The sequence below is a fragment of the Janthinobacterium sp. LPB2021202312-11-4 genome, from assembly GCF_037049705.1.
GTDB lineage: Bacteria > Pseudomonadota > Gammaproteobacteria > Pseudomonadales > Pseudomonadaceae > Aquipseudomonas.
Map to the genome: position 1 here is coordinate 1 of NZ_JBAGKV010000037.1, position 53,417 is coordinate 53,417.

Genomic DNA, 53,417 nt, shown 5'->3' on the forward strand with positions numbered 1-53,417 from the left:
CTAGGATGGACTGATTGCTGAAAGCTCGAGCATGGACACTTTGCTCATTCTCCCCTGAAATCAGATTGACGACATTTAAGGTAGAACCAATACAGCTTTCGTAATCTCAACCTTGTCTGGTTCTGAGCAACTCCGAATCTCCGAGAAGCTTCTAGGTCTCTTATCCAGGCCTACCTGAACGTCCAGTTCTGGCCGATTGCTGCCTCTCGTGAAGGGCTGCAACCGGCCGAGGCTGTGTAAAAACGCAGGCGCCGTTTTGAAGGCCTCGCTTCTTGGTTAAATCTGCAGACGTTCGGTTGGTCAGCAGACCTGGATTTTGCTTAGGAGCGTGGTTTTCGCGCCGATTTTGATTGCTGTATCTGCACGAAAGTGTTTTTACACAGCCTCGGCCAAAAGCGGCCCGTTAAAGCGCCTACTAAACTAGGGGCGGCTCAGTGGTCCAGTCATGACAATCGGTGAGTAGAGATAGAGCGCCTTGCAATGCTTTAGCCCACTCATGCTTGCTTTCGGTAATATCCGGGATATCTCAGGATTGCCGAAGGTTAAGAAATGGACGTCATCCAGATGTCGTTATCGCTGCACGACCTTGGCCTCGCCTATCGCAAGGCCAAGGTTGACCTCTACTACTCAACCAACCCGTCGCTGTTCGACATTGCCAACTATGAAGACGACCTGAGCAAAAACCTCACTCGCCTGAAAGAGCAGATCGAAGCGATGAACGAGGATTGGGTGAAAGACCCTGCATTTCTAGGCACTTGGACGCTGGCCCCAAAAGAAATCCAGATTGTGAAAGGAAAGGAGGATCAAAGTCTGATCTTCGCCTCACCGGAAGCCGAGTGGCTAAGCGCGACTGAGGTCGGTAACCACCCCACTGCCGTATTCCGTCTCATGGCCCGCTGCAGCATCGACTTTCACGTGCTGTCATCACTATGGATGATGGAAGTCGGCGATCTCTTCGACAAGCAGCTCAGCAGCAATGTCTTTGGCAGCCGCCTACGCCGTAACCGGCACGATGAGATCAACACGTGGGCCCTTGGATCATTCAAGCCCTATCTCAGACCCTTCCGTGAATGGCGCGACGGTGGCATCAAGGCGATGCGCACAGCCCTGAGCGAGAAGAAAAAAGTATTGGCACTCACAGCCGATGTAAGCAGTTTCTATCACGAGCTAAGCCCCGGTTTTATGCTCGACGATAGCTTCCTCAAATTAGCCAAAATTGAACTGAGCGAATCGCAGTCCAAACTGAACCGCCTGTTCATTTCCGCCTTGTTGGCCTGGGCACAAGAAACGCCACTAGGAAAAGGTTTACCTGTAGGTTTGCCTGCGTCTGCCGTGGTCGCAAACGCAGCGCTAATCAGGCTCGACCAGTTCATCGAGCAACAAGTAGTGCCACTGTATTACGGTCGTTATGTGGACGACATTCTGCTGGTTATGGAAAACGCCAGCAATATCAAAACCACTGAGCAGTTTTGGGAGTGGATCTTCAGTCGTGACGGCGGCAAGGACCTGCTCAAAAAAGATAACGGCAGCATCCTGTTCAAACCTGGATACCTCAAAGAAGACCGCATCGCTTTTGAAAACAGCAAAAACAAGCTGTTCATCCTTGCAGGGTCTGCAGGTACCGCTCTGGTCAACGCCATTTCCGAACAGATCAACCAACGTGCAAGCGAATGGCGCGCGTTACCCGACCTGCCGAATTCGCCCAACACCGTGGCTACGGACTTGCTTAAAGCTACCAACCTTGCTGGAGAGCAAGCAGACAATCTGCGAAAGACCGATGCACTGACGCTGCACCGCGCCGGTTTTGCCCTTAGCCTTCGCAACTACGAAGCCTTCGAACGCGATATCCCCCCGAAGGATTGGCAAGCACACCGCAATGCCTTTTTCGCCGCAGTCATCGAGCATTTGCTCACCCCAGTTAAGTTTTTCGAACTGGCTCAATACCTCCCACGCATCATCCGCATGGCAACCGCCTGTGAAGATTTTGAGTACCTAGACAAAATCATCAATGCACTGGGTGGCCTAATCAATAAAGTAGAGAGCGACTGCACTCTGGCGATCAAAAGCCTGGCTGCTGCCAACGTGCCTGCCGAAGCCCGACATTTATGGAAGCGATCCATCTGGGAAGTGACAGCGCAGAGCATCGTCTCTGCGTTTCCGCCCCGCCTAAGCAAATCGGGGACTACCGCCTGGAAGAACCAAATGACCGGCCATATGGAGAGCCTTGCCTTCGTCATCTGGAATAACTTCTTGGACAGGCCAACGAACATCACCAGCCAGCACATACAGAAGCTTCAAGCTCGGCTGTTCAGCTTCGATCTCGCCCATATCCCCTTGCGCTTTACAGGCTTGCCTCAGGAAATGGTCAGCCAGCGCGGTATTCCACTCCGTAAAAACCTCGCAACTTTTGACGCAGAAGAGCTATTGCCTGACGAGATGACCGACGGCATCGCCACACTGGCGAACTGGCTCAGGCTTAAACGCGGCACCCCGCCTGGACTAACCTTCGCCACTCGCCCATTCAGCCTCAATGAGCTCTACCTCATCGCCCCCACCCCTTTTGCCGCCTCCAGCCGCCAAACACTGGGGTTGGTGGTGCAAGCACTGCGAGGTTTTGAGCTGACCGCGCACAAGATGCCGCACCTCGACAAGAAGCAGGTTTTGCATATCCCGGACGGAGAACCCAATGCCAAACAGACCATCGCTGTGGCCAGTTTGGAAACCAAAGATGAAAGCTTTACCGCCGCCATCATGGGGTTGCCCGATCCGGACGGCCTGCACCGTTACCAGCGCATCAATCGCCTGATCAACGAACTGATCTCTCGGCCTGACGGTGCTGGTTACTTGATCCTCCCGGAAGTGTCTCTACCACCCCAATGGTTTATGCGTATTGCCGACAAGCTAAAGGGCCGTGGCATATCTTTGATCACAGGGGTGGAGTACCTCCACGCACCGAAAAAGTATGTGCGCCACCAGGTTTGGGCTTCGCTAACGCACGACGGTCTGGGGTTCCCTTCGCTGATGCTCTATCGCCAGGATAAACAGCGTCCAGCATTCCATGAGGAGCAAGAACTCTTTCGCCTAGCAGGCCTGCAGATGCAGCCCACTCAAGAGCAACAGTGGCAAAAGCCTCCGGTAATCCAGCATGGCGATTTCCGCTTTGCCATCATGATCTGCAGCGAGCTGACCAATATTCGTTATCGCGCCGCCCTACGCGGTCAGATCGACGCGCTGTTTGTTCCAGAGTGGAACAGCGACACCGACACATTCAACGCACTGGTGGAGTCTGCCGCCCTTGATATTCATGCTTACATCATCCAATGCAACAACCGCCGCTTCGGTGATAGCCGTATCCGTGCACCTTACAAGGAGCGCTGGAAGCGCGACATATTACGAGTCAAGGGAGGTAACCACGACTACTGCATTACAGGTGAAATCGACGTACTGAGCCTGCGTCAGTTCCAGTCCAGCCTCCGCTCGCCAGCCTCAGGTTTCAAGCCTGTGCCAGATGGCTTCAACGAGGACATGGCATCGGATCGGAGAGTATTACCCAAAGGTGCCTAGACCTGACTCGATCAAGCAGGGTTTACTGTTTTTCATCCATGCTGATCCAAAATCGCGCCTAGTTGCGCGGTCACCTCTGAACCTCATATCGGGCAGCAGTGCCTAGCGCAAATACGTCTGCTTTTGGCCGTTCTCTGCCGGTAATGGTCACGAAGCGTGATGGTCAAATCCGATGCAAATGACTGGTCAGGTCGAATGCAAATGGGTGGGCAAGTCAGTGCAATTACCCACTCAGAAAGGGATACCCAGCGTATCTACTGAAACTGGCGACCTTCACTTCCTTGTAAACCCAATTTTTGCACTGTTAATCACGGTAGTTAACAAGGCATAAAAGTGATTTACACGAAGCAATTGCTTCGTTTCCCATTAGAGCCTGGCTCAGGCTTTCATTCCCGACATGTCTCAGACCATCTCATGCGTCAATCTAGCGACGGCCTGCAAGAGCAGGCCGTCGTAGTCCCTTTCTAAGGCTTTCGTGCTGTCAGTCAGTTGAGCAAATGCAACGGCTCGTTGATTAAAACGCCGCTACACCAACCCACCTGCGTACTTAGCCGACCGCGTGACAGACTTTATTCGCAGAGGAACACAGAAAATATTGCCGTTTGGCAGCAGCGACAGACTTTCCAAAGAGATTCTTGGTTTGGATATTTCAGGAATATCAATGCCTCCAGCGGGTTGGTCGCGACAGACTTTATTCTTCAATATCAAATGCGACAAGCAGAAAGCTTTGCATCGACTGGAGCCACTTTTGCGTCGGTGTAGACTGCTGGCATCGAGCCGCAACCCATCAAGGAGAGTGTCGTGGTGTTCAAGGGGAGGTCGTCATGATCGGCGCCGAGCTGCTGTCGTCAGGAAGTCTGACCGTCGGCTGGGCGATTTACGTGCCCATCGTGATCTGGGCGATCTGCCGTGCGCCGTGGGTCGAGGTGTTCAGCGACCGGCGGCGTCAGCATTTGCTGTTTGGCACGGTGTTCGCGCTGTTCATGCTGTGGCTGGTGCGACGGGATTTCGATACTGGCGTGTCGTATCACTTTATCGGCATGACGGCGGTGACGTTGTTGCTGGACTGGCCGCTGGCGATTGTCGGCGCGCTGGTGGCGCAACTGGGGTTGGTGTTCCTCGGGCGTCAGGACCTGGCGGCTGTCGGGGTGAATGGCTCATTGCTGATCCTGCTGCCGGTGCTGGTGACGGAATGCTGCGCGATTCTGGTGGAACGTGCCCAGCCGCGTAACCCCTTTGTGTATATCTTCGTTTCCGGTTTCTTTGCAGCGGCGCTGTCGGCGTTGCTCTGTCTGCTGCTGGGGTTGTGGTTGCTGTGGTACGACGAGATTTTCGCCATGCCGTACTGGCTCGAAGACTTCGTCGGCTATCTCTGGTTGATCATCTTTCCCGAGGCGTTCATCAACGGCATGGTGATCAGCGCGCTGGTGGTGTTTTGCCCCGAGTGGCTGGAGACGTTCAACCGCACCCGTTACCTTTCGGCGCCCTGGAAAGACGACGATCCCAAATCTTGATCCACATCAAACCCATAATGGGCTGACGCTTCCATGCTCTGGAAAACCTTCAGGAGCATCGAAATGAGTGTCTACGAGTGGGCAAGGCAAGAGTTGCGTCACAGTCTGGATGCGGCGCAAGAGGTGGGGTTCGATCCGGGGTTGAGCCTGCGCGCCTTGCTCAGCGCGGTGGTGCAGCAGAGCAAGACGGTGCGCAGTGTCGAGGATCTGGCGGATGAGTTGCAGTTTCTCGCCGAGAACCTCGATGACGGTCAGGACTACGGCTTTATGCGGCCCTGATGCGCCGGCTTCAGTGACGCGGGTCGAAATCTTCGCTGAACAGTTCGTCCTCGGCATCCGGGCTCACCGGAATCTTGTGTTCTTCCGACGCCCAGGCCCCCAGGTCGATCAGTTTGCAACGGTCCGAACAGAACGGCCGGAAGGTGCTCTCAGGGGTCCATTCGACTGGGGCGCCGCAGGTTGGGCATTCGACGGTTGGGACTGGGCTCATGACTGGCCTCCACGCAAAGTAAGGTAAAAGTGATGCAGGCGTTCGACCTCGCTGTGCAACCAGGCGAGGTCGCGGTCGTTGACCACCACATCGTCGGCATGGCTCACGCGATCCTGGCGACTGGACTGGGCCTTGAGGATCGCCTGGACCTGTTGTTCGCTGGTCTGGTCACGCTGCAGGGTGCGTTCGATCTGCAGTTGTTCCGGGGCGTCGATCACCAGCACCCGTTGGGTCATGGCGTACTGCCCGGACTCGATCAGCAGCGGCGACACCAGAATCGCGTAAGGCGATTGAGCCTTGGCCAGATGATCGACGATCTCCGTGGCGATCAGCGGATGCAGTAACGCTTCGAGCCAGCGGCGTTCTTCCGGGACTTCGAAGATCAGTTTGCGCAACGCCGCGCGATCCAGTTGGCCATCGGCCTGCAACACGCCGGGGCCGAAGTGCTCGACGATCTTCGCCAGTGCCGGACGACCGGGTTCAACCACCCAGCGCGCGGCATGATCGGCGTCCACCACGTGCACGCCGAGGTCGATAAAGTGCTGGGCCGCCGCGCTTTTGCCGCTGCCGATGCCGCCGGTCAGGCCGAGAATCCAGGGTTTTTCCACAGGGGTATTCATTTCAAACCGACAAACTGCCAATAGAAGTCGGTTATTTGACCACCCCAGAGCAAGGCAATCCAGCCGGCAATCGCCAGATAGGGACCGAAGGGGATCGGCGTCGAGGTTTTCGCGTCCCGCAGGCGCAACAAAATCATCCCGAGAATGGCCCCCACCAGCGATGACAGCAGGATCGTCAGCGGCAATATCTGCCAGCCGCCCCAGGCCCCCAGCATCGCCAGCAGCTTGAAATCGCCGTGACCGATGCCGTCCTTGCCGGTGATCAGCTTGAACAGCCAGAACACCGACCACAGCGCCATATAACCGGCCACTGCGCCCCACACGGCATCGTGCAGCGGCACGAACAGCTCGAAGCCGTTGACGATCAGCCCCAGCCACAACAGCGGCAACACCAACACATCGGGCAGCAACTGATGCTCGGCATCGATCAGGCTCATGGCCAACAGGCCCCACGTCAACACCAGCATCAGGCCGGCGGGCCAGCCGAAACCGAAATGCCAGGCGATAAACGCCGAGAGCAGACCGCAGGCCAGTTCGGTCAGCGGGTAGCGCAGGCTGATCGGTGCCGCGCAGTTCGAGCAGCGACCGCGCAACAACAGAAAACTCAGTAGCGGGATGTTTTCCCAGGCGCGAATCTTGTGGCCGCAGTGCGGGCACTGGGAATGGGGCAGCATCAGGTTATAAGTCGGCAGGGGTGTCTCGGACGGCAGGCCCAGGACATCGTGGGCCTGTGTGCGCCATTCCCGTTCGAGCATTTTCGGCAGGCGCCAGATCACTACGTTGAGAAAACTGCCAATCACCAGGCCGAGCACCAGCGCGGTGATCACAAAGGCCAAGGGATAGAGCGTCAGGTAATCGTTCAAGGGCATGTCAGATCGCTGAGCCGAGTTGGAAAATGGGCAGGTACATGGCAACCACCAGACCGCCGACCACAACACCCAGCACCACCATGATGAACGGCTCCATCAGGCTGGTGAGGTTGTCGACCATGTTGTCCACTTCGTCCTCGTAGAAACTGGCGACCTTGTCGAGCATGTCGTCCAGGGCGCCGGATTCTTCGCCAATGGCCGCCATCTGGATCGCCATGTTCGGGAACACCCCGGAGGTGCGCATGGCGAAATTCAACTGCATGCCGGTCGAGACGTCCTGCCGGATACGCAGGACTGCACGCTTGAACACGATATTGCCGGTGGCGCCGGCCACCGACTCCAGCGCATCCACCAGCGGCACCCCGGCGGCGAAGGTGGTCGACAGGGTGCGGGCGTAACGGGCAACGGCGGATTTGTACATCAGCGCCCCCACCAACGGCAGTTTCAACAGCCAGGTGTCCATCCGGTCGCGAAAGGATTGCGACTTTTTCATGGCGTGACGAAAACCGAAGATCGCCGCGATCAGCACGCCGAGCATCACCCACCACCATTGCTGCATGAACTCCGACAGACCGATCACCATCAAGGTGAAGCTCGGCAATTCGGCGCCAAAGCCTGCGAACACCGTTTTGAACTGCGGCACCACTTTGACCAGCAAAATCCCGGTGACGATGATCGCGACAAACACCACGGCCAGCGGGTAGGTCATGGCTTTCTTGATCTTGGCCTTGAGCTTTTCACTCTTTTCCTTATAGGTGGCCACTCGATCCAGCAACGTATCCAGGGCGCCGGCCTGTTCGCCGGCATCCACCAGGTTGCAGTACAACTCATCGAAATACTGCGGCTTTTTGCGCAGGGAAGCGGCGAAGCTGTTGCCCGCCGCGACTTCCTGTTTCACCTCATCCACCAGTTTGCGCATGGCCGGGTTGTCGAAGCCTTCGCCGATGATGTCGAACGACTGCAGCAACGGCACGCCGGCTTTCATCATGGTCGCCATCTGCCGGGTGAACAGGGAGATTTCCTGGGCCTTGATGCGTTTGCCGAAGCTGAAAATCGAGGCGGATTTCTTGCGCACCTTGCCGGGGTTGATACCTTGCTTGCGCAACTGCGCCTTGATCAGTGCCGGATTCTGACCGCTCAACTCGCCGGTCATTTTCGTGCCTTTCTTGTCCGTGCCTTCCCAGGCATACACGCTGATTTTTGCTGCCTTGACCGCCATGTTCAGTCCTTGGTGACCCGGTTGATTTCTTCCAGGCTGGTGATGCCTTGCATGGCCTTGATCAGGCCCGACGTACGCAGATCGTTGAAACCGTCCTTGCGCATCTGGGTGTCGATTTCCAGTGAGTTGCCTTCGGCCATTATCAGCCGTTGCAGCTCGGGGGTGTTCTTCACCACTTCATAAATCCCGATTCGCCCCTTGTAACCGTTGTTGCAGTGCTCACAACCGACCGGCTCATAGATCGTGAACGAGCCGATGCGTTCCTCGGGGAAGCCTTCCTTGAGCAGCGCTTCCCGGGGGATTTCGATAGGCGCCTTGCAGTGACTGCACAGCTTGCGCGCCAGGCGCTGGGCGATGATCAGGCTGACCGACGTGGCGATGTTGAAGCCCGGGATGCCCATGTTGTGCAGGCGGGTCAGGGTTTCCGACGCGCTGTTGGTGTGCAGGGTCGATAGCACCAAGTGCCCGGTCTGGGCGGCTTTTATGGCGATTTCTGCCGTTTCGAGGTCGCGGATTTCGCCGACCATGATCACGTCCGGGTCCTGACGCAGGAACGAGCGCAACGCCTGGGCAAAATCCAGCCCCTGCTTGGGATTGACGTTGACCTGGTTGACGCCTTCCATGTTGATCTCCACCGGGTCTTCGGCGGTGGAGATGTTGATGTCGACGGTGTTGAGGATATTCAGCCCGGTGTAGAGCGACACGGTTTTGCCCGAGCCGGTGGGGCCGGTGACCAGGATCATCCCTTGGGGCTGCTTGAGCGCGGCCATGAACAGGGCTTTCTGTTCGGGTTCGTAGCCGAGGGCGTCGATGCCCATTTGCGCGCTGGACGGGTCGAGAATCCGGATCACCACTTTCTCGCCCCACAGGGTCGGCAGGGTGTTGACCCGGAAGTCGATGGATTTGGTCTTGGACAAGCGCATCTTGATCCGCCCGTCCTGGGGCCGGCGTCGCTCGGAGATGTCGAGGCTTGCCATGACTTTGAGCCGTGCTGCGATGCGGCTGGCCAGTTGACTCGGCGGCTTGGCGACTTCGCGCAAGATACCGTCAGTGCGCATTCTTACCCGGTAGGTTTTTTCATAGGGTTCGAAATGCAGGTCGGAGGAGCCGCTTTTGATCGCGTCGAGCAGCATCTTGTGGACGAAGCGCACCACGGGCGCGTCATCGGCGTCTTGCCCGGCGATGGCATCCTGGTTTTTGTCGTCGACTGCCTCGATGTCCAGACCATCAAGGTCTATGTCGGCCATTTCTTCCAGGCCGGTGGCGTGGCTGTCGAAGAATTTTTCGATGGCATCGCTGAGCTTGTCGTCTTCGACCAGGATTGCTTCGGTGCTCAGCCCGGTGCTGAACTGGATGTCGTTGATCGCTTGATGGTTGGTCGGGTCGGAAATCCCCACGAACAGTTTGTTACCGCGTCGCCACAGGGGCAGGGCGTGATGCTGGCGAACCAGTTTCTCGCTGACCAGGCCTTTGGGCTGGGTTTCCTTGTCCAGGCAATTGAGGTCAAGCAAGGCCATGCCGAAGTGCTCGGAAGCAATCTCCGCGACCTGCCGGCTCTTTACCAGTTTGTTCTGGACCAGATAGCTGACCAGGGAAATGCGATTGCGTTGGGCTTGCTGATACGCCTGTTGCGCGCTTTTGTCAGTGAGCAGTTCGGCCAGGACCAATTGCTTGGCCAGACCGCTAAGGGCGATGTCGTTCATGGGCATTCCGGACGCAGACAGTTCATGACTTATAGCCTAGTCAAGGGATGCAGCGAAACCAGGAGGCTTCAGGTGACAAAAAGTGTCAGATAGTGCGGATGCTGGGGGTCGGAAGCGGCGCTGCTGTCGAACCGCGCCCCGTGGACAGGGGCTGTAGGGTTTGGCATGGACCCTGCTGGGGCTTATTCAGATCATGAGATTCCGACTCATGCACGGAGCTTGTCTATGAATAGTCAAAAAGGTTTTACCCTCATCGAGCTGTTGATTGTGGTCGCGATCATTGGGATTCTGGCGACGTTTGCGCTGCCGGCCTATAGCAAATACCAGGCGCGGGCTAAGGTCACGGCGGGTCTCGCTGAGATCAGCGCGTTGAAAGTACCGTTCGAGGATGTCATCAATCAGGGTACTGCCCCGACGTTAGCGCTGATAACAGGTGGTACGGCGACTACAACCTCAAACTGCACGCTCACTGCTTCCGGTACTCCAGCGGATGGTGCCGGAACAATCACTTGTACGATCCTCAGTGCTCCGGCCCCGGTATTGGGTAAAACCATCACGCTGACTCGGACTGCGGCGACGGGTTGGGCGTGCACGACCACCGTAGCAGCTGACTTCTCGCCTAAAGGCTGCACTGCCTCCGGTTGACAGTTCAGTTGACCGAAGCCTCGTTTGCAAAGACGAGGCTTTTTTTTGTGAGCTCAAAACCATGTTCTTTCATTACCTGGCGAGCGCGCGAGTACAAGCGGTGAAACTTCACAAAATTCATGGCCTTAGGCCCACGCTAAAACCGGCATCTTGCATGTCGATAATCCGCAACTCATGCAATTTGCATGATTGCGGGATTTTCAGTATTTCCTAACTTATTGTTTTATAAGGGTTTATCACTCGTCTCAAGGTTGGCACAGCGTTCGCAATATACCCAGTAACCCTGCTGAGAAGACACGCAGCAGACTTTATAGAAAAACAGGAGTTACTCGTATGAAGAAGTTCGCTATCGCTACTGCTACCGCGCTGACCCTGACCATGGCCGGTGCAGCATTTGCTCAAACCACCACCACTACCCAGACCCCGATGACTCTGGCGGCTGGTGAAATGACCAAGGCTAAAGAAACCACTTCCGATACCTGGATCACTACCAAAGTCAAAAGCGACCTGGTCACCGAAAAAGGCATCCCGGGTACCGACATCAAAGTAGAAACCAACAAAGGTGTTGTGTCGCTGTCGTCGACTGTAGCGATCACCGAAGCTCAGAAGACCACCGCTGTTGCCATCACCAAGAAAATCAAAGGCGTCAAAGCGGTCTCCGCTGATGGCCTGAAAGCCGAGTAAGGCAAGACTTCTCGCCTGGACCGGGAGAAGGCGTGGCAGACGAGCCGGGCAATACGTCTGCCGCCTCTGGAGAGTTCATGCGAAAGGCCACAAGGATGTGGCCATTACAGGCCTCCGGCATTCGTGTCGGGGGCCTGTTCTATTGTGGGCAGCGCAAAAGCAAAAGATCGCAGCCTTCGGCAGCTCCTACAGGTGTACTCATTGCTCTGTAGGAGCTGCCGAAGGCTGCGATCTGTTGATCTTCAATTACCGCGCTTGCTGGTGATCTCTCTCAACCGGTTACCCTCAAACCGCAAGTACTGATACATCCCGCCGTTCGGCCCGTAAGTCCATTCCTCGACCTGAAACTCTTCCCGGCGGTTGGCGCTTTTTTTGTAGCCCAGCAGATCGCGGCTGACCGGTTCTCCGCATTTTTGCAGCACCTCGCTGGACCGGTCCCCCACGCTGACCAGTTGACTGCCACAACGCAGGGTATCGGCTGCGCTGGCCTGACTGGCCGCCATCGCCAGCGCCAGGCCGATCAGCACGTTTCGGATCATCATTCGGCGTCCAGGTGCAGCGGCGTAATCACCCGACCGTCACTTTCCGCTTCGCCGAGGTTGGCGTCGATGAAGTACACGCGGTCATCGGCCATTTGTGCCTTGTCCACCAGGAAGTCCTTGATGCTGCTGGCCCGATCCTGGCCCAGTTGACGCAATAGCACGTCGCTGGAACTCCAGAACTTGATCACGTCGGCGCGCATTTTGGCGGTGCGTTCTTCCTTGCCCAGATCCTTCCATTCAGCCGGCGGCTGAGTCTTCAGGCGCGTGCGGTAAATCCCCTCCAGCAACGGCCCCTTTTCGCCGTCGGGCACTTGCAGCAAAGATGCCTGGGCCGGGACTTTGTCGCCGCGACGCTGGAGCATCTTGTAGTAGTTGTATTGGTATTCGCGTTCCAGGCGTTGCTCGGCGATCAATGGGCCGTCGCTGCTTTGTGCGGCGGTGCCTTCGATTTCCAGGCGCAGGGCCGGACGCTCCTTGAGTGCGCCGGAGAGCTTGACCAGCGAGGCTTCGGCGTCTTTGCTCAGGTCACTTGAGCCGGGTGCAAACGACACCGTCCCCAGGTCTTCCGAACCGCCGCCGCTGATCAAGCCGCCGATCATTTTGAACGGCGCGGCGGCAGCCTTGACGATCAGGTTGCGCAAGGTCTGCCAGACAATCGGCATCACACTGAATTGCGGGTTGTTCAGGTCGCCGGTCACCGGCAACTCGATGGAAATCTTGCCGTCGACGTCCTTGAGCAAGGCAATCGCCAGTTTCAGCGGCAGGCTCGTGGCATCCGGGCTGTCGACTTTTTCACCGAGTTGCAGTTGCTCGACCACCACTTTGTTTTCGGCTTTGAGCTGGCCCTTGGTGATCAGGTAATGCAGATCGAGATTGAGCCGGCCCTTGCGGATGCGGTAACCGGCGAACTTGCCGGAGTAGGGCGTCAAGGTGGTCAGTTCCACGCGTTTGAAACTGGTGGCGATGTCGAGGCTGGCCATCGGGTCGAACGGGTTGACCGCGCCTTTGATGGTGACCGGCGCATAGCGGTCGACCTTGCCCTTGACGTCGACAGTCGCCGGTTTCGCCTGGCGGCTGTCGATGGTGCCGATCGCCCCGTTGAGCTCTTGAACCGCCGTGGCGAAGTTTGGGGTCAGGCTGAAGTCAGCGAAGTTCGCCGAGCCATCATTGATCGCGATGCCGCCGATGTGGATGCCCATCGGTTTGTCTTTGCCGGCCGCCGGTTTCGCGGCAGCGGTTTTAGCGCCGGAGTCGGGCGGTTGCGGGATCAGCAGGTCATCGACGTTGGTGGTGCGGTCATCGTTGATCATGAAGCGCACGTAAGGCTGGAACAGGTTGACCTTGTCGATCGACAGGCTGTCGCCATGCTGATAGTTCAGGCCTTCGAGCACCAGTTGTTGCCACTTGAGGAAGTCGCGGGTCTTCAGGGTGTCGAGGGTGTGCAGTTGATCGACCTGGGCGCGACCGGTCACGCTGAACGCCAGCGGGTCGGTGCTTTTCAGATCAACCGCCAGGTCACTGCCGAGCATGCCGCTGCGCAGTTCCAGGCGAATGAACGGGGTGATGTAGGACTGGGCGACCCGCAGGTCGATGTCCTTGGTCTGTACTTTAAGCCTGGCACTGACCGGCGCCAGATTGACCTGGCCGTCTGCGGTGACTTTGCCTTGCTTGCCCACGCCGGTGTCGAGCTTGAGGGTGAAAGGCGAGCCATTGAGGCTGTCGAAATTTTGCAGGTCGAGGTTCAGCGGGCCGACTTCCAGCGCCACCGCCGGTTGTGCCTTACGGTCGGCCAGGTGCACCTGGTAATTGCGCAGTTGCACGTCTTTGAGCAGCACCTGCCACGGTTTGCCTGGTGGCGTCGGTTCAGGTTTTGGCGAGTCGGCGGCTGCTGGCGTGGCTGCCGGTTCGGCTTTGGCCTTGACCGCTGCTTTGGATGGCTGGCTGGCGAACAGTTTCTGCCAGTCCAGTTGCCCATCGGCTTCCAGGGCGGCCCAGGTTTCGAGTTTGTTGCTGCGGATCTTGCCGACGACGACTTGCTGCTTGGCCAGGTCGACGGTGGTGTCGCTGACGTCCAGCCGTTCAAGTTTCACCAGTGGCCGACCATCCGGCGCGTTGATGGCAAACGGCGCGACACTGACCGCAACGTTGCTCAGCAGCAGTTCGGTTTCCTTGGCGAGGTTAAGTTTGTAGTCGGTGCTCAGGTTCAGCACGCCGTTTTCCAGGGCCAGCGGCAGCGCGTCACGGACGTACGGCCACCAGACTTTCATCTGGCCGTCGGTGACTTTCAACTTACCTTCGGAGGCGATCGGGATCAGGCTGAAATTGCCCGTCCAGTCGATTTGCCCACCGGCCGGGCCGGCCGCGACCAGGGTCATGTCGGCGTTGTCGTCGGGCAGGGTGCTGAGGTTTTTCAGCTCGAAATCGAGTTTGTCGTAAAGAAATTCGATGGGCTCGCTGGGACGTGCATCTTCAAAGTGCACATAACCGCCGGCCAGTTTGATGCGCTCGACCCGCAACGGGAAAGGCTTGGCATTCGGGTCGGCCGGGGTCGGTTCGCTGGCGGGCAGTTTGAACAGGCCGAGCAGGTTGAGTTTGCCGTCCTTGCCGAACAGGATTTCCGTCTTGGGCTTGTCCAGCTCGATGTCGGACAGGTGCAGCGCCTTGGTCCAGAGACTGTCGATCTGCAGGTTGGCGTAAAGCCGTTCGAAGCCGACCTGTTCCTTGCCCGGCTCACCGATGACCAGGCCCCACAGGGTCACTTCAAGGCTGAAGGGATTGAGTTCGATCCGCTGGATATGGGCGGGCGTCGTGGCGTAATTGGCCAACTGCTGGTTGGCGATCCGCAAGGCAATGCCCGGCAAAATCAGAAACCCCAGCAGGCTGTAGAGGGCCAGAGCAGTCAACAGGGCGCCGATAGCGCGAATCAATCCTTTGGGCATGTGCGGCTTCATTTGTCTGATCGGAGTGCCTTGGAGTATGGCACGCGTTTTCGGTTCCGAAGTGCTCGCCGTTGCTCAGGATTGTTCAGATTTTTTTGCAGGAACGCATAACGTCTGGATCAGAGTTGCAGGATCAGGGTTTTCAGCGGTGGCTGTTGATCCATCGATGGAAAGTCGGCGCCCGGGGTCATCACCGACCACTCCCGCACCGGCCGCCCGGCCTTCTCCGCACAGCGCAGCACCTGTTCGCGCCAGTCGTCCATGCTGACTTTCGCCAGGTTGTTGCAGCAGATCAGCACGCCATTGTCGGCCGTGCTGAGCAGTGCGGGCTTGAGCAGGCTTTGATAGTCGCGCAGCAGGTCGACGGTGCCGAACGCGCTCTTGGCCCAGGCCGGCGGGTCGAGTAGCACCAGATCGTACTGGCGCTGTTCCAGGCGCGGGTAGTTCGGCAGTTTCTGCCCGCGACGCTGGGTGATCGGCAGGCCAGCCAGTTGGCGGATCGCCGGGAAGTAATCGGACTGGATAAATTCCATGGCCGGCAACTGCGGGTTGAGCTGGCCGTTTTCCCGGCCCACGGCCAGGTTGCCTTCGGCGAAGTCGAGGTTGCAGACTTCGCGCGCACCACCGGCCGCCGCACTCAGGCCGACGCCGCAGGTATAGGCGAACAGGTTCAGCACGCTTTTGTTCTGGCTGTGAGCCTTGACCCAGCCGCGAGTGTTGCGCAGGTCGAGGAACAGCAGCGGGTCTTGCCCGGCGTGACGGCCACGGACCCGGTAGTTGAGGCCCCATTCGTGGCCGATCAGGTCTTGCAGGGCCGCTTCGTCGGCGCGGTAGACGGTGTCTTCGCGGTCAATGCGCGAATTGCCCCGGGAGCGGTCGTTGTAGACCAGCAGCAGGTCGAGGCCCAGGTGTTGATTGATGGCCTCGTGCAGTTGCAGTAACGCGTCACGCTCCAGCGACTGGTGAAAGCTTTGCACCAGCAGTTGCGGACCGTAACGGTCGATGGTCAGGCCGCCGGCACCTTCCTGGCTGCCGTGGAACAGCCGATAGCAATCGGTGCCTTGCTGATGCAATTGGGCAAGCAGGTCTTGGCGATGATCGAGGGCGGCGCGCAGCGCCTGATTCAAGGAAGACATGCTGGGCGCCTTGCAGGAGGAGGGAATTTGGCGCGGGAGTTTAACAGCATTGCACCTGATCCCTCATGACGGATCGTTCCCGCGCGGCGCGATCAACCCGTAGGAGCAAGGCTTGCCCGCGAAGAAGGCCACTCGGTGTAACTGATGTACTGCGTTATCGTTCTTCGCGGGCAAGCCTCGCTCCTACGGTAGAGCCATCCGCCTGGGCCCGGCCAGCGTTCAGGTGAGCAATCCCATCCGCCGTTTGGCCCGCTGCACCGAGCCATTGCGCATCGCCCAGCGCAGCATCGGCGCGCTGCGTTTGACGCTGGAGCGGATTAACTGGCGTTGCAACGGGTTCTGGCTGACGCCGAGCATGTCACTGGCCCAGTCCGGCAGCAGGTCGATCCCGGCCTGCATCATCAAACCGCCAAACGGTTTGGCCAGGCGACTGGGGGCGGGCGCGTTCAGCAGCAGTCGCAACACTTCGCGACTGCGTTGGTCGCACAGCAATTGCGGGCGAATGCGCTCAAGGTAATCGGCAATCGCCTGGCGCGAGCGAGGTACATCGCGGGCCCCCAGGCGTTCGGCGATCAGGGCGATTTCCGCGTAGTAACGGTCCTGATCCGCCAGGGACAACTCCGGGTTGCGGTAGCGCAGATGCGCCGCCAGGAAGTTGCTGACTTCAGCCACGTGCACCCATGTCAGCAGATCCGGATCACTCGCGGCGTAAGGCCGACCATCCGGCGCGGTGCCGACCACTTGCAGGTGGATGGTCCGGACTTTCTCGATCAGCCAGTCGGCGTCCTTGCGCGAGCCGAACGTCGTCCCGGCGATGAACTGACTGGTGCGGCGCAACCGGCCGATCATGTCTTCACGAAAATTCGAATGATCCCAGACCCCGGCTAAGGCCAATGGATGCAGGGCCTGCAGCATCAACGCGCTGATGCCGCCGATCAGCATGCTGCTGAAATCGCCGTGGACTTGCCAACTCACCGAGTCGGGGCCGAACAACCCCGGATCGCCCTTGGGGTTCTCCAGGTCGAGTTTGCCCAAGGACAGACCGGTCAGGCTCATGAGTTGGCTTTCGATGCGGGTACGGATGAATTCCATGGCAACTCAATGGCAAAAAATGGCGAACTCGCAATACCCCCGTAGGAGCTGTCGAGTGAAACGAGGCTGCGATCTTTTGATCTTGAAAACGAAGATCAAAAGATCGCAGCCTCGTTTCACTCGACAGCTCCTACACAAGGCGTTCAAGCCCGAGTGTTATTGATTCAGGCGATTGTCGATCAACGCCTGCACCACGCTCGGGTCGGCCAGGGTCGAGGTGTCGCCCAGGCTGTCCAGTTCGTTGCAGGCAATTTTGCGCAAAATCCGCCGCATGATCTTGCCCGAACGGGTTTTCGGCAAGGCCGGCGCCCATTGAATCAGGTCTGGCTTGGCGAAGCTGCCGATTTCCTTGCTGACGTGCGCGAGCAATTCTTTCTTCAGTTCGTCGTCGGGTTCGGTGCCGTTCATGGGGGTGACGAAGGCGTAGATGCCCTGGCCTTTGATGTCATGGGGGTAACCGACCACGGCGGCCTCGGCGATGCTGTCGTGCAGCACCAGGGCGCTTTCCACTTCGGCAGTGCCGATGCGGTGCCCGGAGACGTTGATCACATCGTCGATACGCCCGGTGATCCAGTAATCGCCGTCCTCGTCGCGCCGCGCGCCGTCGCCGGTGAAGTAATAGCCGGGGTAGGGCTTGAAGTAGGTGTCGACCATACGTTGCGGGTCGCCATAGACACTGCGGATCTGCGCCGGCCAACTGGATTTGATCGCCAGCACGCCGCTGCCGGCGCCTTTGATTTCCTTGCCCACCTCATCGAGCAGCACCGGTTGCACGCCGAACATCGGTTGCGTGGCGCAGCCCGGTTTGATGCGTGTGGCGCTGACCAGCGGGCTGAGCATGATGCCGCCGGTTTCGGTCTGCCACCAGGTATCGACGATCGGGCAACGCTGTTCGCCGACGACGTTGAAGTACCAATCCCACGCTTCCGGGTTGATCGGCTCACCGACGCTGCCGAGTAATCTGAGGCTGGCCCGGGACGTTTCCTTCAACGGTTCGGCGCCTTCACGCATCAGCGAGCGCAGGGCGGTCGGTGCGGTGTAGAAAATGTTGACGTGATGTTTATCGATGACCTGCCAGAAGCGCGAGCTGCTCGGGTAGCTTGGCACGCCTTCGAAGATCAGCGTGGTCGCGCCGTTGGCCAGCGGCCCGTAGACGATGTAGCTGTGGCCGGTGACCCAGCCGACATCGGCGGTGCACCAGAAGACTTCCTCGTCGCGGTAGTCGAGCACGTATTTGAAGGTCATCGCCGCTTGCAGCAAATAACCGCCGGTGGTGTGCAGCACGCCTTTGGGTTTGCCGGTGCTGCCGGAGGTGTAGAGGATGAACAGCGGGTCTTCGGCGTCCATTGGCTCCGGCGGGCAATCGTCGCTGACATCGCGCAGGGCCTGGTGATACCAAAGGTCCCGGCCTTCGACCCAATTCACTTCGCCTTGAGTGCGCTCGACCACGATCACCGTGCTGACGTTCGGGCAACTTTGCAGCGCCTGGTCGACCTTCTCTTTGAGCGGGACGAATTTGCCACCGCGCACGCCTTCGTCGGCGGTGATCACTGTGTGGCAGTCGGCGTCGAGAATCCGGTCGCGCACAGAGTCCGGAGAGAAACCGCCGAACACCACCGAATGCACCGCGCCGATTCGCGCGCAGGCGAGCATCGCGTAAGCGGCTTCGGGGATCATCGGCATGTAGATGCACACCCGGTCGCCTTTTTTTACGCCACGACTTTTCAGCACGTTGGCCAGGCGACAAACGTGGTGATGGAGTTTTTTGTAGGTGATTTGGGCGGATTCGACCGGGTCGTCGCCTTCCCAGATGATTGCGATCTGATCGCCGCGCTTTTCCAGGTGACGGTCGATGCAGTTGTAACTGACGTTCAGCTTGCCCCCGGCAAACCAACTGGCCTCGCCGGTTTTCAGGTTATAGCGCTGGACGGTTTGCCACGGCGTGCTCCAGTCGAGGAAGCGCGTGGCCTGTTCGGCCCAGAAAGTGCTGGGGTGTTCGATGGATTGTCGGTACAGGCGCTGGTAGTCGTCTTGACTCAAGTTCGCAGCCCGGCGCACGGCATCGGCTTTGGGAAACGTGCTGATATCGAACATGACGGTTCCTTATTCTTGTTTTGCGACAAGAGGGGAGCTACACGACCCTCGTAGGAGCTGCCGAAGGCTGCGATCTTTTGATCTTGATCTTTAAAAACAAGATCAAAAGATCGCAGCCTTCGGCAGCTCCTACAAGGTTAGTACCCCCGCAGGAACGGCGTCAGGTTAACCGCGGTGACGACCGCTGTAGGAGCAAAGCTTGCTCGCGATGGCGTCAGGTCAGTCGGCATTTTTGCGGAATGACACACCGCCATCGCGGGCAAGCCGTGCTCCTACAGGAGGCGGGGCGTTAACCCCGGTGACGACCTTCGTAGGAGCGAAGCTTGCTCGCGATAGCGTCAGGTCAGTCGGCATTTTTGCGGAATGACACACCGCCATCGTGGGCAAGCCGTGCTCCTACAGGAGGCGGGGCGTTAACCGCGGTGACGGCCGCTGTAGGAGCAAAGCTTGCTCGCGATGGCGTCAGGTCAGTCGGCATTTTTGCGCAATGACACACCGCCATCGTGGGCAAGCCGTGCTCCTACAGGAGCCGGGGCGTTAACCCCGGTGACGACCTTCGTAGGAGCGAAGCTTGCTCGCGATAGCGTCAGGTCAGTCGGCATTTTTGCGCAATGACACACCGCCATCGTGGGCAAGCCGTGCTCCTACAGGAGGCGGGGCGTTAACCGCGGTGACGGCCGCGGAAGTAGTTGATCAGGCCTTGGGTCGAAGCATCGTCAGCCGGGGTTTCTTCGCTGCCGACCAGGCGGTTGTAGACGCCTTTGCCCAGCTCTTTGCCCAGCTCCACGCCCCACTGGTCGAAGGCGTTGATGCCCCAGACCACGCTTTGCACGAAGACTTTGTGTTCGTACATCGCCACCAGTGCGCCGAGACGACGGGGGCTGATGCGCTCGACCACCAGGGTGTTGCTCGGACGGTTGCCCGGGATCACCTTGTGCGGCGCGAGTTTATGCACTTCTTCTTCGCTCAAGCCCTTGTCGCGCAGCTCGGTTTCGGCTTCGGCGAGGGTCTTGCCCAGCATCAACGCCTGGCTTTGGGACAGGCAGTTGGCGTACAGCCACTGGTGGTGGTCGGACACCGGGTTGAAGCTGACGATCGGCACGATGAAGTCGGCCGGGATCAGTTGGGTGCCCTGGTGCAGCAACTGGTGGTAGGCGTGCTGACCGTTGCAGCCGACGCCGCCCCAGATCACCGGACCGGTATCGGTGGACACTGGCGTGCCGTCCTGGCGCACGCTCTTGCCGTTGGATTCCATGTCCAGTTGTTGCAAGTGCTTGGTGATGTTGCGCAGGTAGTGGTCGTACGGCAGGATCGCGTGGCTTTGCGCGCCCCAGAAGTTGCCGTACCAGACACCGAGCAAGGCCAGCAGCACCGGCATGTTCTGTTCGAATGGCGCGCTCTGGAAATGCTGGTCCATGGTGTAGGCACCGGACAGCAGTTCCTTGAAGTTCGACATGCCGATGGCCAGGGCAATCGGCAGACCGATGGCCGACCACAGCGAGTAACGCCCGCCGACCCAGTCCCACATCGGGAAGATGTTCTCTTCGCGGATGCCGAAGGCCACGGCCGCCGCATTGTTGCTCGATACCGCGATGAAGTGCCGATACAGCTCGGCTTCCGAACCACCCTGGGCCAGGTACCAGGCGCGAGCAGCCTGGGCGTTCTTCAGGGTTTCGAGGGTGTTGAAGGATTTCGACGAGACGATGAACAGCGTGGTCTCGGCGCGCAGCTTCATGGTCAGTTCATGGAACTCACTGCCGTCGATGTTCGCCAGGTAATGGCAGCGCACGCCTTTCTGGGCGTAGGACAACAGCGCTTCGGAGACCAGTTCCGGGCCGAGGAACGAGCCACCGATGCCGATGTTCACCACGTCGGTGATCGGCTTCTCGGTGTAACCGCGCCACAAACCGTCGTGGATACGGCCCACGAGGTCGGTGATCTGGTTCAGTACTTTGTGCACTTCCGGCATCACGTTGACGCCGTTGACCGACAACTTGTCGCCCACCGGGCGGCGCAGTGCGGTGTGCAGCGCTGGACGGCCTTCGGAGGAGTTGACGATCTCGCCTTCGAACAACGACTTGATCGCGCCCTTGAGGTCGACTTCGTTGGCCAGGCCCACCAGCAGGTTGCGGGTCTCGGCGTTGATCAGGTTTTTCGAATAATCGAGAAACAGACCGCAGCTGCTGAGGGTGAATTGAGTAAAGCGCTGCGGGTCGGCATTGAAGGCTTCGCGCATGCTGAAATCCTGCATGGCTTGGCGGTGGTCTTTCAACGCTTGCCAGGCGGGCAGAGCGGTCACGTCGTGAGGAGTGCGGTAGTACGCCATCGCTGCGATTTTCCTTTTTACTTGAACTGCCTTTAAGACACTGAAGATCCCGGAATGCCCGTCCACTGGGAGGGCGACGTCCGGTCAATCTGCTTGGAGACGATTAAATAGCGCAGGGCGGTAACAGTAAACCTCGCGTGTGGATCTGTCTTCGCTTTGTATGACTGGTTTTCTGTACTTTTTTAACATTTAAGCGGGAAGTGTCCCGACAAACGGACGTTTGTCGGGCGAGGTGGCGCGATCAGGCGACCTGAACCGGAATGGCATTGCTGGTGTGGCTCAGCTCATTGCCCGGCGCCATGTAGAGCATGCGCGGCTTGAAATTCGCCAGTTCGGCTTCGCTATAGTGGGCGTACGCACAGATGATCACTCGGTCACCGACCTTGGCTTTGTGCGCGGCGGCGCCGTTGACCGAGATCATGCGCGACCCCTCTTCACCACGAATGGCGTAGGTGGTGAAGCGTTCGCCGTTGTCGACGTTGTAGATCTGGATCTGTTCGTATTCGCGGATGCCGGACAGGTCCAGCCATTCGCCATCAATGGCGCAAGAACCTTCGTAATCGAGTACTGCGTGGGTGACTTCGGCGCGGTGCAGCTTGGCCTTGAGCATGATGGCGTGCATGAGTGTTTCCCCAGGTCGGAATCGAACGGCGGGCATATTGCACGAAGGTTTGCGGGGCATCAATACGGGACGAATCCACGCGGGGCCCTGTAGGAGCGAAGCTTGCTCGCGAAGGCGTCGTATCAGTCAATGCAGATATTGAATGTGACTGCCTCTTCGCGAGCAAGCTTCGCTCCTACAGGTGTTTTGCGGTGTCAGGATGCGTCGAGATTCAGGTGCAGGTTGTCGATCAACCGCGTGGTGCCGAGGAACGCCGCCACCAGAATCACCAGGTCCCGATCTTCCGGCGTGGCCGGGCGCAAGCTCAGCGCGTGGCGGATTTCCAGGTAGTCGATACGCAGACCGGCGGCTTCGAGCTGTTGGCTCTGCGCCTCAATCAGCGCCGGGTAATCGCGCTCACCCTGTTTAATCGCGTCGGCAATCGACGTCAGTGTGCGGTACACAACCGGTGCCGTCGCACGTTGTTCTTCGTTGAGAAAACCATTGCGCGACGACAGCGCCAGGCCATCGGCGGCCCGAACGGTGGGCTCGCCGATGATCTGGATCGGCATGTTCAGGTCATGCACCAGCGCGCGAATCACCGCCAGTTGCTGGAAGTCTTTCTGACCGAACACGGCCAGGTCGGGCTGGACCATGTTGAACAACTTGCTGACCACCGTCGCCACACCTTCGAAATGCCCCGGGCGACTGGCGCCGCACAGACCCTCGGACAAGTGGGGGACGCTGACGCGGGTCTGGCCGGCCATGCCGTCGGGGTACATTTCCTCGACGGTCGGGGCGAACAGCAAGTGGCAACCGGCCTGGAGCAGTTTTTCCTGATCGGCCGCCAGGGTGCGCGGGTATTTGTCGAGGTCTTCGCCGGCGCCGAATTGCAGCGGGTTGACGAAGATGCTCGCGACCACGAAATCCGCCCGTTGGGAGGCCTTGGTGATCAGCGCGACATGGCCACTGTGCAGGTTGCCCATGGTCGGCACGAAGGCGATGCGCTTGCCTTCACCTCGGGCACGGGCCACGGCAGCCCGCAGTTCGCGGACGGTTTTGACGGTGTTCATGCAGAGAATCCGTGTTCGATACCTGGGAAAGTGACGGCTTTGACTTCACTGACGTAAGCGCTCAATGCCGCTTGAATGCTGACTTGCCCGGCCATGAAGTTCTTCACGAACTTTGGCACGCGGCCCGTGATGGACAGGCCCAGCATGTCGTGCAGCACCAGGACCTGGCCGTCGGTGGCGCTGCCGGCGCCAATGCCGATCACCGGAATGCCCACCGCTTGGGTGATTTCCTGGGCCAGTTCACTCGGCACGCACTCGAGCAGCAGCATCGAGGCGCCGGCCTGTTCCAGGGCGATGGCGTCGGCGCGCATCTGCCGAGCCTGGTTCTCGCTGCGGCCCTGGACTTTGTAACCGCCCAGGATGTTCACCGCTTGCGGGGTCAGGCCCATGTGCGCGCACACCGGCACACCACGTTCGGCGAGCAGGCGGATCGAATCCGCCAGCCACAAGGCCCCTTCAACCTTGATCATGTGCGCGCCGGCCTGCATCAGCGTGGCGCTGTTGATCATGGTTTGTTCAAGGGTGGCGTTGGCCATGAACGGTAGGTCGGCGAGGATCAGGGCGTCGGTGTTACCGCGTTTAACGGCGGCCACGTGGTAGGCCATCTCGGCGGTGGTCACCGGCAGGGTGCTGTCGTGACCTTGCAAGACCATGCCGAGGGAGTCGCCCACCAGCAGCACTTCGACACCGGCCTCGTTGCAGGCGTGGGCGAAGGTCGCGTCATAGCAGGTCAGCATGGTGATTTTTTCACCTTTCTGCTTGAGGCTCTGGAGCGTGGTCAGGGTGATGGCTGGCATGTAAAAAATCCTCGTTCAGGCGCTGTGGAAACTACTGCGAGTAACGCGCGTGATTCTTCATTTACTCAGGCGCACGGTCTTTTGTCGTGCTTATAAGGCCTGGATTGCGCCCTTCAGCGCCGCATTGGCGGCAGCGGGACGCCTATAGTCGTGAGGAGGACTCGGGAAGTCAATTGCGTGTGTTACCGCGTTGTTACGGTGGGGGTGTTACCGGGGTAACTGATGCGATTCAGCAGATTTGCGACAGGGTTTGTATCGTCAAAAGATCGCAGCCTTCGGCCGCTCCTACAGGATTCGCGTAAATCTGCAGGAGCGGCCGAAGGCTGCGATCTTTTAGCGGCAACTCAGGCTGTGGGGAGGCGTTCCAGCCCGACAAACGGGCACGCCGCCAGCAATGCGCTGAGCGTGCGGCCATCCGCCAAGCGCAGATCCGCCGGCGCAAGTTCCGCCAGTGGATACAGCACGAAGGCGCGTTCCTGCATCTGGTAATGCGGGACTTTGAGGCGAGGTTCGTCGATCAGGCGATCGCCGAACAGCAGGATGTCGAGGTCCAGCGTACGCGGCCCCCAGCGTTCCAGGCGCTCGCGACCCTGGCCGTTCTCGATGGCTTGCAACGCATCGAGCAGTTCCAGTGGCGCGAGGGAGGTGTCGAGGGTGGCGACCGCGTTGGTGTAACGCGGTTGGCCGGGCAGCAGCGAGTCGCTTTGGTAAAACGCGGAAACCCCGACCAGTTCGGTCCGTGGCAACTGCGCCAGCGCCTCGACGGCGCTGCGCAATTGTTCGGCGGGGTCAGCCAGATTGCTGCCCATGCCGATGTAGATGCGTTCCATCACTTACTCGCCCGTAGCGCTCGGTGCGCCGGCGGCGCGTTTACGCTTGGCGCCACCGCTGCGACGACGTTTGCGCGGAGCGCCGGTGCCGTCGTCCTTGCCGTTGAGGTCGCGGATCATGTCGCGACGTTCGCTGTCGTTGGCGTCCTGATAGTCCGTCCACCATTCGCCCAGGCCGTCGGTCTGCTCGCCAGCGCTTTCGCGCAGCAGCAGGAAGTCGTAACCGGCGCGGAACCGTGGGTTGTCCAGCAACAGGTCGGCGCGCTTGCCGCTGCGACGTGGCAGGCGCTCCTGCATGTCCCAGATCTCGCGGATCGGCATGGTGAAGCGTTTCGGAATCGCAATCCGCTGGCACTGTTCGGCAATCAACTCATGCGCCGCTTCCTGCATCGCCGGAATCGGCGGCATGCCGCGTTCTTGCAGACGCAGCACACGGCCCGGCAGGGCAGGCCACAACAAGGCAGCAAACAGGAACGCCGGGGTCACCGGTTTGTTCTGCTTGATCCGCAGGTCGGTGTTGATCAGCGCTTCGCTGATCAGCGTGTGGGTGTACGTCGGGTTGTATTCCAGCGCCTCGGCACTGGCCGGGAACAATGGATCGAACAACTGCAGGTCGACCAGCATCTCGAAGGTGTCCGCGGCGTGGCCGGAGAGGAACAGCTTGAGCACTTCTTCGAACAGGCGTGCCGACGGAATCTCGCGCAGCATCGGCGCCAGGTCGCGGATCGGCGCGGCGCTGTGTTTTTCGATGCCGAAATTCAGCTTGGCGGCGAAACGCACGGCCCGCAGCATGCGTACCGGGTCTTCCTGGTAGCGTTGCTTCGGATCGCCGATCAGGCGGATCAGGTGATTGCGGATGTCGTGTACACCATTGGCGTAATCGAGAATGCGCTCGCTGACCGGATCGTAATACAGGGCGTTGATGGTGAAGTCGCGACGTTGCGCGTCTTCTTCCAGGGTGCCGTAGACGTTATCGCGCAGGATGCGCCCGCTCTCGTTGCGGGAAGACTGGTTGCTGTCTTCCTCTTCATCGTTTTGCGGGTGGTTGGCGCGGAAGGTCGCGACTTCAATGATTTCGCGACCGAAGTGGATGTGCACCAGTTTGAAGCGACGGCCGATGATCCGCGCATTGCGGAATTCGGCACGTACCTGTTCAGGGGTGGCGCTGGTGGCGACGTCGAAATCTTTCGGCGTGATGCCAAGCAACATGTCACGCACACAACCGCCGACCAGGTAAGCCTGGTAACCGGCGTTCTGCAGGCGTTCGACGATATTCACCGCGTAACGGCTGAATTGCGCCTTCTGCAGCGAATGTTGGCCGCTGTTGAGCACTTCAGGCGTGCTGCGAATGTGTTGCGTGGGACGCTTGGGCGAACGGAATGACTGGAACAACTTCTTCAGCATGGGATGCACTGTTTGAAGGAATGTTCGGCCATAACGAAGAATGACCGCATGATGGGCCGGGATTCTAGCATTTAGTCGGGGGATGGTGTAGGACACAGCAGATATGAGCTGTAAGCGGCAAGCTTTAAGCTGCAAGCGAAGGACGCGCGGGGTGTTTTTATCAAATCGCAGAAACTACAAGGGGAGCCGAAGCTCCCCAAGAAGTAGTTGCATGCTCTATTTTTATTATTGGTTTCGGGCTTTTTGTTTTTGTTAAGTGCCCTCGCCATGAAGATTTTCCTTCATGACCCTCCCAATCGGGAGCCAAGAGCAAACGGATTGCTTTGGTCGCTGTGTTGCAGTGATCTTGCGATCCAACCAGTTCAGGCTCTGTCTTAGGACAGTTTTTGTTGTTCTCGGCCTGGTCGTGGGGCACGCCCCAAATACAACGCCTCTCCAAAAGAATCAGTTAGCTGCGCCTCTCGCCGTCTTGTTTTTATTGTGCGTGAGTCGATTCGTCTTATTTTTATTGTCTTGTGCATTGCTTGTTATTGTTCTTGTACCAAACATATAGCAGGGTGCGTGCCAACTTTTGCGAAGCCTAGTAAAACAAGGGGTTAAGCGCTGTGTCGGGGTTTTTCGAGGCCCAAAAAAACCGGGGCTTCGTTACCGTAAGCCCCGGCTTCTGTTACGTGAAAAGACTGGGGTAACAGTTTTTTCACAAAGTCACGTGTTACCCGCACACCTTACAGGTGACGTTCAGCTCTCGCTGGCCACCCCGGTCTTGCGCCGTGGAATGCCCAGGCGCTGGCGACGTTCCCACAGGCACTTGCGGCTGACCCCGAGTTTGCGGGCCAGTTCGGTTTCGGTCATGTGGTCCTGATGCTCAAGGACGAAGTGCTGGAAGTAGTCTTCCAGCGACAGGTCTTCGGTCGGCTCATGGCTATTGTTACCGGCGGCGCCGCCCTGTTGCGGGGGCAGGCCGATGAAATCGTCGTCGTCCAGATCGCTCAGTTCGATGTCGATGCCCAGCAGCTCGGCGGAGATTTCCGGGCTTTCGCACAGGATTACCGCGCGTTCGACCGCGTTCTCCAGCTCACGGACGTTACCCGGCCAGGTGTAATGACGAATCGCCTGCTCGGCGTCTGGGGCAAACTTCAGGTCGGTGCGGTTGACCCGCGCGCTCTGCCGCGCCAAAAACGCATTGGCGATTTCGTTGACGTCCGCGCCGCGCTCGCGCAGGGCCGGCAGTTTCAACGCAATCACGTGCAGGCGGTAATAAAGGTCTTCACGGAACTGGCCGATCTTCGCCAGGCTCTTGAGGTCCCGGTGGGTCGCAGCGATCAAGCGTACATCGACCTTCTGCGACTGCACCGAACCGACCCGGCGAATCTCGCCTTCCTGCAATACGCGCAGCAGACGAGCCTGGGCTTCGAGTGGCAGTTCGCCGATTTCATCGAGGAACAGGGTGCCGCCGTCCGCCGCTTCCACCAGACCGGCACGCCCGGCGCTGGCGCCAGTGAACGCACCTTTTTCGTGGCCGAACAGTTCGGACTCGATCAGGCTTTCCGGGATGGCTGCGCAGTTCACCGAAATCATCGGTGCCTTGGCGCGCTTGGAGAGGTTGTGCAGGGCGCGGGCCACCAGTTCTTTGCCGGTGCCGGACTCGCCCTGGATCAGGACGTTGGAATCCGTAGGCGCGACTTTGCGGATCTTGCTGTACAGGTCCTGCATCGGCGGACAGGAGCCGATGATGCCGATCTCGCCGTTGCTGTTATCGACGCCCGGTTTCGCCGCGCCGTTGGCGGCTTTGCCGACCACCGGTTCACCGGCAGCGGGGGCCGACTGGCGGTCACGCAGGATGCGCGCAACGGCCTGGAGCATTTCGTCGTGATCAAAAGGCTTGGCGATGTAATCCACCGCGCCCATCTTCATGGAATCGACGGCTGAACGCAGGCTGGCGTAACTGGTCATGATCAGCACCGGAGTGCCTTGGCCAAGCTTGATCAGTTCAGTGCCCGGGGCGCCAGGCAGGCGCAGGTCACTGACGATCAGGTCAAACGTGGGAATGCTGAAACGCTCTTGTGCTTCCTGCACGGAACCGGCTTCGCTGACCTGGTACTGATTACGTTCCAGCAGGCGGCGCAAGGCGGAGCGGATAATTGTTTCGTCTTCGACGATCAAAATGTGCGGCATTGATTCGATACTCTCGACGGTCTCAGTTCACAGCGGACGTCGCTTCGACATGACGCGGCAAGGTCACCCGGATACGGGTGCCGCGTTGGCTTTGAACATCAGCCGGGCTGTCGATGGTGATTTGTCCATAATGCTCTTCAACGATGGAATAGACCAGTGCAAGGCCCAGACCGGTGCCTTCGCCAGGGTCCTTGGTGGTGAAGAAGGGTTCGAACAATCGATCCATGATGTTCTTCGGAATGCCGCTGCCTTCGTCTTCCACGATCAGATCGACCGTGTGTTCGCCGGCTTCGCTTTTGACCCGTACCGCACTGTGGGGCGGCGAGGCGTCGCGGGCGTTTGAGAGCAGGTTGATCAGGACCTGGGCGAGCCGCTGCGGATCGCCTTCGACCCAGTGATCGGGGTCGCACAGGTTGTAGAACTGCACTTCGAAATTACGCCGGTTCAGGGCCAGCAAGCCGATGGCATCCTGGGCCACTTCGGCCAGACAGACGGGCTCGTCGCTGTGCTGATGACTGCCGGCGTGGGCGAAACTCATCAACGACTGAACGATGCGTGACACGCGTTTGGTCTGCTCCAGAATCTGCCCGCTGATTTCCGTCAGTTCGGCGTCTTCCTCGCGCTCTTCGCGCAGGTTCTGCGCCAGGCAGGCGATGCCGGTGATCGGGTTGCCGATTTCATGGGCCACGCCCGCCGCCAGTCGGCCAATGCTCGCCAAGCGTTCGGAGTGCACCAGTTTGTCTTCGAGCATCTGGGTTTCGGTCAGGTCTTCCACCAGCAGCACCAAGCCACTGTTGCCCGGGGCCAGCGGTTCGTCGATGGCCGCTTTGTGCAGGTTCAGCCAGCGGGTCTGGCCGTCGAGGGCCAGGTGCTGTTTGTGCAAGTGTTCGTCCGGTAGGTTGATAAAACCTTGCAACAATTCTTTCCACGGATCGCCAATGGTGCTCAGGCGCGAACCGACCACGCGTTGCGCAGCGATCCCGGTCAGCTCTTCCATGGCTTTGTTCCACATCAGGATCTCTTGATCCTTGGCCAGGGAGCAGACGCCCATCGGCAGCTCCTGCAAGGTTTGGCGGTGGTAGCGGCGCAAGGCATCGAGCTCGGCGGCCAGGCCGGTGAGGCGCGAGTGGTAATCCTCGAGGCGGCTTTCGATGAAGTGGATGTCCTCGGTGACGTAGTTTTCGCCGCCAGCCTTATAAGGCAGGAAGGTTTCGACCATGTCCTGGGCGACGCTCGGCCCCATCAGGCCGGAGAGGTTGGCTTCGATGCGGTCACGCAAACGGCGCAAGGCGTAAGGCCGGCGCTCGTCGAATGGCAAATAGAGATCGCGCAGCGCTTGCTCGACTTCTTTCTGCGCTGCCTTGGCGCCCAATGGTTTGGCCAGTTGCGTGGCGAATTCCTGAGGCGAGGCGGCGTGCAGTTCCCGGCGTTGCGGACGACGGACGTTGTCCACGGCGCAGGCTTCGGCGGCGCTGGCCTCTTCCGGGCTGGCGTTGGTGAACAACGAAATCAGGGTGAACATCAGCACGTTGGCGGCCAGCGAGGCAATCGCCGCCATGTGCCAACTGGTGTCGTCCAGCACGTAGATCATGTTCAGCAGCGGAATATAGAAACCCTGCAGATTGCCCACCAACGGCATCAGCATGGTCACCAGCCACACCAGAATCCCGGCGAGCAAACCGGCAATGAAGCCGCGACGGTTGGCGGTCGGCCAATACAGGACCGAGAGAACGCCTGGCAAGAATTGCAGCGTGGCGACGAACGCGACGATGCCGAGGTTGGCCAGGTCCTGGTCCGCGCCCAGCAGCAGATAGAAACCGTAACCGGCCATGATGATCGCGACGATCAGTGCTCGGCGGGTCCACTTCAGCCAGCGGTAGATGTTGCCTTCGGCTGGCGGTTGATACAGCGGCAGCACCAAGTGGTTGAGCGCCATCCCGGACAAGGCCAGGGTGGTGACGATAATCAGCCCGCTGGACGCCGATAAGCCGCCGACATAAGCCAGGAGCGCCAGGGCCTTGTTATTAGCGGCGATGCCGATACCAAGGGTGAAATATTCCGGACTGGTCGTCGCGCCGAGTTTCAGCCCGGCCCAGAGAATCAGCGGCACCGCCAGGCTCATCAGCAACAGGAACAGCGGCAAGCCCCAGCTCGCACTGACCAGCGAACGCGGGTTGAGGTTCTCGGTAAAGGTCATGTGATACATGTGCGGCATCACGATGGCCGAGGCGAAAAACACCAACAGCAACGTGCGCCACGGACCTTCCTGCAACGGCGTGTGCAGGGCGGCGAGGGCGGTCTGGTTTTGCAGCAGCCACAGCTCAAGCTGTTGCGGGCCGTCGAACACGCCGTACAGCGCATACAGGCCGACGCCGCCGATGGCGATCAGCTTGATTACCGATTCAAAGGCAATCGCGAACACCAGGCCTTCGTGTTTCTCCCGCGTCGCAATGTGGCGCGAGCCGAAGAAAATCGTGAACAGGGTAATCAGTGCGCAGAAGCTCAGGGCCACGCGGTGCTGCACCGGCTCGCGGGTCAGGATGCCGATGGAGTCGGCCACCGCTTGGATCTGCAACGCCAGCAGCGGCAACACGCCGATCAGCATGAAAATCGTGGTCAGCGCGCCGGCCCAGGTGCTGCGGAAGCGGAAAGCGAACAAGTCCGCCAGCGACGACAGTTGATAGGTGCGGGTGATTTTCAGGATCGGGTACAGCAACACCGGCGCCAGCAGAAACGCGCCGGACACCCCGAGGTAGCTCGACAGAAAACCGTAGCCGTACTGATAGGCCAGGCCGACCGTGCCGTAGAACGCCCACGCACTGGCGTAAACCCCCAGCGACAGGGTGTAAGTCAGCGGGTGGCGAATGATCGCCCGGGGGATCATGCCCCGTTCGCTGATCCAGGCCACGCCGAACAGCACCGCCAGGTACGCGGCGCTGATCAGGATCATCTGGGTCAGGCTAAAGCTCATCGGCATCTTTTTGGCTCTGCAGGATGAAGGTCACGACGATCAGAATCAGCCAGAGCAGATAAGGGCGATACCAGGCGCCAGTGGCGTCGATCCACCAATCCATGATGGCCGGGGAAAACAGATAAATCCCCACTACCAAAAGCAGGACCAAGCGATAGATGTACATCCCGGCCTCTCTTTTTTAGGCGCGTGCCCGAAAACGTGCGGCGATGGTAACGGATGGCAGCGCGACTGCAAGTGCCATCACTGCAGTTGCGCCTCGGGCAAGGTCAGTGTGCGCGGGATCTGTGCGGCGTCCCAGTGGGCAATGCCCCAATTCAGCACTTCCCGGGGCGTGGCGTAGGCCAGTTCGCTCCCCGGATTCTGCCCCAGCGCTCGCAATGCCCGCAGTAACAGCGGCGTGGCCTGATCGTCGGCCAGCGGTGGCGAACGGTAGGATTTGCCGAGCTTGTTGCCGTCCGGCTGGGTGATCAGCGGCACGTGCAGGTAACGCGGTTGCCGCAGGCCGAGCAGTTCTTGCAGATAGAGCTGGCGTGGCGTGGAATCGAGCAGGTCGGCGCCGCGCACGATGTCGGTGATGCCTTGCCAGGCGTCATCGAGCACCACGGCCAGTTGATAAGCGTAGAGCCCGTCGCGCCGGCGAATCACGAAATCACCGACATCGCGGCCCAGGTGTTGGCGGAACTCGCCCTGCACGCGGTCGATGAAATGGTAGTCGAGCTCCGGCACCCGCAAACGGATCGCCGCGTCTTCAGTGCCATGCCCGGCATTGCGGCACAGGCCCGGATAGATGCCGTGATACGGCTCCAATTGTTTGCGCGAACAGGTGCAGGCGTAAGCCAAACCATGATTGAACAGGCGATTGAGCACTTCGGCGTAGGCGTCGTGCCGATCACTCTGGCGGACCAGTTCGCCGTCCCACTCGAAACCGTAGCGTTCCAAGGCATGCAGGATCGCGGCCTGGGCCCCGGGTTCTTCCCGGGGCGGGTCGAGGTCTTCCATGCGCATCAGCCAGCGGCCGCCCACCGAGCGGGCGTCGAGGTACGAGGCCAGGGCGGCGACCAGCGAACCGAAATGCAAGTGGCCGCTGGGCGTGGGGGCGAAGCGGCCGATGTAGGAGGTGGCAGTCATGAGGGCGATGGTACGTCGTCCGGTCGTGTTGAGCACGGTTTGAGGACGCCATCGCGAGCAAGCTCGGCTCCTGCAAAAGAACGTGTCGCCAACCCTGTAGGAGCAAAGCTTGCTCGCGATAGCGATCTTGAGGACGTCATCGCCGGCAAGCCGTGCTCCTACAGGGTTAGCGAATTGCGGAAACAAAAACGGAGCGTTCGCACGCTCCGTTTTTCGTTCAAGTCGAGATTACTTGCCGACTTGCTTTTCCTTGATTTCCGCCAGGGTCTTGCAGTCAACGCACATGTCGGCGGTAGGGCGGGCTTCCAGTCGCTTGACGCCAATCTCGACGCCGCAGGACTCGCACCAGCCATATTCTTCGTCTTCGATCAATTGCAGCGTCTTGTCGATCTTCTTGATCAACTTGCGCTCACGGTCACGGGCGCGCAATTCAAGGCTGAATTCTTCTTCCTGGCTGGCACGATCTGCCGGGTCAGGGAAGTTGGCCGCTTCGTCTTTCATGTGATCAACAGTACGGTCGACTTCCTGCATCAAGTCCTGTTTCCACTTATTCAGGATCTTGGTGAAGTGAGCGCGCATGGGCTTGCCCATGTACTCCTCGCCCTTCACTTCTTTGTAGGGTTCGAAGCCGCTGATCGACTGGTTCTGCTGTTGCTTTGCTTGGGTGGACATGAAATAGACCGCCTCTACTCTTGTAATCCATTGCGCAGGATTGCTCCATCACCGACACCTGCCGGCCCTGCGGCTGCAAGCGGGCGAACTTACCAGATCAAATCGGGCCGCGCTACTCCCGGATGTCGAGCCCGCGACCCGTGGTGCTTGCAAATGATTGCAAAGCCTTGTCTGGTGGTGTTGGAGACCTGATCAAATATTGATTTTAGTCAAACCTGGCGCACACGCCTGAGACGTTTGGTCCTGGGGTTATAACGGCTCTGACCGCTTTAGGTTCTCGCTCGTTCCAGTGCTTGGGTAGAATCGATTCTTTTCCCCGTTGAAGGAAGGCTAATGGCCCAGCCCTACAGTGCGCGCAGTCGTGCGATCGAACCGTTCCATGTCATGGCGCTGCTGGCGCGGGCCAACGAGCTGCAGGCTGCCGGCCACGACGTGATCCACCTGGAAATCGGCGAGCCGGACTTCACCACCGCCGAGCCGATCATCCAGGCTGGCCAGGCTGCGCTGACGGCGGGCAAGACCCGTTACACCGCCGCACGGGGCATTCCTGAACTGCGCGAGGCCATTTCCGGTTTTTATCAGACCCGTTACGGGCTGAATATCGATCCACAGCGCATTCTGGTGACGCCGGGCGGTTCCGGTGCCTTGCTGCTGGCCAGCGCCTTACTGGTCGATCCGGGGAAACACTGGCTGCTGGCGGACCCGGGCTACCCGTGTAACCGGCATTTCCTGCGGCTGGTGGAAGGTGCGGCGCAGTTGGTTCCCGTCGGTCCGGACGTGCGTTATCAACTGACCCCGGACCTGGTGGCGCGGCATTGGGATCAGGACAGCGTCGGCGCCCTGGTGGCCTCGCCGGCCAACCCGACCGGGACCATCCTGACCCGCGATGAGCTGGCCGGTCTGTCAGCGGCGATCAAGCAGCGTCACGGTCATCTGGTGGTGGACGAGATCTACCACGGGCTGACCTACGGCACCGACGCGGCCAGTGTGCTGGAGGTCGATGACAGCGCCTTCGTCCTGAATAGTTTTTCAAAGTATTTCGGCATGACCGGTTGGCGCCTCGGTTGGCTGGTGGCGCCGGAAGCCGCAGTCGGCGAACTGGAAAAACTCGCGCAAAACCTCTACATCAGTGCCCCGAGCATGGCCCAGCACGCTGCACTGGCCTGCTTCGAACCGGCGACCATCAGCATTCTCGAAGAACGCCGCGCCGAGTTTGGTCGTCGTCGCGATTTCCTGTTGCCGGCCTTGCGTGAACTCGGTTTCGGCATCGCCGTCGAGCCGGAGGGCGCGTTTTACTTGTACGCCGATATCAGCCAGTTCGGCGGTGATGCCTTCGCGTTCTGCCGTCATTTCCTCGAAACCGAGCATGTGGCGATCACCCCGGGCCTGGACTTCGGGCGTTATCAGGCCGGGCATCATGTGCGGTTTGCCTACACCCAAAGCCTGCCGCGCTTGCAGGAAGCGGTGGAACGCATCGCGCGCGGCTTGAAGAGCTGGCAAGGCTGATGCGTTTTCATCCTCCCCTCGAAGAAGGTCGTTTGATTCGGCGTTACAAGCGTTTTCTCGCCGATATCGAAACCGTTAGCGGCGAGTTGCTGACCATTCACTGCCCCAACACGGGCTCGATGCTCAATTGCCAGGTCGAGGGCGGGCAGGTCTGGTTCAGTCGCTCCAACGACCCCAAACGCAAGTTGCCCGGTACCTGGGAAATCGGCGAAACCCCGCAAGGGCGCCTGTTTTGCGTGAACACCGGGCGGGCCAACGGCTTGATCGAAGAAGCGCTGCGGGCGGGGGTGATCACTGAGCTGAACGGCTTTACCGAACTGAAACGGGAAGTGGCCTACGGTCAGGAAAACAGCCGCATCGATTTCCGCCTCGATTACCCGAGCGGGCCGGCGTATGTGGAAGTCAAAAGTGTCACATTGGGTTTCGACGGTACGTCGGTGGCGGCGTTTCCTGATGCGGTGACCCAGCGCGGGGCCAAGCATTTGCGGGAATTGGCGCACCTGGCTCGGGACGGGATTCGTGCGGTGCAGTTGTATTGCGTCAATCTCAGCGGTATCGACGCGGTGCGTCCGGCCGAAGAAATCGATTCGATCTACGCTGCGGCATTGCGTGAGGCGGTGGCGTGCGGGGTCGAGGTGTTGGCGTATGGCGTCAGCCTCAGCCATGAAGAAATGCGCGTTGAGCGGCGCCTGGACGTGTTGCTCAACGGTTAAACGCTGACCCAGATCCCTTGGGCATCCTCGCGGCAGGGGATGCTGGTCAGGGATTGCCCGGCGCACGGGCCGGCGACGCATTCGCCGTCCTCGATCAGAAACAGTGCGCCGTGGGTGGCGCACTGGATCAGGCTGTTGCTGGGATCGAGAAACTGGTCGGGCTTCCATTCCAGCGCCACCCCACGGTGCGGGCAGCGGTTGAGGTAGACGTAAACCTGACCGCCCCGGCGCACGGCCAGGAGCTTCTGGCCGTCGAGGTCGAAACCGCGGCTGCTGGCGTCGGCCAACTCCAGGCCCTGGCAAAGAAACTTCATGTCTATCCTCAAGTGTCGCGGCGCGTGACGAGATATGTCCGGGCTTGACGTGCAAATGCAAACAATTATCAAATGGCCGCCCGCCCATGGGCGCTTGCCGGATGCCGAGGATACTTGGCCTGTCCGCTTGATGCCCGGGAAAACCTTTAAGGAAGCTGTTTATGCGCCTGAGAACCCGCGTTGTTGCGTTGTGTGTCGGACTACTCGCCAGCCATCAGGCAGCAGCGGCCGAACTGCCACAGCGTTGGGTCAGTGCCGGCGGCGCGGTGTCGGAGTGGGTCAGTGCCTTGGGGGGCGAGGCAAAACTGGTGGGGGTCGACACCACCAGCCAGCATCCCGAATCCCTCAAGGCGCTGCCGAGCATCGGCTATCAGCGGCAATTGTCGGCCGAAGGCATCTTGAGCCTGCGCCCGCAGATTCTGGTCGGCACCGAAGAAATGGGCCCGCCGCCGGTGCTGTCGCAAATTCGCAATGCCGGGGTTCAGGTCGAACTGTTTTCGGCGCAGCCGGATGTGGCTGCGTTGCAGGGTAACTTGCAGCACCTGGGCCAGTTGCTCGGTGCTGAAGATCAAGCTTCCCAAGCGTTGCAGGTGTATCAACAGCAACTGGATCAGCAAAATGTCCGGATCACCGAGGCCCAGCTCAAACAGAAAGCGCCGGGTGTACTGCTGCTGATCGGTAACGCTGGCGGCAAGCCGTTGATTGCCGGCAAGGACACCGCCGCCGATTGGTTGCTGCAACGGGCCGGTGGCCACAATCTGGCGACGCATACTGGTTACAAACCTTTTTCCAATGAATCCCTGGCCAGTCTGAATCCTGAAGTGCTGGTGTTCGCCGATCGTGCGCTGACCGGTGATGCGGCCCGTGCGGCGCTGTTCAAGGAGAACCCGATTCTGTCCTCGACCCGTGCGGCCAAGGACGGACGCGTCCTGGAGCTCGATCCGACGTTGCTGGTGGGCGGGCTCGGGCCGCGTTTGCCCGAGGCGCTGAAAAAGCTGTCTGACGGTTTCTATCCCGGCGCGACTGGCCAATGACCACCCTGGTTAAACCGCGCACCTTGTTTATCGGCTTGAGCCTGCTGTGTGTGCTGGCGATCTGGCTGTCGTTGGCGCTGGGACCGGTGAGCCTGCCGTTGATTGATACGTTGCGTGCGGCGTTGCGGCTGATCGGTTTGCCGATTGCACCGGACGGTCTGGAGCAGGCAGAACTGATTCTTGGGCAGATTCGTCTACCGCGAACCTTGCTGGGGCTGGCGGTCGGCGGTGTGCTGGCGCTGTCCGGGGTGGCGATGCAGGGATTGTTTCGCAACCCGTTAGCCGATCCGGGGCTGGTGGGTGTGTCCAGTGGCGCGGCGTTGGGCGCGGCGATTGCGATTGTCGGCGGCTCGGCGTTCGGTGGCTTGCCCGAGTCGTTCGGGCCTTATTTGTTATCGATGTGCGCCTTTCTGGGCGGGCTCGGTGTGACCGCGCTGGTGTATCGACTGGGTCGACGCAATGGGCAAACCAATGTCGCGACCATGCTGTTGGCCGGTATTGCACTGACGGCGCTGGCGGGTTCGGCGGTGGGGTTGTTCACCTACCTGGCGGACGACGCCACCCTGCGTACGCTGACGTTCTGGAACCTGGGCAGTCTCAATGGCGCCAGTTATTCGCGGCTCTGGCCATTGCTGCTGGTGACTGCGGGCGTGGCGCTGTGGTTGCCGCGTCGGGCCAAGGCGTTGAATGCGTTGTTGCTCGGCGAGTCGGAGGCCGGTCACTTGGGCATTAATGTCGAAGGGCTCAAGCGTGAACTGGTGTTCTGCACCGCGCTGGGTGTCGGCGCGGCAGTGGCGGCGGCGGGGATGATCGGCTTTGTCGGGCTGGTGGTACCGCACCTGGTGCGACTGCTGGCCGGACCTGATCATCGGGTGCTGTTGCCGGCCTCGGTGCTGGCAGGCGCGAGCCTGCTGCTGTTTGCCGATCTGGTGGCGCGGCTGGCCCTGGCGCCGGCCGAGTTGCCGATTGGTATCGTCACGGCGTTCATCGGTGCGCCGTTCTTTCTGTTTCTGCTGATCAGGAGGCCTGCCTGATGCTGCGCACGGAAAACCTGTCGATCCGCCGGGGCAACAAAACCGTGCTGGCGGGCATCACCCTTGAACTCAAACCGGGCGAAGTCCTCGGCGTGCTGGGGCCGAACGGCGCCGGCAAGAGCACGTTGCTCGGGGCGTTGTGCGGTCAATTGCCTCCTGATGAGGGCCATGTCTGGCTCGATGACCAGGCGCTGCGGCATTGCGCCGGTGCCCAGCGGGCGCAACGTCTGGCGGTGTTGCCTCAGGTCTCGACCCTGGACTTTGCCTTTCGCGTTGAGGAAGTGGTCGGCATGGGCCGTTTGCCTTATCAAAGCGGTCGGGTGCGCGATGCAGAAATCGTCGCGGCCGCATTGGGGGCCGCCGATGCCGGTCATCTGAGCGGTCGCAGTTACCTGGCGTTGTCCGGTGGTGAGCGTCAGCGCGTGCATTTGGCGCGGGTGCTGGCGCAGCTGTGGCCGGGGGAGGCGGGGCAGACGTTATTGCTGGATGAGCCGACCTCGATGCTCGACCCACTGCATCAGCACACCACGTTGCAAGCCGTGCGAGAGTTCGCGGATCGTGGTGCGGCGGTACTGGTGATCCTGCATGATCTGAACCTCGCAGCGCGTTATTGTGACCGTCTGTTGCTGCTCGAAGGCGGGCGCCCGGTGGCGCTGGACACACCGCAGCAAGTGCTGCGTCCGGAACCGCTCAAAGCCGTGTTCGGGCTGGAAGTGCTGGTGCAAGCGCACCCGGAGCGTGGGCATCCGCTGATCATCGCCCGCTGAGTCCTTCATCGAGGTGAGAACATGCGTGGGATTTTGCTGCTGGCCGTACTGCTGCTGAGCGCCTGCCAGCATGGGGCGCCGCCACCACCGGTCACCGGTGAAATTCACGATCTACGCAGCGGGCAGGTACTGACGGCGCAGGAGCTTATCGAACGGCTGGCCAAATCTGAGCGGCTGATCGTCGGCGAGCAGCATGACAACCGCGATCACCATCAACTGCAGTTGTGGTTGCTCCAGGCGCTGGGGCAGCGCCGGCCTCAAGGTAGCCTGCTGCTGGAAATGCTCACGCCGGATCAGCAACTGCGGGTCAATGACGTGCGCCACACCTCGACACCGCCAATCGATTTGCCCGGCGCATTGGCCTGGCAATCGGGTTGGGACTGGGATTTGTATGGGCCGATTGTGCGTTTCGCCCTGGGCCAACCTTATCCACTGCTGGCCGCCAATCTGGACAACAGCGAAGTTCGGGCTGTTTACGCCCATCCGCCGGCATTGAATGGCTCGCGCTCCAATGCCCCGTCGGTCAAGGATGAACTGCTGGCGCAAATCAGCGGCTCCCATTGCGGCTTGCTCCCTAAATCACAAATGCCGGCCATGTTGGCGGTGCAGCAGCAACGTGATCGGCGAATGGCTGAGCGGTTGCGGGCGGCGCCCGAGCCTTCATTGCTGTTTGCCGGTGCCTACCATGCGCGCAAGGATGTCGGTGTGCCGCTGCATGTTCTGGATTTGGGTGAAGCCCGGGCGCCAACCGTGTTGATGCTGGCGCAGCGGGGCAGTGAGGTCACCCCCGCCATGGCGGATTACGTCTGGTACACGCCTGCCACGCCGACGCCGGATTACTGCGAAGAGATGCGTAAGCAGATGGGCAAGTGATTTGCGGAGTATTCCACAGGCAAAAAAAGACCCGGCAAGAGCCGGGTCAAATAACCGTGATTAGCCTGATGAGGAGATAATCTGAGAGTCCGAACCAAGGGCTTTTCAGAATATCGACTAGTCTCGCGACCAGTTGTGATAATCATAGCGATTCTCATTACCAAGTCAACCGCTGTTTTCCGATTTATTTGAAATTCGCCTGTAGGCCCAGTAGTCACTGGGCTTCAGCCCGATATTTTAAGTGGGCTCAGTTGGGTGATTTGTTTGTTCAGCAGGTCAATTCGCCGCGCCATGCTCTCGATCAGGCTGTGAGCGATCTTTGGATTGTTCTGGGTCAGGCTCAGAAACTGGTCCTTGGGAATCAGCATCACCGTACTCGGTTGGCTGGTGATCACACTGGCGTTGCGTTTCTCGCCGGTGAACACCGCCATGGCGCCGAAAATCTCGTCCTTGGGCACATCGCCGACCTTATGCCCGTCGACAAACGCTTCGGCGTGGCCCTCGATGATCACAAACACATGGTCCGCCTCGTCGCCTTGCTGAATCAGCACTTCGCCGCTGGCCACCCGTTGAAAGCCATTGGTGCTGCGAAACTCGGGTTGTTTCAGGCGGGCCACCGCGTCGCAGAGCAGGGCGGTCTGGCCGACCAGGTATTGCAGAAACAGCTCCGAGCGCTGCGGATCGGCATAAATATGCTGAAACACTTCGGTTCGCAGGTAGGGCGCCAACGACAGCGGGTTCTCGCTGCGCAAGCGGCAGTGGGGCAGTTCAGCGTCCTGGCGCAGGCCGACCAGATCGCCTTCGTGCAGATAGAACAAGGCGCGCTCGTCAACACAGCCATGCAGCAAGCCATTCTCCAGCATGAATAGTTGATTGTCGGGCAGTGCCGCCGCGAGGTCGTCTACGGACGGAAATTCCAGAGCCGGACCGCAAGGTGCCAAACCTTTCAGCAACCGCGCCGGGAGGTTTTGCAGGCGATTGATCAGTGTGTCGGCGTAGGCCGGTTGTTCCCCGAGCAGGTACATGGCAATGGGCGCCTGTTTAATTCTTGTGGCGTGAAGAGATGGCTTCCAGTTGTTTGTTCAGGGCTTCCTTGCGTTCGGCGGGGATGTCGTTCCAGTGCACGTCCATCAGCGCGCCTTCGATTGCATACAGCAACACCTTGGACGCCCGGAACCCGCGCGTGCGCACGGCCCGATAAGCGTCCACCGCCCCCAGGCGCCGCAAGTCCGAGGCGCTGTGGATGCCCACGGCATGCAGCCACTGCGCCGACGTCTTGCCAAGATTCTTCAGGTGTTGCAGTTCATCATTCATCAAGCCTCCTTGCGACGGCCGAACGGTGCGTGGGCGAGCCTTTGAGGAGTGTAGCCATCAGTAGGAAAAGCGTGATTGTTTGGTCGGTTTCGACGCAAATGCTTCTAAGAGGCAAGGTCTTGAGGCGTTCGAAGGGGCTGCGAATGCAGTAGAGGAGGGGCGCACAAACCCTGTGGGAGCGGGCTTGCTCGCGAAAGCGGTGTGACATTCAGCATTGATGTCGACTGACACCACGTCTTCGCGAGCAAGCCCGCTCCCACAGGGTTTGCGTCGTATCAGGAAGTTATTAGCGGGTGCGATAGCGCAGGCGGGTACCGAAATTCATCGACATCAGGATTTCGTCCGCGCTCAGCTCGGGTGGAAAGTAGGCACCGGAGATTTGCGCATGGGCCAGGCTCGCGCCTTCCAGGGAGGCATTGCGAAAGTCGATGCCGCGCAAGTCGGCGGAACGGAAATAGGCATCGGTAAAGTCGATGCCATCGGCATTCAGTTCGCGCAAGTCCAGGCCTCGGAAATCGCCACCGGTCATGTCGATCGGGCCGTCCACAGGGCGTTCCTTGTTGAAACCTGTGATGTCGTCTTTGTGCAGCAAGGCATAAAGCGGAGTGTCGAGAAGTTTGGGCTGGCTCATGTCACATCACCTGTTGGTTTTATGACGCCAGTATAGTGCCACTATTTGGCAGCCGTGAAGCCGGCGAAGGCTTCACGGCTGAAATAGTTTCTTACAGGCCTGGCAGGCGCTGGCGAATCTGCGCCACGACAGTGTCCAGCGTTCCGTTTTCATTGGTCTGCACGCGTTTGCTGCAGAGAATTTCCGCTGGCGTCAGCGCTTCGCGGCTGGCTTGCTGGTCGGCGATAACGGCCAGGGTTGCGTCGGACGGGTCGGTTTTGTCTGCCTGACGCAGGGCCAGCCAGCTCTCGATCACGGCTTGCGGGGCGTTGCAGTCCAGAATCAGGAACGGTGCACCGGTGGCTTCGGCAATTTTTGCCGCGCCGTCACGCTGGGCGCGCTTGAGGTAGGTGGCATCGATCACCACCGGGAAACCGGCACGCAGGATCACGCTGGCGATGTCATGCAGGCGGCCGTAGGTCGCGGCGCTGGCGTCAGCACTATAAATGCCGGCGTGGGGATCGTTCTGCACGGTTTGCTCACCGAACAGGCGTTTGCGCTCGACATCGGAACGCAGGCGAACGGCGCCCAATGCTTCGACCAGACGCATGGCCACACGGCTTTTGCCGACAGCGGAGACGCCATGGGTGATGGCCAGGAAACGCGAAGGAATGGTGCTGTAGCTTTCCGCCAGGTTGGCGTAGTTGCGGTACTGGCGCAGGGTGGTGGCGCGCTGCACCGGATCGGCTTCGGCGGGCATGCTGAACAGGGTGACTTTGGCGCGAACCAATGCACGGTAGGCTTTATAGAAGTTCAGCAGCTCAAGGCCCTGGTAGTCGCCGGTCAGTTCCAGGTACTGGCTGATGAAACGGCGTGCCAGGCTCTTGAGGCCACGGTCTTCCAGGTCCATCGCCAGGAAACCGGTGTCGGCGTAGACGTCGGTGAAGCGGAACGGTTCGTTGAACTCGATGCAGTCGAAGATCACGACCTTGCCGTCGATCACGGTGGCGTTGCCCAAGTGAATGTCACCGTGGCATTCGCGGATGAAACCCTCGGCCTTGCGTTGGGCGAACAGCGGCTTGAGGCGTTCGAAGCTGCTTTCGGCCCAGGCTTGCAGGGCGTCGAGTTGCAGCAGGTCTGTTTTATCGCTGAGGAACGGGCGAATCTGCTCGAAGTTCTGGCGAACCGGCGCCATCACGCTGTCCGGGGTGCCGGCGTCGTGTTCGGTCGGGACTTTCGGGGCGCTGAGGTGGAACTGGGCGATTTGCGCGGCCATCTCGTCGATGTGCGCGGTGGTCAGTTCGCCGTTGGCTTGCAGGGTGCTGAGCAATTGGCTTTGCGGGAACTGACGCATTTTCAGGGCGAAATCGATAGCCGGGCCTTCGCCGCCCAACTGTGGCGTTTCTTCGCTGCCGGTGATCGGTAGCACTTCAAGGTACAAGTCGTTAGTCAGGCGCTGATTCAAGCGCAACTCTTCACCGCAGAAGTGTTCGCGAGCGTCGAGGCTGGTGAAGTCGAGGAAGCCGAAATTCACTGGCTTCTTCACTTTATAAGCGAAGGGACCCGTGAGGATGACCCAGGAAATATGGGTCTCGATAACCTGGAACCCGTCGACGGGATGCGGGTAGAGGGCCGGGTTTTGCAGGGCGGCGATCAGGGACTGGCTCACAGGCGATCCTTCAGAGTCTGGGGAAAATTCACGGCCGCCATTATGGCCGCAAGTCCGCCTGACGCAAACCTCGGCGGCCTCCTGTTGAGTATGAATAAAGTGCGTATAATCCGCCGCCATGACTCGTACTCGATCCCCTCGCAGCAAAAAAAAACCACCGTCCAGCGGCCTGCGCCCCTGGCTGGGCTGGGCCCTTAAACTCAGCCTGGTCGGCCTCGTTGTGCTCGCCGGGTTCGCGGTTTACCTCGACGCTATCGTCCAGGAGAAGTTTTCCGGCAAGCGCTGGACGATCCCGGCCAAGGTCTACGCGCGCCCGCTGGAGCTGTTTACCGGCCAGAAGCTGAGCAAGGAAGACTTCCTCACCGAACTCGACGCCTTGGGTTATCGACGCGAAGCCGTGAGCAACGGCCCCGGCGCGGCGGCGGTCAATGGCAATACCGTTGACTTGAATACACGTGGCTTCCAGTTCTATGAAGGCATGGAAAAACCCCAGCCCGTGCGGGTGCGGTTCTCCGGCGACTATGTGGCCGAACTTTCGGCGACCAACGGTTCGAAGCTGTCGGTGGTGCGCCTGGAGCCGCTGCTGATCGGCGGGATTTACCCGAAAAACCTCGAAGACCGCATTCTGATCAAGATCGATCAGGTCCCGCCGTACCTGCTGGACACCCTGGTCGCCGTGGAAGACCGGGATTTCTACAGTCACTGGGGCGTATCGCCGAAGTCGATTGCCCGCGCCATCTACGTCAACACCTCGGGCGGCAAGATGACCCAGGGTGGCAGTACGCTGACGCAACAATTGGTCAAGAACTTCTACCTGACCAGCGAGCGCAGCCTCACCCGCAAACTCACCGAAGCCATGATGGCGATGCTGCTTGAGCTGCATTACAACAAGCAGGACATCCTTGAGGCTTACCTCAATGAAGTGTTTGTCGGCCAGGATGGCCAGCGCGCGGTGCACGGTTTTGGCCTCGCCAGTCAGTTCTTCTTCGGCCAGCCATTGTCCGAGCTGAAATTGCACCAAGTCGCGTTGCTGGTGGGCATGGTCAAGGGGCCGTCCTATTACAACCCGCGTCGTAATCCGGAGCGCGCACTCGAGCGCCGCAACCTGGTGCTCGACGTGCTTGAGCAACAAGGTGTCGCGACGGCCGAACAAGTTGCTGCGGCGAAGGCCATGCCTCTGGGCGTGACCACGCGCGGCAAACTGGCCGACAGCTCGTTCCCGGGCTTTATCGATCTGGTCAAACGTCAACTGCGCGAAGACTATCGCGACGAAGACTTGACCGAAGAAGGCCTGCGGATCTTCACCAGTTTTGACCCGATCCTGCAGATGAAAGCCGAAGCCTCGGTCAACGACACCTTTAAACGCCTGGCCGGGCGCAAAGGTTCGGATGACGTTGAAGCGGCGATGGTCGTGACCAACCCGGAAACCGGCGAAGTCCAGGCCATGATCGGCAGCCGTCAGGCGAGTTTTGCCGGTTTCAACCGCGCGCTGGATGCGGTGCGACCGATCGGCTCGTTGATCAAGCCTGCGGTTTATCTGACGGCACTTGAGAAACCGAGCCAGTACACCTTGACCAGTTGGTTGTCCGATGACGCCTTCTCGGTGAAGGGCGCGGACGGTCAGGTCTGGAAACCACAGAACTATGATCGACGCTCCCACGGTACGGTGTTCCTGTACCAAGGCCTGGCGCATTCCTACAACCTGTCGACCGCGCGTCTCGGGCTGGAACTGGGCGTGCCGAATGTCCTCAAGACCTTGGCGCGCCTGGGTGTGACTCGGGAGTTTCCGGCGTTCCCATCGATGCTGTTGGGCGCTGGTGGCCTGACGCCGATGGAAGTGGCGACCATGTACCAGACCCTGGCCAACGGTGGCTTCAATACCCCGATGCGCGGGATTCGCAGCGTACTGACCGCCGAGGGCGAGCCGCTCAAACGTTACCCGTTCCAGATTCAGCAGCGGTTTGATCCGGCGTCGATTTTCCTGATCCAAAGCGCCATGCAGCGGGTCATGCGCGAAGGCACCGGCAGCTCGGTTTATAACGTGCTGCCCAAAACCCTGACCCTGGCGGGCAAGACCGGTACCAGTAACGATTCGCGGGACAGCTGGTTCGCCGGTTTCAGCCAGGATCTGTTGGCTGTGGTCTGGCTGGGGCGCGACGATAACGGCAAGACGCCGTTTACCGGTGCCACTGGCGCGTTGCAGGTCTGGACCAGTTTCATGCGCAAGGCCGATCCGCTGCCGCTGGACATGCCGCAGCCGGACAACATCGTTCAGGCCTGGGTTGATTCGCGCACCGGGCAAGGCTCTGATGCCAACTGCCCAGGTGCGGTGCAGATGCCGTATATTCGCGGCAGCGAACCGCCTCCCGGCGCCGCTTGCGGTGGGGAAACTCCTGCTTCCGGTGAAACGGTGATGGATTGGGTCAAGGGCTGGATGAACTAAGCAAAGAGGGTCTCAAGTGAACAAGTGGTTGATTCCAGCGGTTACCGCCGTGGCTTTGCTCAGCGGTTGCTCCACCGTACAACGCGGTTCTATCCCGGTTGTGGATGCCGGCAGCGCTGTGTCGAACAGTGAGCGGATTCAGGCGAATGGCGGCTTTCGCAAGACGACCGTGAAACGTCCCGTGCAGGGCCAGCCCCAGGAAATCCCGCAAGGTGATAGCGGTGTGGTGGTAATGGTTCCTGGCGGTGGCGCCGTGACCTCGGCGCCGATCAGCACTTCGCCGATCACGCCGGGGCCGATTACGCCGGGCCCGATTGATACGTCGCCGGTTCAGTCCGCGCCGATCAATCAGGGCAGCTACAGCATGCCGTCGACCCCGAGCGGGATTCCGTCGGCGAGCAGCGGCGGTGGCTTGTCGGCCGACGAACAACTGGACGGCCCGGTGCTGGCTCTGCTGACCACCGCTCAACAGCAACAGGCTGGTGGCGACCTCAATGGCGCGTCCTCCAGCCTGGAGCGTGCCCAGCGCGTGGCGCCGCGTGAGCCGCAAGTGCTCTATCGTCTGGCGCAGGTGCGTATGGCCCAGGGCGATGCGCCACAAGCCGAGCAGTTCGCCCGTCGGGGTTTGACGTTCGCCAATGGGCGTCCGGATCTTCAGGCCAGCCTGTGGGAATTGATCGCTCAGGCCCGTGAGAAGCAGGGCGATTCCGCTGGCGCTGCGCTGGCTCGTCAAAAGGCCAAGGTTGCGCTGTGATGGATGCACGTTTCCCAAAGATTGCCGAGCAGTTGCTGTTGATTGAGCGTGAGTTGCGGGTTCAGGGCTGGTGGGACGAGGTCTCACCCAGCGCTGAAGCGCTGTCCAGTGTCGAGCCGTTTTCGGTCGACACCCTGGACTTCGAGCAGTGGTTGCAATGGATCTTCCTGCCTCGTATGAAGACGATCCTCGAACAGGATCTGCCGTTGCCCAATGCGTCGGGCATTCAGGAGATGGCGGAGATGGTTTTCGCCGCCCGTGATGTTCAGGGCAGGGATCGGTATTTGCAGGTTCTGCTCAAAGAGTTTGACCTGCTGATCACCGCCTCCTGCTAACGCCGGTCCGCGTAGGCGCTACGTAGGAGCTGTCGAGTGAAACGAGGCTGCGATCTTTTGATCTTGTTTCTAAAGAGCAAAATCAAAAGATCGCAGCCTCGTTTCACTCGACAGCTCCTACAGGCTCCTACAGGTTTCATGACGTCTATTGGCAATTCTGCGCGATCTGTTTCTGTGCTTCGGTGATGCGCTCCTGACGTGTCTGTTCGGTCAGGCGGCGCATTTCACCGTCCACCTCTTCCCTTAGTCGTGGGTTGTTCTGTAGCTGAGCCAGGTTCGTCCGCGCCTGCTCACAGAACACCTTGAGCTGCGCTTGCTGTTCGGCGACCTGCTTTTTCACGGTCTTATCGATTGCCTGTTGATCGCCAATGGTGCTGCTGCGTGCAGGTGCGTCGGGTTTGCCGACGGACGGGGCGGGCGTCACCACAGTGGTGGCTGGCTGACCCTGGGGCGGTTGAGCGTCGAAATGGGTCACCCCTTGGGCATCCACCCACTTGTAAATCTGAGCCGCCATGCACAAAGGGCTCAAGGTGATCAGCAGACTGGCGGTGAGGAAGAACGTACGCATACCATTTCCTTGTCATAAGTTGCGCAATTGAAGCTAACACACATGGGGTTTACGGGTTTTTTCTTGCGTTCTCATGTGCTTACTCACAATAAAGCACATAGACGACTTGACTTGGAGGGGACGAAACAGAAGAATCCAAAGTCCGCTGTAGAGGGACTGCCAGAAGCAGACCCACTCGGCAGATCATGAGGCGCATACCCGCGCCGACCTGTTACACCCGCAACGCGTTACCTCGCGCTGGGTGGGAAAGGCCCGCAACACTTGGGACGATCCCAATACTTGCTCAGTCAGTGCTGACGTAGTCGGCGACCACCGTCGCTCATGCTCTGCCGAGAAGTAAACCTATTAAGACCCGTCCGCTTTTTGTGTGGACGGTATTCTGGCGTTTTAGAGGTGAACAACGTGGAGCTTTTATCTGGCGGTGAGATGCTCGTCCGCTTTTTGCGTGACGAAGGCGTCAAATATATCTACGGGTACCCGGGTGGTGCTCTTCTTCATGTCTACGATGCCCTGTTCAAAGAACCGGAAGTGACTCACATCCTGGTTCGTCACGAACAAGCGGCGACCCATATGGCTGACGGCTATGCCCGTGCCACCGGTAAAGCCGGCGTGGTACTGGTGACTTCCGGTCCTGGCGCAACAAACGCCATCACCGGTATCGCCACCGCCTATATGGACTCCATTCCAATGGTGGTCATTTCCGGCCAGGTGCCTAGCACCATGGTAGGTACCGACGCGTTCCAGGAAACCGACATGATCGGTATCTCCCGGCCGATCGTGAAGCACAGCTTCATGATCAAGCACGCTTCGGAAATCCCGGAAGTCATGAAGAAAGCGTTCTACCTGGCGCAATCCGGTCGTCCTGGTCCGGTCGTTGTCGATATCCCGAAAGACATGACCAACCCGGCCGAGAAGTTCGAATACATCTTCCCGAAAAAAGCCAAGCTGCGTTCCTACAGCCCAGCCGTTCGCGGTCACTCCGGGCAAATCCGCAAGGCAGCCGAAATGCTCCTGGCGGCCAAGCGTCCGGTGATGTACGCCGGCGGCGGTGTGATCCTCGGTGGTGGCTCCGCGCCGCTGACCGAGTTGGCGAAGATGCTCAACCTGCCAGTGACCAATACCCTGATGGGCCTGGGTGCTTACCCTGGCACCGACCGTCAGTTCATCGGCATGCTCGGCATGCACGGCAGCTACACCGCCAACCTGGCGATGCACCATGCCGATGTGATCCTGGCAGTCGGCGCACGTTTCGATGACCGCGTGATCAATGGCCCGGCGAAGTTCTGCCCGAACGCCAAGATCATTCATATCGACATCGACCCGGCTTCGATCTCCAAGACCATCAAGGCCGACGTGCCTATCGTCGGTCCGGTCGAGAGCGTCCTGACCGAAATGGTCGCGATCCTCAAGGAAATCGGCGAGACCCCGAACAAGGAGTCCGTGGCCAGTTGGTGGAAGCAAGTTGACGAGTGGCGCGGTGATCGCGGCCTGTTCCCTTATGACAAGGGCGACGGCAGCATCATCAAGCCGCAAACCGTGGTCGAAACCCTGTGCGAAGTGACCAAGGGCGATGCCTTTGTAGCTTCCGACGTGGGCCAGCACCAAATGTTCGCGGCGCAGTACTACAAGTTCGACAAGCCGAACCGCTGGATCAACTCCGGCGGCCTGGGCACCATGGGCTTCGGTTTTCCGGCGGCCATGGGCATCAAGTTGAGCTTCCCGGATGCCGACGTCGTCTGCGTGACAGGCGAGGGCAGTATCCAGATGAACATTCAGGAACTGTCCACCTGTCTGCAATACGGTTTGCCAGTGAAAATTGTCATCCTGAACAACGGTGTTCTGGGTATGGTTCGTCAGTGGCAAGACATGAGCTATGGCAGCCGTCACTCGCATTCCTACATGGAATCGTTGCCTGACTTCGTCAAGCTGGCTGAGGCCTATGGTCACGTTGGCATGCGCATCACCGACTCGAAAGAATTGAAGTCGAAGATGGAAGAGGCGTTTGCCATGAAGGATCGCCTGGTGGTGCTCGATATTTCGGTCGATACCAGCGAGCACGTCTACCCGATGCAGATCAAAGACGGCTCCATGCGCGATATGTGGCTGAGCAAGACGGAGCGTACTTAATCATGCGGCACATTATTTCCTTGCTTCTGGAAAACGAACCGGGCGCTCTGTCTCGTGTAGTCGGCCTGTTCTCGCAGCGCAACTACAACATCGAAAGCCTGACCGTGGCACCGACCGAAGACCCGACCCTGTCGCGCCTGACGTTGACCACTGTTGGCCACGATGAAGTCATCGAGCAGATCACCAAGAACCTGAACAAGCTGATCGAAGTGGTCAAACTGGTCGACCTGTCGGAGAGTGCTCACATCGAGCGCGAACTGATGCTGGTCAAGGTCAAGGCTACCGGCGCCCAGCGCGCCGAGATCAAGCGCACTACCGATATTTACCGTGGGCAGATCGTCGATGTCAGCGCCAGCGTGTATACCGTTCAACTGACCGGTACCAGCGACAAGCTCGACAGCTTCATTCAGTCCATCGGCACCGCTTCGATTCTGGAAACCGTCCGTAGCGGCGTAACCGGTATCGCCCGCGGCGACAAAGTACTCAGCATCTAAACCAAATTAGCGAATGGCCTGAACGGCCTGGATATATAGGGGAATTTCATGAAAGTTTATTACGAAAAAGACTGCGACCTGTCGATCATCCAGGGCAAGAAAGTTGCCATCATCGGTTACGGTTCCCAGGGCCACGCTCAAGCGTGCAACCTGAAAGACTCCGGCGTTGACGTTACTGTTGGCCTGCGTAAAGGTTCGGCCACTGTTGCCAAAGCCGAAGCTCACGGCCTGAAAGTGACTGACGTTGCTTCCGCTGTTGCAGCGGCTGACCTGGTCATGATCCTGACCCCGGACGAGTTCCAGTCTGCCCTGTACAAAAACGAAATCGAGCCGAACATCAAGAAAGGCGCCACCCTGGCCTTCTCCCACGGCTTCGCGATCCACTACAACCAGGTTGTTCCGCGCGCTGACCTCGACGTGATCATGATCGCGCCGAAAGCACCGGGCCACACCGTGCGTTCCGAGTTCGTCAAGGGCGGCGGTATTCCTGACCTGATCGCTATCTATCAAGATGCGTCGGGCAACGCCAAAAACGTTGCACTGTCCTACGCTGCTGGCGTTGGTGGCGGTCGTACCGGCATCATCGAAACCACCTTCAAGGACGAGACCGAAACCGACCTGTTCGGCGAACAAGCCGTTCTGTGCGGCGGTACCGTTGAACTGGTCAAAGCCGGTTTCGAAACCCTGGTTGAAGCTGGCTACGCGCCAGAAATGGCCTACTTCGAGTGCCTGCACGAACTGAAACTGATCGTTGACCTCATGTACGAAGGCGGTATCGCCAACATGAACTACTCGATCTCCAACAACGCTGAATACGGCGAGTACGTGACTGGTCCGGAAGTGATCAACGCCGAATCCCGTCAGGCCATGCGCAACGCCCTGAAACGTATTCAGGACGGCGAATACGCCAAGATGTTCATCAGCGAAGGCGCGACCGGCTATCCTTCGATGACCGCCAAGCGTCGTAACAACGCCGCTCACGGTATCGAAATCATCGGCGAGCAACTGCGCTCCATGATGCCGTGGATCGGTGCCAACAAGATCGTCGACAAAGCCAAAAACTAAGTCGCACGCTTGTACGGAAAACGCGGCCTAGGCCGCGTTTTTTCGTTTGGGTGAGCGGTTCTGGTATAAAGCTGCATCGTTTGCGGCCGAACCGTCGTCCCAGACACCTGTCGAAACTTTCCACCCTGTTGCAAGGTAATGTCCATGAGCGAACGTCCCGAAGAGCCAAAACAGGCTTCTGACGCCGAAAGTCTGCTGCCCATCGATGAGCACATCGAGGAAGGGCATGACGCTGAAGGTCGTAAAGTCCGGCATCGTGGTATCTATCTTCTGCCGAACTTGTTCACCACTGCGAACCTGTTCGCAGGGTTCTACTCCATCATCAACTCGATGAGCGCCCAGGCCGCCTTGAGCGCCGGCGACTCGGTCAGTGCGAGCAAGTACTTTGGTTTCGCGGCCATCGCGATTTTCGTCGCCATGGTGCTCGACGGCCTTGATGGCCGGGTTGCCCGCATGACCAATACCCAGAGTGCCTTCGGCGCCGAGTACGACTCGTTGTCGGACATGGTTGCCTTTGGCGTTGCGCCGGCGTTGCTGGCATTCGGCTGGGCCCTGGGTGATATGGGCAAGGTCGGCTGGATGGTTGCGTTCATCTATGTGGCGGGCGCTGCGCTGCGTCTGGCGCGGTTCAATACCCAGGTGGGCACGGCGGACAAGCGCTACTTCATTGGTTTGGCCAGCCCGGCTGCTGCGGGCGTGGTAGCAGGGATTGTCTGGGCGTTCAGCGATTACGGCATCCAGGGTTCCAAAATGTCGTTCCTGGTCGCGTTGATGGTGGCGGCTGCCGGGATGCTGATGGTCAGCAACATCAAGTACAACAGCTTCAAGGAGCTGGACTTGAAGGGGCGTGTTCCCTTTGTTGCGATCTTGGCGGTAGTGCTGGTGTTTGCCGTGGTATTCAGTGATCCGCCGCGCATTCTGCTGCTGGTGTTCCTCGGGTATGCGGCCTCTGGTCCGGTTCAATACCTGTTACGTCTTCGCCAGCACAAAAACGCCGAGTGACGTAATTTCCCTCATACTCCGCAGTCTATTGGTGCATCTGTCCTCCAATGCTGCGGAGTTGCCATGCTGATAAAAGTCTCCAGAACCTCCGACTGTCATGAGTCGGATGTCACGCCTGAATCCCTCTATCTATCTCGTCGCAATGTGCTTGGTGCTGCCGTGGCCGGTTTGGCTGTGAGCGGTCTGCCGCGTTGGGCCAGTGCTGATGATGCTGCACGGTATGCCGATGTCGAGCCTGGAAAGGCGCCGGCCTGGTTTACCGAAAAACTTCCTTCTACTAAATGGGGGGCGATTAGCGTCAAGGATGAGGCGATCACGCCGTTCAAGGATGCGACCCACTACAACAACTTCTATGAGTTCGGTACGGACAAAGGTGACCCGGCAGCCAATGCTGGCGCGCTGAAAACCGAACCGTGGAGCGTGGTGGTGGACGGTGAAGTCGGGAAGCCGGGGCGGTATGCGCTGGAAGACTTCATGAAGCCTTACCAGTTGGAGGAGCGAATCTATCGTCTTCGCTGTGTCGAGGCCTGGTCGATGGTGATTCCCTGGATCGGTTTTCCCGTCTCGGCCTTGCTCAAGGAGGTCGAGCCAACGTCGAAGGCAAAATACATTCGCTTCGAAACACTGGAGGACCCCAAGAGCATGCCCGGGCAGCGATCCGGTTTCGCTCTGATCGACTGGCCTTATGTAGAAGGGCTGCGCCTGGATGAGGCGATGAATCCTTTGGCGATTCTTGCGGTGGGCATGTATGGGCGGGAGTTGCCGAATCAGAATGGCGCGCCACTGCGGTTGGTGGTGCCGTGGAAGTATGGCTTCAAGAGCGTCAAATCAATCGTGCGGATCAGTCTGGTCAGCGAGCAGCCGAAGACGACCTGGCAAAGTATTGCTGCGGATGAGTATGGTTTTTATGCGAACGTGAACCCTACGGTCGACCATCCGCGCTGGACCCAGGCGCGAGAGCGGCGTTTGCCGAGTGGTCTGCTCAAGCCCAATGTGCGGGATACGCAAATGTTCAATGGCTACTCGGATGAAGTCGCCTCTTTATATGCGGGCCTCGATCTTCGGAAGAACTACTGATGCGTTTTGCGGTTTGGCGAATTTTTGTCTTCGTGGTTATCGCGGTCTGGCCGCTGCTTTGGTTGTATCAGGCCTGGGCGGAGGTGCTGGGGCCTGATCCGGGCAAAGTGCTGGTAGATCGCTTGGGCTTGGGTACGCTTGTCCTGCTTCTGATTACGTTAAGCATGACACCTTTGCAGAAGTTGACTGGTTGGCCGGGGTGGATTGCTGTCCGGCGGCAGTTGGGGTTGTGGTGCTTTGCTTATGTTGTGCTGCATTTGAGTGGGTATACGGCGTTCATTCTCGGTTTTGACTGGTCGCAGCTGGGTGTCGAGTTGCGCAAGCGGCCTTACATTATTGTCGGGACATTGGGGTTTCTCTGTCTGCTGGGGTTGGCGGTGACGTCCAATCGATACAGTCAGCGGCGGTTGGGTTCCCGCTGGAAGACGTTGCATCGATTGGCCTATGTGACTCTTGGGCTTGGTTTGCTGCATATGTTGTGGATCGTTCGTGCGGATCTGAAGGAGTGGGCTGTTTATGCTTCTATAGGTGTGCTGCTGATAGTGCTTCGACTGCCCCCTGTAGCCCGTCGAATTCCGCGTTTATTGGCTAAAAAGACGCCTTCTGCAAGAAAGGCGTAATTAAGGG

General features: G+C 59.5%; 47 protein-coding genes. 20 read left to right on the forward strand and 27 right to left on the reverse strand.

The window, feature by feature from the left end:
- The first annotated feature begins 549 nt into the window (after positions 1-549).
- The 3 genes from V5E99_RS27230 to V5E99_RS27240 all read left to right on the forward strand — a co-directional run bounded on the left by V5E99_RS27230 (position 550) and on the right by V5E99_RS27240 (position 5,357).
- Positions 550-3,564, forward strand: coding sequence for an RNA-directed DNA polymerase (locus tag V5E99_RS27230; protein WP_499805405.1), 3,015 nt, complete (start codon positions 550-552; stop codon positions 3,562-3,564).
- Between the two features lie 824 nt (positions 3,565-4,388).
- Positions 4,389-5,078, forward strand: a complete 690-nt coding sequence (locus V5E99_RS27235) for an energy-coupling factor ABC transporter permease (protein WP_499805407.1) — start codon at positions 4,389-4,391, stop codon at positions 5,076-5,078.
- 63 nt (positions 5,079-5,141) lie between these two features.
- Positions 5,142-5,357 (forward strand): hypothetical protein, encoded by a 216-nt coding sequence (locus V5E99_RS27240; protein WP_499805408.1) that lies wholly within the window; start codon positions 5,142-5,144, stop codon positions 5,355-5,357.
- A gap of 10 nt (positions 5,358-5,367) precedes the next feature.
- On the opposite strand, the gene yacG is transcribed toward V5E99_RS27240, so the two are convergent.
- The 5 genes from yacG to pilB are packed head-to-tail and all read right to left on the reverse strand — an operon-like array spanning position 5,368 to position 9,979.
- Positions 5,368-5,568 carry a DNA gyrase inhibitor YacG gene (gene yacG / locus V5E99_RS27245; protein WP_499805409.1) on the reverse strand — a complete coding sequence of 67 codons (201 nt, stop codon included), beginning with the start codon at positions 5,566-5,568 and terminating at the stop codon, positions 5,368-5,370.
- On the reverse strand, positions 5,565-6,176 hold the full coding sequence (gene coaE, locus V5E99_RS27250) for a dephospho-CoA kinase (protein ID WP_499805411.1): 612 nt from the start codon (positions 6,174-6,176) through the stop codon (positions 5,565-5,567). The genes yacG and coaE overlap by 4 nt, the downstream gene beginning before the upstream one ends.
- A gap of 8 nt (positions 6,177-6,184) precedes the next feature.
- A complete protein-coding gene (locus V5E99_RS27255) occupies positions 6,185-7,057 on the reverse strand; it encodes a prepilin peptidase (protein WP_499805412.1) in 873 nt (290 codons plus the stop codon).
- 1 nt (position 7,058) lies between these two features.
- Complete coding sequence (locus V5E99_RS27260; RefSeq protein ID WP_499805413.1) at positions 7,059-8,276, reverse strand: type II secretion system F family protein; 1,218 nt, start codon at positions 8,274-8,276, stop codon at positions 7,059-7,061.
- Positions 8,277-8,278: 2 nt separating this feature from the next.
- Positions 8,279-9,979 (reverse strand): type IV-A pilus assembly ATPase PilB, encoded by a 1,701-nt coding sequence (gene pilB / locus V5E99_RS27265; RefSeq protein WP_499805414.1) that lies wholly within the window; start codon positions 9,977-9,979, stop codon positions 8,279-8,281.
- Positions 9,980-10,204: 225 nt separating this feature from the next.
- On the opposite strand from pilB, the gene V5E99_RS27270 reads away from it, so the two are divergent.
- Both V5E99_RS27270 and V5E99_RS27275 read left to right on the forward strand, forming a co-directional pair.
- Positions 10,205-10,624 (forward strand): pilin, encoded by a 420-nt coding sequence (locus tag V5E99_RS27270; RefSeq protein ID WP_499805415.1) that lies wholly within the window; start codon positions 10,205-10,207, stop codon positions 10,622-10,624.
- Between the two features lie 333 nt (positions 10,625-10,957).
- Entirely contained in the window at positions 10,958-11,308 is a 351-nt protein-coding gene (locus V5E99_RS27275) for a BON domain-containing protein (RefSeq protein WP_499805416.1), read from the forward strand.
- Positions 11,309-11,550: 242 nt separating this feature from the next.
- Here V5E99_RS27275 and V5E99_RS27280 read toward each other — a convergent pair whose 3' ends face one another.
- The 16 genes from V5E99_RS27280 to dksA all read right to left on the reverse strand — a co-directional run bounded on the left by V5E99_RS27280 (position 11,551) and on the right by dksA (position 33,091).
- On the reverse strand, positions 11,551-11,850 hold the full coding sequence (locus V5E99_RS27280) for a DUF2845 domain-containing protein (protein WP_499805417.1): 300 nt from the start codon (positions 11,848-11,850) through the stop codon (positions 11,551-11,553).
- A complete protein-coding gene (locus V5E99_RS27285) occupies positions 11,847-14,789 on the reverse strand; it encodes a DUF748 domain-containing protein (RefSeq protein ID WP_499805418.1) in 2,943 nt (980 codons plus the stop codon). The genes V5E99_RS27280 and V5E99_RS27285 overlap by 4 nt, the downstream gene beginning before the upstream one ends.
- A 119-nt stretch (positions 14,790-14,908) precedes the next feature.
- A complete protein-coding gene (locus V5E99_RS27290; protein ID WP_499805419.1) occupies positions 14,909-15,925 on the reverse strand; it encodes a class I SAM-dependent rRNA methyltransferase in 1,017 nt (338 codons plus the stop codon).
- Positions 15,926-16,144: 219 nt separating this feature from the next.
- Positions 16,145-17,017 (reverse strand): oxygenase MpaB family protein, encoded by an 873-nt coding sequence (locus V5E99_RS27295; RefSeq protein WP_499805420.1) that lies wholly within the window; start codon positions 17,015-17,017, stop codon positions 16,145-16,147.
- A gap of 156 nt (positions 17,018-17,173) precedes the next feature.
- Entirely contained in the window at positions 17,174-19,111 is a 1,938-nt protein-coding gene (gene acs, locus V5E99_RS27300) for an acetate--CoA ligase (protein WP_499805421.1), read from the reverse strand.
- A gap of 661 nt (positions 19,112-19,772) precedes the next feature.
- Positions 19,773-21,437 (reverse strand): glucose-6-phosphate isomerase, encoded by a 1,665-nt coding sequence (pgi, locus tag V5E99_RS27305; protein WP_499805422.1) that lies wholly within the window; start codon positions 21,435-21,437, stop codon positions 19,773-19,775.
- Positions 21,438-21,678: 241 nt separating this feature from the next.
- Positions 21,679-22,059, reverse strand: a complete 381-nt coding sequence (gene panD / locus V5E99_RS27310; protein ID WP_047229851.1) for an aspartate 1-decarboxylase — start codon at positions 22,057-22,059, stop codon at positions 21,679-21,681.
- A 194-nt stretch (positions 22,060-22,253) separates the two neighbouring features.
- Positions 22,254-23,111, reverse strand: a complete 858-nt coding sequence (gene panC / locus V5E99_RS27315) for a pantoate--beta-alanine ligase (RefSeq protein ID WP_499805423.1) — start codon at positions 23,109-23,111, stop codon at positions 22,254-22,256.
- A complete protein-coding gene (gene panB, locus V5E99_RS27320; protein WP_499805424.1) occupies positions 23,108-23,908 on the reverse strand; it encodes a 3-methyl-2-oxobutanoate hydroxymethyltransferase in 801 nt (266 codons plus the stop codon). The genes panC and panB overlap by 4 nt, the downstream gene beginning before the upstream one ends.
- Before the next feature lie 344 nt (positions 23,909-24,252).
- A complete protein-coding gene (gene folK, locus V5E99_RS27325; protein ID WP_499805425.1) occupies positions 24,253-24,738 on the reverse strand; it encodes a 2-amino-4-hydroxy-6-hydroxymethyldihydropteridine diphosphokinase in 486 nt (161 codons plus the stop codon).
- Positions 24,739-24,741: 3 nt separating this feature from the next.
- Entirely contained in the window at positions 24,742-26,142 is a 1,401-nt protein-coding gene (locus tag V5E99_RS27330; protein WP_499805426.1) for a polynucleotide adenylyltransferase PcnB, read from the reverse strand.
- A 738-nt stretch (positions 26,143-26,880) separates the two neighbouring features.
- Positions 26,881-28,317, reverse strand: a complete 1,437-nt coding sequence (locus V5E99_RS27335; RefSeq protein WP_499805427.1) for a sigma-54-dependent transcriptional regulator — start codon at positions 28,315-28,317, stop codon at positions 26,881-26,883.
- A gap of 22 nt (positions 28,318-28,339) precedes the next feature.
- Positions 28,340-31,288, reverse strand: coding sequence for a sensor histidine kinase (locus V5E99_RS27340; RefSeq protein WP_499805429.1), 2,949 nt, complete (start codon positions 31,286-31,288; stop codon positions 28,340-28,342).
- Complete coding sequence (locus V5E99_RS27345) at positions 31,278-31,454, reverse strand: hypothetical protein (RefSeq protein WP_003176118.1); 177 nt, start codon at positions 31,452-31,454, stop codon at positions 31,278-31,280. The genes V5E99_RS27340 and V5E99_RS27345 overlap by 11 nt, the downstream gene beginning before the upstream one ends.
- A gap of 77 nt (positions 31,455-31,531) precedes the next feature.
- Entirely contained in the window at positions 31,532-32,419 is an 888-nt protein-coding gene (gene gluQRS, locus V5E99_RS27350; RefSeq protein ID WP_499805430.1) for a tRNA glutamyl-Q(34) synthetase GluQRS, read from the reverse strand.
- Between the two features lie 228 nt (positions 32,420-32,647).
- The gene (gene dksA / locus V5E99_RS27355) at positions 32,648-33,091 is read right to left on the reverse strand and encodes an RNA polymerase-binding protein DksA (protein ID WP_008153293.1); all 444 of its coding nucleotides are present in this window, start codon (positions 33,089-33,091) and stop codon (positions 32,648-32,650) included.
- Between the two features lie 333 nt (positions 33,092-33,424).
- Here dksA and V5E99_RS27360 point away from each other — a divergent pair, with 333 nt between their 5' ends.
- Together V5E99_RS27360 and sfsA are read left to right on the forward strand one after the other, a co-directional pair.
- The gene (locus tag V5E99_RS27360) at positions 33,425-34,597 is read left to right on the forward strand and encodes a pyridoxal phosphate-dependent aminotransferase (RefSeq protein ID WP_499805432.1); all 1,173 of its coding nucleotides are present in this window, start codon (positions 33,425-33,427) and stop codon (positions 34,595-34,597) included.
- A complete protein-coding gene (gene sfsA / locus V5E99_RS27365) occupies positions 34,597-35,310 on the forward strand; it encodes a DNA/RNA nuclease SfsA (protein ID WP_499805434.1) in 714 nt (237 codons plus the stop codon). The genes V5E99_RS27360 and sfsA overlap by 1 nt, the downstream gene beginning before the upstream one ends.
- On the opposite strand, the gene V5E99_RS27370 is transcribed toward sfsA, so the two are convergent.
- Positions 35,307-35,624, reverse strand: a complete 318-nt coding sequence (locus V5E99_RS27370; RefSeq protein ID WP_499805436.1) for a Rieske (2Fe-2S) protein — start codon at positions 35,622-35,624, stop codon at positions 35,307-35,309. The genes sfsA and V5E99_RS27370 overlap by 4 nt on opposite strands.
- Before the next feature lie 161 nt (positions 35,625-35,785).
- Here V5E99_RS27370 and V5E99_RS27375 point away from each other — a divergent pair, with 161 nt between their 5' ends.
- Genes V5E99_RS27375 through V5E99_RS27390 form a run of 4 tightly spaced genes read left to right on the forward strand, consistent with a single transcriptional unit; the run spans position 35,786 to position 39,332 of the window.
- Complete coding sequence (locus V5E99_RS27375; RefSeq protein ID WP_499805438.1) at positions 35,786-36,658, forward strand: heme/hemin ABC transporter substrate-binding protein; 873 nt, start codon at positions 35,786-35,788, stop codon at positions 36,656-36,658.
- Complete coding sequence (locus tag V5E99_RS27380; protein WP_499805440.1) at positions 36,655-37,692, forward strand: FecCD family ABC transporter permease; 1,038 nt, start codon at positions 36,655-36,657, stop codon at positions 37,690-37,692. Before V5E99_RS27375 ends, V5E99_RS27380 begins: the two co-directional genes overlap by 4 nt.
- A complete protein-coding gene (locus V5E99_RS27385; protein ID WP_499805441.1) occupies positions 37,692-38,459 on the forward strand; it encodes a heme ABC transporter ATP-binding protein in 768 nt (255 codons plus the stop codon). The genes V5E99_RS27380 and V5E99_RS27385 overlap by 1 nt, the downstream gene beginning before the upstream one ends.
- Positions 38,460-38,480: 21 nt before the next feature.
- Entirely contained in the window at positions 38,481-39,332 is an 852-nt protein-coding gene (locus V5E99_RS27390; RefSeq protein ID WP_499805443.1) for a ChaN family lipoprotein, read from the forward strand.
- A 224-nt stretch (positions 39,333-39,556) separates the two neighbouring features.
- Here V5E99_RS27390 and V5E99_RS27395 read toward each other — a convergent pair whose 3' ends face one another.
- The 4 genes from V5E99_RS27395 to V5E99_RS27410 all read right to left on the reverse strand — a co-directional run bounded on the left by V5E99_RS27395 (position 39,557) and on the right by V5E99_RS27410 (position 42,925).
- Positions 39,557-40,357 carry a Crp/Fnr family transcriptional regulator gene (locus tag V5E99_RS27395; RefSeq protein WP_499805445.1) on the reverse strand — a complete coding sequence of 267 codons (801 nt, stop codon included), beginning with the start codon at positions 40,355-40,357 and terminating at the stop codon, positions 39,557-39,559.
- A gap of 16 nt (positions 40,358-40,373) precedes the next feature.
- Positions 40,374-40,646 (reverse strand): TfoX/Sxy family protein, encoded by a 273-nt coding sequence (locus V5E99_RS27400; protein ID WP_007971093.1) that lies wholly within the window; start codon positions 40,644-40,646, stop codon positions 40,374-40,376.
- A gap of 286 nt (positions 40,647-40,932) precedes the next feature.
- A complete protein-coding gene (locus V5E99_RS27405; protein ID WP_499805448.1) occupies positions 40,933-41,277 on the reverse strand; it encodes a pentapeptide repeat-containing protein in 345 nt (114 codons plus the stop codon).
- Positions 41,278-41,368: 91 nt separating this feature from the next.
- Complete coding sequence (locus V5E99_RS27410) at positions 41,369-42,925, reverse strand: bifunctional aminoglycoside phosphotransferase/ATP-binding protein (RefSeq protein ID WP_499805450.1); 1,557 nt, start codon at positions 42,923-42,925, stop codon at positions 41,369-41,371.
- A gap of 118 nt (positions 42,926-43,043) precedes the next feature.
- On the opposite strand from V5E99_RS27410, the gene mrcB reads away from it, so the two are divergent.
- From mrcB to V5E99_RS27425, 3 genes are read left to right on the forward strand one after another with little or no spacing between them, the layout of a single operon-like run.
- On the forward strand, positions 43,044-45,368 hold the full coding sequence (gene mrcB, locus V5E99_RS27415; protein WP_499805452.1) for a penicillin-binding protein 1B: 2,325 nt from the start codon (positions 43,044-43,046) through the stop codon (positions 45,366-45,368).
- A 16-nt stretch (positions 45,369-45,384) separates the two neighbouring features.
- Positions 45,385-46,122 (forward strand): tetratricopeptide repeat protein, encoded by a 738-nt coding sequence (locus V5E99_RS27420; RefSeq protein ID WP_499805454.1) that lies wholly within the window; start codon positions 45,385-45,387, stop codon positions 46,120-46,122.
- A complete protein-coding gene (locus V5E99_RS27425; RefSeq protein ID WP_499805456.1) occupies positions 46,122-46,457 on the forward strand; it encodes a YqcC family protein in 336 nt (111 codons plus the stop codon). Before V5E99_RS27420 ends, V5E99_RS27425 begins: the two co-directional genes overlap by 1 nt.
- Before the next feature lie 145 nt (positions 46,458-46,602).
- Here V5E99_RS27425 and V5E99_RS27430 read toward each other — a convergent pair whose 3' ends face one another.
- Positions 46,603-47,025: a DUF4124 domain-containing protein gene (locus tag V5E99_RS27430; protein WP_499805458.1), complete on the reverse strand. Its 423-nt coding sequence runs from the start codon at positions 47,023-47,025 to the stop codon at positions 46,603-46,605.
- Positions 47,026-47,388: 363 nt separating this feature from the next.
- Between V5E99_RS27430 and V5E99_RS27435 the strand changes: the two genes are divergently transcribed.
- The 6 genes from V5E99_RS27435 (at position 47,389) to msrQ (ending at position 53,410) form a co-directional block, all read left to right on the forward strand.
- The gene (locus V5E99_RS27435; protein ID WP_499805460.1) at positions 47,389-49,152 is read left to right on the forward strand and encodes an acetolactate synthase 3 large subunit; all 1,764 of its coding nucleotides are present in this window, start codon (positions 47,389-47,391) and stop codon (positions 49,150-49,152) included.
- Positions 49,153-49,154: 2 nt separating this feature from the next.
- On the forward strand, positions 49,155-49,646 hold the full coding sequence (gene ilvN, locus V5E99_RS27440; RefSeq protein WP_003176102.1) for an acetolactate synthase small subunit: 492 nt from the start codon (positions 49,155-49,157) through the stop codon (positions 49,644-49,646).
- Positions 49,647-49,694: 48 nt separating this feature from the next.
- On the forward strand, positions 49,695-50,711 hold the full coding sequence (ilvC, locus tag V5E99_RS27445) for a ketol-acid reductoisomerase (RefSeq protein WP_007948647.1): 1,017 nt from the start codon (positions 49,695-49,697) through the stop codon (positions 50,709-50,711).
- Positions 50,712-50,855: 144 nt separating this feature from the next.
- Positions 50,856-51,713 carry a CDP-diacylglycerol--serine O-phosphatidyltransferase gene (gene pssA / locus V5E99_RS27450; RefSeq protein WP_499805462.1) on the forward strand — a complete coding sequence of 286 codons (858 nt, stop codon included), beginning with the start codon at positions 50,856-50,858 and terminating at the stop codon, positions 51,711-51,713.
- 63 nt (positions 51,714-51,776) lie between these two features.
- Positions 51,777-52,790, forward strand: coding sequence for a protein-methionine-sulfoxide reductase catalytic subunit MsrP (msrP, locus tag V5E99_RS27455; RefSeq protein ID WP_499805463.1), 1,014 nt, complete (start codon positions 51,777-51,779; stop codon positions 52,788-52,790).
- Complete coding sequence (gene msrQ / locus V5E99_RS27460; RefSeq protein ID WP_499805465.1) at positions 52,790-53,410, forward strand: protein-methionine-sulfoxide reductase heme-binding subunit MsrQ; 621 nt, start codon at positions 52,790-52,792, stop codon at positions 53,408-53,410. The genes msrP and msrQ overlap by 1 nt, the downstream gene beginning before the upstream one ends.
- Positions 53,411-53,417 lie beyond the last annotated feature (7 nt).

What these genes read in the sequence shown, in the direction of transcription:
- V5E99_RS27230 (WP_499805405.1), top strand. Translation starts at nt 550, where the DNA reads ATGGACGTCATCCAGATGTCGTTATCGCTGCACGACCTTGGCCTCGCC.
- V5E99_RS27235 (WP_499805407.1), top strand. Translation starts at nt 4,389, where the DNA reads ATGATCGGCGCCGAGCTGCTGTCGTCAGGAAGTCTGACCGTCGGCTGG.
- V5E99_RS27240 (WP_499805408.1), top strand. Translation starts at nt 5,142, where the DNA reads ATGAGTGTCTACGAGTGGGCAAGGCAAGAGTTGCGTCACAGTCTGGAT.
- yacG (WP_499805409.1), bottom strand. Translation starts at nt 5,568, where the DNA reads ATGAGCCCAGTCCCAACCGTCGAATGCCCAACCTGCGGCGCCCCAGTC.
- V5E99_RS27255 (WP_499805412.1), bottom strand. Translation starts at nt 7,057, where the DNA reads ATGCCCTTGAACGATTACCTGACGCTCTATCCCTTGGCCTTTGTGATC.
- V5E99_RS27260 (WP_499805413.1), bottom strand. Translation starts at nt 8,276, where the DNA reads ATGGCGGTCAAGGCAGCAAAAATCAGCGTGTATGCCTGGGAAGGCACG.
- pilB (WP_499805414.1), bottom strand. Translation starts at nt 9,979, where the DNA reads ATGAACGACATCGCCCTTAGCGGTCTGGCCAAGCAATTGGTCCTGGCC.
- V5E99_RS27270 (WP_499805415.1), top strand. Translation starts at nt 10,205, where the DNA reads ATGAATAGTCAAAAAGGTTTTACCCTCATCGAGCTGTTGATTGTGGTC.
- V5E99_RS27275 (WP_499805416.1), top strand. Translation starts at nt 10,958, where the DNA reads ATGAAGAAGTTCGCTATCGCTACTGCTACCGCGCTGACCCTGACCATG.
- V5E99_RS27280 (WP_499805417.1), bottom strand. Translation starts at nt 11,850, where the DNA reads ATGATGATCCGAAACGTGCTGATCGGCCTGGCGCTGGCGATGGCGGCC.
- V5E99_RS27285 (WP_499805418.1), bottom strand. Translation starts at nt 14,789, where the DNA reads ATGCCCAAAGGATTGATTCGCGCTATCGGCGCCCTGTTGACTGCTCTG.
- V5E99_RS27290 (WP_499805419.1), bottom strand. Translation starts at nt 15,925, where the DNA reads ATGTCTTCCTTGAATCAGGCGCTGCGCGCCGCCCTCGATCATCGCCAA.
- V5E99_RS27295 (WP_499805420.1), bottom strand. Translation starts at nt 17,017, where the DNA reads ATGGAATTCATCCGTACCCGCATCGAAAGCCAACTCATGAGCCTGACC.
- acs (WP_499805421.1), bottom strand. Translation starts at nt 19,111, where the DNA reads ATGTTCGATATCAGCACGTTTCCCAAAGCCGATGCCGTGCGCCGGGCT.
- pgi (WP_499805422.1), bottom strand. Translation starts at nt 21,437, where the DNA reads ATGGCGTACTACCGCACTCCTCACGACGTGACCGCTCTGCCCGCCTGG.
- panD (WP_047229851.1), bottom strand. Translation starts at nt 22,059, where the DNA reads ATGCACGCCATCATGCTCAAGGCCAAGCTGCACCGCGCCGAAGTCACC.
- panC (WP_499805423.1), bottom strand. Translation starts at nt 23,111, where the DNA reads ATGAACACCGTCAAAACCGTCCGCGAACTGCGGGCTGCCGTGGCCCGT.
- panB (WP_499805424.1), bottom strand. Translation starts at nt 23,908, where the DNA reads ATGCCAGCCATCACCCTGACCACGCTCCAGAGCCTCAAGCAGAAAGGT.
- folK (WP_499805425.1), bottom strand. Translation starts at nt 24,738, where the DNA reads ATGGAACGCATCTACATCGGCATGGGCAGCAATCTGGCTGACCCCGCC.
- V5E99_RS27330 (WP_499805426.1), bottom strand. Translation starts at nt 26,142, where the DNA reads ATGCTGAAGAAGTTGTTCCAGTCATTCCGTTCGCCCAAGCGTCCCACG.
- V5E99_RS27335 (WP_499805427.1), bottom strand. Translation starts at nt 28,317, where the DNA reads ATGCCGCACATTTTGATCGTCGAAGACGAAACAATTATCCGCTCCGCC.
- V5E99_RS27340 (WP_499805429.1), bottom strand. Translation starts at nt 31,288, where the DNA reads ATGAGCTTTAGCCTGACCCAGATGATCCTGATCAGCGCCGCGTACCTG.
- V5E99_RS27345 (WP_003176118.1), bottom strand. Translation starts at nt 31,454, where the DNA reads ATGTACATCTATCGCTTGGTCCTGCTTTTGGTAGTGGGGATTTATCTG.
- gluQRS (WP_499805430.1), bottom strand. Translation starts at nt 32,419, where the DNA reads ATGACTGCCACCTCCTACATCGGCCGCTTCGCCCCCACGCCCAGCGGC.
- dksA (WP_008153293.1), bottom strand. Translation starts at nt 33,091, where the DNA reads ATGTCCACCCAAGCAAAGCAACAGCAGAACCAGTCGATCAGCGGCTTC.
- V5E99_RS27360 (WP_499805432.1), top strand. Translation starts at nt 33,425, where the DNA reads ATGGCCCAGCCCTACAGTGCGCGCAGTCGTGCGATCGAACCGTTCCAT.
- sfsA (WP_499805434.1), top strand. Translation starts at nt 34,597, where the DNA reads ATGCGTTTTCATCCTCCCCTCGAAGAAGGTCGTTTGATTCGGCGTTAC.
- V5E99_RS27370 (WP_499805436.1), bottom strand. Translation starts at nt 35,624, where the DNA reads ATGAAGTTTCTTTGCCAGGGCCTGGAGTTGGCCGACGCCAGCAGCCGC.
- V5E99_RS27375 (WP_499805438.1), top strand. Translation starts at nt 35,786, where the DNA reads ATGCGCCTGAGAACCCGCGTTGTTGCGTTGTGTGTCGGACTACTCGCC.
- V5E99_RS27380 (WP_499805440.1), top strand. Translation starts at nt 36,655, where the DNA reads ATGACCACCCTGGTTAAACCGCGCACCTTGTTTATCGGCTTGAGCCTG.
- V5E99_RS27385 (WP_499805441.1), top strand. Translation starts at nt 37,692, where the DNA reads ATGCTGCGCACGGAAAACCTGTCGATCCGCCGGGGCAACAAAACCGTG.
- V5E99_RS27390 (WP_499805443.1), top strand. Translation starts at nt 38,481, where the DNA reads ATGCGTGGGATTTTGCTGCTGGCCGTACTGCTGCTGAGCGCCTGCCAG.
- V5E99_RS27395 (WP_499805445.1), bottom strand. Translation starts at nt 40,357, where the DNA reads ATGTACCTGCTCGGGGAACAACCGGCCTACGCCGACACACTGATCAAT.
- V5E99_RS27400 (WP_007971093.1), bottom strand. Translation starts at nt 40,646, where the DNA reads ATGAATGATGAACTGCAACACCTGAAGAATCTTGGCAAGACGTCGGCG.
- V5E99_RS27405 (WP_499805448.1), bottom strand. Translation starts at nt 41,277, where the DNA reads ATGAGCCAGCCCAAACTTCTCGACACTCCGCTTTATGCCTTGCTGCAC.
- mrcB (WP_499805452.1), top strand. Translation starts at nt 43,044, where the DNA reads ATGACTCGTACTCGATCCCCTCGCAGCAAAAAAAAACCACCGTCCAGC.
- V5E99_RS27425 (WP_499805456.1), top strand. Translation starts at nt 46,122, where the DNA reads ATGGATGCACGTTTCCCAAAGATTGCCGAGCAGTTGCTGTTGATTGAG.
- V5E99_RS27430 (WP_499805458.1), bottom strand. Translation starts at nt 47,025, where the DNA reads ATGCGTACGTTCTTCCTCACCGCCAGTCTGCTGATCACCTTGAGCCCT.
- ilvN (WP_003176102.1), top strand. Translation starts at nt 49,155, where the DNA reads ATGCGGCACATTATTTCCTTGCTTCTGGAAAACGAACCGGGCGCTCTG.
- ilvC (WP_007948647.1), top strand. Translation starts at nt 49,695, where the DNA reads ATGAAAGTTTATTACGAAAAAGACTGCGACCTGTCGATCATCCAGGGC.
- pssA (WP_499805462.1), top strand. Translation starts at nt 50,856, where the DNA reads ATGAGCGAACGTCCCGAAGAGCCAAAACAGGCTTCTGACGCCGAAAGT.
- msrP (WP_499805463.1), top strand. Translation starts at nt 51,777, where the DNA reads ATGCTGATAAAAGTCTCCAGAACCTCCGACTGTCATGAGTCGGATGTC.
- msrQ (WP_499805465.1), top strand. Translation starts at nt 52,790, where the DNA reads ATGCGTTTTGCGGTTTGGCGAATTTTTGTCTTCGTGGTTATCGCGGTC.